42 protein-coding genes and 3 pseudogenes (1 of these 45 only partly in view) are annotated in these 53,662 nt (G+C 71.2%); 34 read left to right on the forward strand and 11 right to left on the reverse strand.

Annotated elements, in window-relative coordinates; genetic code table 11:
- From ACIBK6_RS25815 to ACIBK6_RS25840, 6 genes are all read left to right on the forward strand, one after another.
- Positions 1–254, forward strand: partial view of a putative bifunctional diguanylate cyclase/phosphodiesterase gene (locus tag ACIBK6_RS25815; protein WP_399053713.1) — the final stretch only. Its footprint begins 1,873 nt before the window's first position; the window shows 254 of its 2,127 coding nt (coding positions 1,874–2,127); the start codon falls outside the window, past its left edge; it ends in the stop codon at positions 252–254.
- A gap of 213 nt (positions 255–467) precedes the next feature.
- Positions 468–764 (forward strand): Asp-tRNA(Asn)/Glu-tRNA(Gln) amidotransferase subunit GatC, encoded by a 297-nt coding sequence (gatC, locus tag ACIBK6_RS25820; protein ID WP_003966094.1) that lies wholly within the window; start codon positions 468–470, stop codon positions 762–764.
- Positions 765–769: 5 nt separating this feature from the next.
- Positions 770–2,263, forward strand: a complete 1,494-nt coding sequence (gene gatA / locus ACIBK6_RS25825; RefSeq protein WP_399053714.1) for an Asp-tRNA(Asn)/Glu-tRNA(Gln) amidotransferase subunit GatA — start codon at positions 770–772, stop codon at positions 2,261–2,263.
- Complete coding sequence (locus ACIBK6_RS25830) at positions 2,260–2,499, forward strand: hypothetical protein (protein WP_189963931.1); 240 nt, start codon at positions 2,260–2,262, stop codon at positions 2,497–2,499. The genes gatA and ACIBK6_RS25830 overlap by 4 nt, the downstream gene beginning before the upstream one ends.
- Positions 2,500–2,515: 16 nt before the next feature.
- On the forward strand, positions 2,516–4,021 hold the full coding sequence (gene gatB, locus ACIBK6_RS25835) for an Asp-tRNA(Asn)/Glu-tRNA(Gln) amidotransferase subunit GatB (protein ID WP_399053715.1): 1,506 nt from the start codon (positions 2,516–2,518) through the stop codon (positions 4,019–4,021).
- 292 nt (positions 4,022–4,313) lie between these two features.
- The gene (locus ACIBK6_RS25840; RefSeq protein WP_399053716.1) at positions 4,314–6,422 is read left to right on the forward strand and encodes a phosphocholine-specific phospholipase C; all 2,109 of its coding nucleotides are present in this window, start codon (positions 4,314–4,316) and stop codon (positions 6,420–6,422) included.
- Positions 6,423–6,461: 39 nt separating this feature from the next.
- Here the strand turns inward: ACIBK6_RS25840 and ACIBK6_RS25845 are convergent, their stop codons facing one another.
- The gene (locus tag ACIBK6_RS25845) at positions 6,462–7,331 is read right to left on the reverse strand and encodes a hypothetical protein (protein WP_399053717.1); all 870 of its coding nucleotides are present in this window, start codon (positions 7,329–7,331) and stop codon (positions 6,462–6,464) included.
- A 203-nt stretch (positions 7,332–7,534) separates the two neighbouring features.
- Complete coding sequence (locus tag ACIBK6_RS25850) at positions 7,535–7,939, reverse strand: hypothetical protein (RefSeq protein ID WP_399053718.1); 405 nt, start codon at positions 7,937–7,939, stop codon at positions 7,535–7,537.
- A 720-nt stretch (positions 7,940–8,659) separates the two neighbouring features.
- On the opposite strand from ACIBK6_RS25850, the gene ACIBK6_RS25855 reads away from it, so the two are divergent.
- From ACIBK6_RS25855 to ACIBK6_RS25890, 8 genes are all read left to right on the forward strand, one after another.
- Entirely contained in the window at positions 8,660–10,036 is a 1,377-nt protein-coding gene (locus ACIBK6_RS25855) for a peptidoglycan-binding protein (RefSeq protein ID WP_399053719.1), read from the forward strand.
- 296 nt (positions 10,037–10,332) lie between these two features.
- Positions 10,333–11,121 (forward strand): ABC transporter ATP-binding protein, encoded by a 789-nt coding sequence (locus ACIBK6_RS25860; RefSeq protein ID WP_399053720.1) that lies wholly within the window; start codon positions 10,333–10,335, stop codon positions 11,119–11,121.
- Positions 11,118–12,380 (forward strand): ABC transporter permease, encoded by a 1,263-nt coding sequence (locus ACIBK6_RS25865; RefSeq protein ID WP_399053721.1) that lies wholly within the window; start codon positions 11,118–11,120, stop codon positions 12,378–12,380. The genes ACIBK6_RS25860 and ACIBK6_RS25865 overlap by 4 nt, the downstream gene beginning before the upstream one ends.
- A gap of 185 nt (positions 12,381–12,565) precedes the next feature.
- Positions 12,566–14,770 carry an MMPL family transporter gene (locus ACIBK6_RS25870; protein ID WP_399053722.1) on the forward strand — a complete coding sequence of 735 codons (2,205 nt, stop codon included), beginning with the start codon at positions 12,566–12,568 and terminating at the stop codon, positions 14,768–14,770.
- A 33-nt stretch (positions 14,771–14,803) separates the two neighbouring features.
- The gene (locus ACIBK6_RS25875) at positions 14,804–15,364 is read left to right on the forward strand and encodes a GNAT family N-acetyltransferase (RefSeq protein ID WP_399053759.1); all 561 of its coding nucleotides are present in this window, start codon (positions 14,804–14,806) and stop codon (positions 15,362–15,364) included.
- Positions 15,365–15,435: 71 nt separating this feature from the next.
- Positions 15,436–16,158, forward strand: coding sequence for a hypothetical protein (locus ACIBK6_RS25880; protein ID WP_399053723.1), 723 nt, complete (start codon positions 15,436–15,438; stop codon positions 16,156–16,158).
- A gap of 142 nt (positions 16,159–16,300) precedes the next feature.
- Positions 16,301–16,477 (forward strand): hypothetical protein, encoded by a 177-nt coding sequence (locus ACIBK6_RS25885; RefSeq protein ID WP_399053724.1) that lies wholly within the window; start codon positions 16,301–16,303, stop codon positions 16,475–16,477.
- Positions 16,478–16,615: 138 nt separating this feature from the next.
- Complete coding sequence (locus tag ACIBK6_RS25890; RefSeq protein WP_399053760.1) at positions 16,616–19,705, forward strand: AAA family ATPase; 3,090 nt, start codon at positions 16,616–16,618, stop codon at positions 19,703–19,705.
- A gap of 40 nt (positions 19,706–19,745) precedes the next feature.
- Here ACIBK6_RS25890 and ACIBK6_RS25895 read toward each other — a convergent pair whose 3' ends face one another.
- Complete coding sequence (locus ACIBK6_RS25895) at positions 19,746–20,894, reverse strand: PQQ-dependent sugar dehydrogenase (RefSeq protein WP_399053725.1); 1,149 nt, start codon at positions 20,892–20,894, stop codon at positions 19,746–19,748.
- Between the two features lie 228 nt (positions 20,895–21,122).
- Positions 21,123–22,136 (reverse strand): aldo/keto reductase, encoded by a 1,014-nt coding sequence (locus tag ACIBK6_RS25900; protein ID WP_399053726.1) that lies wholly within the window; start codon positions 22,134–22,136, stop codon positions 21,123–21,125.
- Positions 22,137–22,210: 74 nt separating this feature from the next.
- Between ACIBK6_RS25900 and ACIBK6_RS25905 the strand changes: the two genes are divergently transcribed.
- From ACIBK6_RS25905 to ACIBK6_RS25935, 7 genes are all read left to right on the forward strand, one after another.
- Complete coding sequence (locus ACIBK6_RS25905) at positions 22,211–23,152, forward strand: 2-hydroxyacid dehydrogenase (protein ID WP_399053727.1); 942 nt, start codon at positions 22,211–22,213, stop codon at positions 23,150–23,152.
- A gap of 383 nt (positions 23,153–23,535) precedes the next feature.
- Positions 23,536–26,412: a putative bifunctional diguanylate cyclase/phosphodiesterase gene (locus ACIBK6_RS25910; protein WP_399053728.1), complete on the forward strand. Its 2,877-nt coding sequence runs from the start codon at positions 23,536–23,538 to the stop codon at positions 26,410–26,412.
- 227 nt (positions 26,413–26,639) lie between these two features.
- Entirely contained in the window at positions 26,640–28,508 is a 1,869-nt protein-coding gene (locus ACIBK6_RS25915; RefSeq protein WP_399053729.1) for an acetolactate synthase large subunit, read from the forward strand.
- A gap of 26 nt (positions 28,509–28,534) precedes the next feature.
- Positions 28,535–29,062, forward strand: coding sequence for an acetolactate synthase small subunit (gene ilvN / locus ACIBK6_RS25920; RefSeq protein WP_399053730.1), 528 nt, complete (start codon positions 28,535–28,537; stop codon positions 29,060–29,062).
- 109 nt (positions 29,063–29,171) lie between these two features.
- The gene (gene ilvC / locus ACIBK6_RS25925) at positions 29,172–30,173 is read left to right on the forward strand and encodes a ketol-acid reductoisomerase (protein WP_399053731.1); all 1,002 of its coding nucleotides are present in this window, start codon (positions 29,172–29,174) and stop codon (positions 30,171–30,173) included.
- A 288-nt stretch (positions 30,174–30,461) separates the two neighbouring features.
- Positions 30,462–32,054: a phosphoglycerate dehydrogenase gene (serA, locus tag ACIBK6_RS25930; RefSeq protein WP_399053732.1), complete on the forward strand. Its 1,593-nt coding sequence runs from the start codon at positions 30,462–30,464 to the stop codon at positions 32,052–32,054.
- Positions 32,055–32,134: 80 nt separating this feature from the next.
- Positions 32,135–32,725, forward strand: a complete 591-nt coding sequence (locus ACIBK6_RS25935) for a TetR/AcrR family transcriptional regulator (RefSeq protein WP_399053733.1) — start codon at positions 32,135–32,137, stop codon at positions 32,723–32,725.
- 39 nt (positions 32,726–32,764) lie between these two features.
- On the opposite strand, the gene ACIBK6_RS25940 is transcribed toward ACIBK6_RS25935, so the two are convergent.
- Positions 32,765–33,910, reverse strand: a complete 1,146-nt coding sequence (locus ACIBK6_RS25940) for a PucR family transcriptional regulator (protein WP_399053761.1) — start codon at positions 33,908–33,910, stop codon at positions 32,765–32,767.
- Between the two features lie 211 nt (positions 33,911–34,121).
- Here ACIBK6_RS25940 and ACIBK6_RS25945 point away from each other — a divergent pair, with 211 nt between their 5' ends.
- Both ACIBK6_RS25945 and pruA read left to right on the forward strand, forming a co-directional pair.
- Entirely contained in the window at positions 34,122–35,048 is a 927-nt protein-coding gene (locus ACIBK6_RS25945; RefSeq protein WP_399053734.1) for a proline dehydrogenase family protein, read from the forward strand.
- 66 nt (positions 35,049–35,114) lie between these two features.
- Entirely contained in the window at positions 35,115–36,746 is a 1,632-nt protein-coding gene (gene pruA, locus ACIBK6_RS25950; RefSeq protein ID WP_399053735.1) for an L-glutamate gamma-semialdehyde dehydrogenase, read from the forward strand.
- A 101-nt stretch (positions 36,747–36,847) separates the two neighbouring features.
- On the opposite strand, the gene ACIBK6_RS25955 is transcribed toward pruA, so the two are convergent.
- The gene (locus tag ACIBK6_RS25955; protein ID WP_399053736.1) at positions 36,848–37,711 is read right to left on the reverse strand and encodes an alpha/beta fold hydrolase; all 864 of its coding nucleotides are present in this window, start codon (positions 37,709–37,711) and stop codon (positions 36,848–36,850) included.
- A 134-nt stretch (positions 37,712–37,845) separates the two neighbouring features.
- On the opposite strand from ACIBK6_RS25955, the gene ACIBK6_RS25960 reads away from it, so the two are divergent.
- Complete coding sequence (locus ACIBK6_RS25960) at positions 37,846–38,382, forward strand: RNA polymerase sigma factor (RefSeq protein WP_399053737.1); 537 nt, start codon at positions 37,846–37,848, stop codon at positions 38,380–38,382.
- A complete protein-coding gene (locus ACIBK6_RS25965) occupies positions 38,379–38,846 on the forward strand; it encodes a hypothetical protein (RefSeq protein ID WP_399053738.1) in 468 nt (155 codons plus the stop codon). Before ACIBK6_RS25960 ends, ACIBK6_RS25965 begins: the two co-directional genes overlap by 4 nt.
- A 104-nt stretch (positions 38,847–38,950) precedes the next feature.
- Here ACIBK6_RS25965 and ACIBK6_RS25970 read toward each other — a convergent pair whose 3' ends face one another.
- The 4 genes and pseudogenes from ACIBK6_RS25970 to ACIBK6_RS25985 form a co-directional block, all read right to left on the reverse strand.
- Entirely contained in the window at positions 38,951–39,826 is an 876-nt protein-coding gene (locus ACIBK6_RS25970) for an alpha/beta fold hydrolase (protein WP_399053739.1), read from the reverse strand.
- A gap of 105 nt (positions 39,827–39,931) precedes the next feature.
- Positions 39,932–40,636, reverse strand: a complete 705-nt coding sequence (locus ACIBK6_RS25975; RefSeq protein ID WP_399053740.1) for a nitroreductase family protein — start codon at positions 40,634–40,636, stop codon at positions 39,932–39,934.
- Positions 40,637–40,771: 135 nt separating this feature from the next.
- Entirely contained in the window at positions 40,772–42,817 is a 2,046-nt protein-coding gene (locus ACIBK6_RS25980; protein WP_399053741.1) for a phosphocholine-specific phospholipase C, read from the reverse strand.
- Between the two features lie 199 nt (positions 42,818–43,016).
- Positions 43,017–43,415: pseudogene (locus ACIBK6_RS25985) on the reverse strand (NADP-dependent oxidoreductase); the annotation flags it as partial.
- Between the two features lie 379 nt (positions 43,416–43,794).
- On the opposite strand from ACIBK6_RS25985, the gene ACIBK6_RS25990 reads away from it, so the two are divergent.
- The 3 genes from ACIBK6_RS25990 to ACIBK6_RS26000 all read left to right on the forward strand — a co-directional run bounded on the left by ACIBK6_RS25990 (position 43,795) and on the right by ACIBK6_RS26000 (position 46,470).
- Positions 43,795–43,923, forward strand: a complete 129-nt coding sequence (locus tag ACIBK6_RS25990; RefSeq protein ID WP_399053742.1) for a hypothetical protein — start codon at positions 43,795–43,797, stop codon at positions 43,921–43,923.
- A gap of 156 nt (positions 43,924–44,079) precedes the next feature.
- Positions 44,080–45,129: a 3-isopropylmalate dehydrogenase gene (locus tag ACIBK6_RS25995; RefSeq protein WP_399053743.1), complete on the forward strand. Its 1,050-nt coding sequence runs from the start codon at positions 44,080–44,082 to the stop codon at positions 45,127–45,129.
- Between the two features lie 237 nt (positions 45,130–45,366).
- The gene (locus ACIBK6_RS26000) at positions 45,367–46,470 is read left to right on the forward strand and encodes a branched-chain amino acid aminotransferase (protein ID WP_399053744.1); all 1,104 of its coding nucleotides are present in this window, start codon (positions 45,367–45,369) and stop codon (positions 46,468–46,470) included.
- A 112-nt stretch (positions 46,471–46,582) separates the two neighbouring features.
- On the opposite strand, the pseudogene ACIBK6_RS26005 reads toward ACIBK6_RS26000, so the two are convergent.
- Positions 46,583–47,362 (reverse strand): annotated as a pseudogene (locus ACIBK6_RS26005) (cytosine permease).
- A gap of 127 nt (positions 47,363–47,489) precedes the next feature.
- On the opposite strand from ACIBK6_RS26005, the gene ureA reads away from it, so the two are divergent.
- From ureA to ACIBK6_RS26035, 6 genes and pseudogenes are all read left to right on the forward strand, one after another.
- Positions 47,490–48,185: an urease subunit gamma gene (ureA, locus tag ACIBK6_RS26010; protein ID WP_399053745.1), complete on the forward strand. Its 696-nt coding sequence runs from the start codon at positions 47,490–47,492 to the stop codon at positions 48,183–48,185.
- The gene (locus ACIBK6_RS26015) at positions 48,185–49,867 is read left to right on the forward strand and encodes an urease subunit alpha (RefSeq protein WP_399053746.1); all 1,683 of its coding nucleotides are present in this window, start codon (positions 48,185–48,187) and stop codon (positions 49,865–49,867) included. Before ureA ends, ACIBK6_RS26015 begins: the two co-directional genes overlap by 1 nt.
- Before the next feature lie 10 nt (positions 49,868–49,877).
- Complete coding sequence (locus ACIBK6_RS26020) at positions 49,878–50,915, forward strand: agmatine/peptidylarginine deiminase (RefSeq protein WP_399053747.1); 1,038 nt, start codon at positions 49,878–49,880, stop codon at positions 50,913–50,915.
- A gap of 107 nt (positions 50,916–51,022) precedes the next feature.
- Positions 51,023–51,577 (forward strand): TetR/AcrR family transcriptional regulator, encoded by a 555-nt coding sequence (locus ACIBK6_RS26025; RefSeq protein WP_399053762.1) that lies wholly within the window; start codon positions 51,023–51,025, stop codon positions 51,575–51,577.
- Positions 51,578–51,642: 65 nt separating this feature from the next.
- Positions 51,643–52,956, forward strand: a complete 1,314-nt coding sequence (locus tag ACIBK6_RS26030) for an MFS transporter (RefSeq protein WP_399053748.1) — start codon at positions 51,643–51,645, stop codon at positions 52,954–52,956.
- A 304-nt stretch (positions 52,957–53,260) separates the two neighbouring features.
- Positions 53,261–53,662, forward strand: a pseudogene (locus ACIBK6_RS26035) (citramalate synthase); the annotation flags it as partial.

Here is a 53,662-nt window from a genome sequence, read left to right on the forward strand (position 1 = left end):
CCCATTCGCTCGGCCTGTTGGTGGTCGCGGAGGGCGTCGAGGACGACGAGACGTGGGAGCGGCTGCGGGACCTGGGCTGCGATGCGGTGCAGGGGTGGCTGGTGGCCGCCGCGATGCCGCCGGCGGAGGCGACGGCATGGCTGCTCGCCCGGGGCTCCACCGGTTGGCACCGTCCGGCCGAGATCGCGGCGGCGGCGGCCGCCGCACGGGCGGAGGCGGAGGCTGGCCGGGCTTCTGGCCAGCCCGTCCAGTGACACCTACTACCCAGGTGCCGCTACTACCCAGGTGGAAACGAAGGTGCGCTGACGACCGCCTCGGACACGGCCGCTCCAGCCGCGTACTCGCCGGTCGTGAAGGAGCGCCGGGGCGGTGACCGAGGGTGAGTGGGTAATCCGTTTCGTGGTGAGGGTGCCGCGCCCCATAGGATTGGGCCCAAACCACACTCACTCACCCCTGAGGATCGCTGCATGCCTGGCATTACGCGCGAGGAGGTCGCCCACCTCGCCCGGCTGGCGCGTCTGGAGCTGAAGGGCGAAGAGCTCGACCACTTCGCCGGACAGCTCGACGACATCATCGGCGCGGTCGCCCGCGTCTCCGAGGTCGCCGACCAAGACGTACCCCCGACCTCCCACCCGCTGCCGCTGACCAATGTCATGCGCGCGGACGAGGTCCGTCCGTCGCTCACCCCCGCGCAGGCGCTCTCCGGCGCCCCGGCCCAGGAGCAGCAGCGTTTCAAGGTGCCGCAGATCCTGGGGGAGGACTAATCACCATGACGGACATCATCAAGCTGACGGCGGCGGACACCGCCGCCAAGATCGCGTCCGGCGAGCTCACCGCCGTCGAGGTCACCGAGGCCCACCTGGCCCGCATCGAGGCCGTGGACGAGAAGGTGCACGCCTTCCTGCACGTGGACCGCGAGGGCGCGCTCGCGCAGGCCCGCGCCGTCGACGCCAAGCGCGCGGCGGGGGAGAAGCTCGGCCCGCTGGCCGGTGTGCCCCTGGCGCTGAAGGACATCTTCACGACGGAGGGGATCCCCACCACCGTCGGTTCGAAGATCCTCGAAGGCTGGATCCCGCCCTACGACGCGACGATCACCAAGCGCCTCAAGGCTGCCGACGTCGTCATCCTCGGCAAGACCAACATGGACGAGTTCGCCATGGGGTCGTCGACCGAGAACAGCGCGTACGGTCCGACCGGCAACCCCTGGGACCTCACCCGGATTCCGGGCGGCTCCGGCGGCGGCTCCTCCGCCGCGCTCGCCGCGTACGAGGCCCCGCTCGCCATCGGCACGGACACCGGCGGCTCCATCCGCCAGCCCGCCGCCGTCACCGGCACCGTCGGCGTCAAGCCGACCTACGGCGCGGTCTCCCGCTACGGCATGGTCGCCTTCTCGTCCTCCCTGGACCAGGGCGGGCCCTGCGCCCGCACCGTCCTGGACGCGGCGCTGCTGCACGAGGTCATCGCCGGGCACGACCCGCTCGACTCGACGTCCATCGACGCGCCGGTCCCGCCGGTGGTCGAGGCCGCCCGCAACGGCTCGGTCGCCGGCATGCGCGTCGGCGTCGTCAAGCAGTTCTCCGGCGAGGGCTACCAGGCCGGTGTCGTCCAGCGCTTCAACGAGTCGGTCGAGCTGCTCACGTCGCTCGGCGCCGAGATCGTGGAGCTGGACTGCCCGTCCTTCGACCTGGCGCTCTCCGCGTACTACCTGATCGCGCCGTCCGAGTGCTCCTCCAACCTGGCCCGCTTCGACGCCATGCGCTATGGCCTCCGGGTCGGCGACGACGGCACGAAGTCCGCCGAGGACGTCACCGCGCTGACCCGTGAGGCCGGTTTCGGCGACGAGGTCAAGCGCCGCATCATCCTCGGTACGTACGCCCTGAGCTCCGGCTACTACGACGCGTACTACGGCTCGGCGCAGAAGGTCCGCACGCTGATCACCCGGGACTTCGAGAAGGCCTTCGAGCAGGTCGACGTGATCGTCTCGCCGACCACGCCCACCACCGCCTTCCCGATCGGCGAGCGCGCCGACGACCCGATGGCGATGTACCTGGCCGACCTGTGCACCATCCCGACCAACATGGCGGGCAACGCCGCCATGTCGCTGCCCTGCGGCCTCGCGCCGGAGGACGGACTGCCGGTCGGGCTGCAGATCATCGCCCCCGCCCTGAAGGACGACCGCCTGTACAAGGTGGGCGCCGCTGTCGAGGCTGCCTTCGTGGAAAAGTGGGGCCACCCGCTGCTTGAGGAGGCTCCGTCGCTGTGAGCGCACTGACCAAGGCCAAGGGCTTCAAGAAGTCCAAGGCCGGTACGTACCTGTCCATGGGCACCACCGCCTTCGGCGCGATCAGCGTGGCGAAGCAGGTCAAGAAGGCCCGGCTGGAGCACGACACGCTGAAGCTGGTCGACGCGATCGTCTCCGCCGCCGCCATCGCCACCGGCATCGCTCTGCTGTACCGCGAGCTGAAGCGCCTGGGCGACGACGACGTCCTGCTGGGCTGAGAGGGAAAGTTTCACCGTGACTAGCGAACTCCTGTCGTACGAGGACGCGTTGGCGTCGTACGACCCCGTCATGGGCCTTGAAGTCCATGTCGAACTCGGCACCAAGACGAAGATGTTCTGCGGCTGTTCGGCCGAGCTGGGCGCCGAGCCCAACTCGCAGACCTGCCCCACCTGCCTCGGCCTGCCCGGCTCGCTGCCGGTCGTCAACGCGATCGGCGTCGAGTCGGCCATCAAGATCGGCCTCGCGCTGAACTGCGAGATCGCCGAGTGGTGCCGTTTCGCCCGGAAGAACTACTTCTATCCGGACATGCCGAAGAACTTCCAGACCTCGCAGTACGACGAGCCGATCGCCTTCAACGGCTATCTGGACGTCCAGCTGGAGGACGGCGAGATCTTCCGCGTGGAGATCGAGCGGGCCCACATGGAGGAGGACACCGGCAAGTCGACGCACGTCGGTGGCGCGACGGGCCGCATCCACGGCGCCTCGCACTCGCTCCTGGACTACAACCGCGCGGGCATCCCGCTCATCGAGATCGTCACCAAGCCGATCGAGGGCGCGGGCGAGCGCGCACCCGAGGTCGCGAAGGCGTACGTGACCGAGCTGCGCGAGGTCATCAAGGCGCTCGGCGTCTCCGAGGCCCGGATGGACAAGGGCCAGATGCGCTGCGACGTGAACCTGTCGCTGCGCCCGCACGGCGTCGAGAAGTTCGGCACCCGCTCGGAGACGAAGAACGTCAACTCGCTCCGCTCGGTGGAGCGTGCGGCCCGTTTCGAGATCCAGCGGCACGCCGCGGTGCTCACCTCGGGCGGCACGATCGTGCAGGAGACCCGTCACTTCCACGAGGAGGACGGCTCCACCACCTCCGGCCGCATCAAGGACAACGCCGAGGACTACCGGTACTTCCCGGAGCCCGACCTGGTACCGGTGGCCCCGGCCCGCGCCTGGGTCGAGGAGCTGCGCTCGGCGCTTCCCGAGATGCCGCGGGTGCGCCGCAACCGGCTCCGCGAGGAGTGGGGCGTCAGCGAGCACGACATGCAGTCGATGCTCAACGCCGGTGCGGTCGACCCGATCGTCGCCACCATCGAGGCCGGCGCGGATGCCGCTGCCGCCCGCAAGTGGTGGATGGGCGAACTGGCCCGCAACGCCAACGAGTCGGGTGTCGCGCTCGACGAGCTGGCGATCACTCCGGCGGAGGTCGCCCGGGTCGCCGCCCTGGTCGCCGCCGGAGACCTGAACGACAAGCTGGCGCGCCAGGTCATCGAGGGCGTCCTCGCGGGTGAGGGCGGTCCGGACGCGGTGGTCGAGAAGCGCGGCCTGAAGGTCGTCTCGGACGAGGGCGCGCTCGGCGCGGCCGTGGACGAGGCGATCGCGGGCAACGCGGCGATCGCGGACAAGATCCGGGGTGGCAAGGTGGCGGCGGTCGGCGCGCTGGTGGGTGCGGTCATGAAGACCACCCGCGGCCAGGCCGACGCGGCCCGCGTGAAGCAGCTGATCCTGGAGAGGCTGGGCGTGGAGGGCTGACCCCTTCCATCCCGCCAAGTGGCGGCCCCCACCGGTGAGTTGACCGGCGGGGGCCGCCCCTTTTTTTGGCCCCACCCTGCCCCTTCCCGCTGTGACACTCCGCGGCTCCGCCGCGTGGCCTCCGGGGGGCGGGCCCCGTAAGGGGCGCGGGGAACTGCGAGGAGCGGGGGTCTGGGGGCGGAGCCCCCAGGGGGTGCGGGGGGCGTTCATCGGGTGGCTGGGTTCGGTACTTTTGGCGGACATCCCGGGTCACTAGTGTCCCAGCCGTACAACACACGCTCGGGAGGATCAGTTGGTCACGGACATCTCACGGCGGCGACTGATCGCCCTCGGCGGCGGCGCACTCGGCGCGGCCGCCGCAGGCTCGCTGCTGCCGCCCTCGCTGCAGGCGGCGATGGCCGCGGAGCCTCCGGCCGGCGGGCTGCGCGCGGTCAAGCACGTGGTGATCCTGATGCAGGAGAACCGGTCCTTCGACCACTACTTCGGCACCCTGCGCGGCGTCCGCGGCTTCGGCGACCGCAACGCGATCCAACTCCCCGGCGGAAGGCCCGTGTTCGAGCAGCCCGGGCCGCTCGGCACCACCGTGCTGCCCTTCCCCGTGCGCGGTGCGGCGGCCGCGCAGAAGAAGGACCTCCAGTACATAGGCGCCCTCGACCACTCCTGGAGCGGCGGCGCCAAGGCCTGGAACGGCGGCTGGATGGACAACTGGGTCTCCGCGAAGACCTCGGCGACCATGGCCTACTACGACCGCCAGGACATCCCGCTGCACTACGAACTCGCCGACACCTTCACCGTCTGCGACGCCTACCACTCCTCCATCCACAGCTCGACCAGCCCCAACCGCAACCACCTGTGGAGCGGGAAGACGGGCTACGAGGCGAATGGCAAGCGCGCCGTCGGGAACGACGCGTACGACGAGGGCACGCACCCGGGGTACGGCTGGGGCACCTACGCCGAGCGGCTCGAAAAGGCCGGGCGCAGCTGGAAGACGTACACCGAGTGGGAGAATTTCACCGACAACCAGATCGAGTTCTTCACCACCTTCAAGGCCATCGCCCGCAAGGCCCTCGCGAAGACCGGCGGACACACGTACATGGAGTCCTTCTACTCCGTTGTACGCGACGCCACTGACAACGCCGAGCGCGAGCGGCTGCTCGGCCTGCTCGACCAGGGCGTCGCGAGCCTCACCCAGGCCGAACGCAGCCTGTTCGAGCGGGGGTTGAGGCGGGTGCCGACCGGAACGCTCGCCGACGCGTTCGGCCAGGACCTGGCCGCGGGCACCCTTCCCGAGGTCTCCTACCTGGTGCCCTCGGCGCTCGACTCCGAGCACCCGAGCGTCTCCTCGCCCGTGCACAGCGCCACCATCGTCTACAAGGTGCTCGACGCGCTCGGCAAGCACCCGGACGTCTGGCGGCACACCGTCGTCCTGATCAACTACGACGAGAACGACGGCTTCTTCGACCACGTACCGCCGCCCGTCGCCCCGCCCGAGGTGGCCGACGAGCAGTGGGAGGGCAAGCCCACCGGGCTCGGCGCGCGGGTGCCGCTGCTCGTCGTCTCGCCGTGGAGTGTCGGCGGATACGTCTGCTCCGAGGTCTTCGACCACACCTCGGTGATCCGCTTCCTGGAACAGTGGACCGGGGTGCGCGAGCCCAACATCAGCCAGTGGCGCCGCACCGTCACCGGCGACCTGACCTCCGCCTTCGACTTCAATCGCGGCAGGCCGCAGCCCGCGGTGACCCACCCCGGTCCCATCCCGCCGCCGAGCGGCCGCTGGCGCCCGGAGCCGCCCGCCCAGCAGCGCATGCCCGTACCGGAAGAGGGCACCCGGCCCGCCCGGCCGCTGCCGTACCAGCCGGACGCCTACGCCCGGGTCGCCGACGGCGCGCTCCAGGTGCAGCTCAGCAACAATGGCCGGCGCAGCGCCCACTTCGCGCTCTACCCGTACGCCAGGGAGTTCGCCGCGCCGCAGCACCAGGACGTAAGGGGCAAGGCGCAATGGACGGTGCCCCTTACCGGCGGTGCCAACGGCGCCTACAGGTTCACGGTCACCGGGCCGAACGGGTTCCGGCGCGAGTTCGAGGGGGCGGGGGCCGTCGACGCCGCCGAGGTGACGACGTACCTCGACCACCACGACCGCGACGTCCATCTGACCCTGCGCAACCGCGGCAGCGAGCCGGTCACCTTCGCCGTACGGCCCCTCGGGTACGCCGACGAGGCCGATCTGCGCGACTGGAAGCGGACCGTCACCGTCAAGCCGGGGCGCAGCCGCACCCTCGTGCACTCCGCAGCGGACGCGCACGGCTGGTACGACCTCGAAGTGACCGCGGACGGCGGCGGCGGGTTCCGCCGCAGGCTGATGGGCCACATCGAGAACGGGCGGCCGAGCGTCTCCGGCTGACCGGCGCGGACCCCCGGGCCCGGCGCGCCTGCCCGCGGCTCAGCCTCCCCTCGCGAGGATCGACGCCGAATTGCGCAAGGTGGCGTCGACCTGCCGCTTCACCTTGGTGAGATCCTCGGCGTGCTGATCGATGTACCGGTTCTCGTACGCGGTCAGCACCGCCCACCAGATGCCGACCACATTGGTCTGCTGCTTGCACGCGACATCCGCGCGGGCCGTCGCGGTCTCGGTGGGGCTCGGCTGCGGGGAGCGCCACGCCGGGTCGTTGACGGCGTCATTGGGGCTCTTGTACGCGTACCCCTTGGCTTTCATGCACGTACTCCAGGCGCCGAACGCGTCTTCCACCCGGCTGTCCGACTTCGATTGCTGATAGGGGCCGAGCATGACGTTCGCGGCGTCGAAGATCCCCACTCCGGCGGCGCCGCCCTTGGTCAACTCGGCTTCCACCACGGCATTGCAGCCGCCCTTGGGCACGGAATGCCCGTTGATTTCCGGGCCTTTGTAGGTGCCGTTGAAGACCGACTTCTCGACCGGGGTGGGATCATTGCCGGTGCTGGATTTCTTTCCGTCCTTGGAATGATCGTCGGGTGAGTGGTAGCCGTACTGCGCGGCACGGTTCTCGTCGACGATCAGGAACAGGGTGGCGAGTTTCTGGCCGACGGGCGCGGGGTCGACCACGTCGCTGCCGTGCCAGTCGATGCCGTACGGAGTCATACAGCGCCGGGCCAGCACTCGCTGGGCATTGAGCGTGTCCAGATACTGCTGCTGATTGAGGGTGTACGCGTCCAGCGGGAGCGGCTGGATCTGCGAAGCATCGGTGATCTTGGGAATGGGGCCGGTCTTCGGCTGCTCCGCCTTCTGCGGCGAGCTGGAACAGCCCGCCGCGAACAGCAGCGCCGCGGCCGCCACCGCGATCAGCGGGCCGGATATCCTGGAGGCCCCTGCCGGCGGTGCGATCGCGTCCGGGCGCCTTCCCTGTGGAACTCGCGCGTCCATGGCCGCCTTTCAGACTTCGTGCCCGCAGGGACTGGGGTGGGGAGCCCGCCGGTACGCCGGCCGGCCGCCGCCGCGGACCGTGCCCTGGTCCGCGGCGGCAGCCGAGTGGGGTTCGGTCAGCTCCATTCGATGGAGCTGGCCCGGTCGTTCATCGCGTCCCCGACGTAGGGGGAGTCGCCGACGAAGCCGTAGGTCGAGCCCGTGCGGTTGATGTTCTCGTACAGCTTGGTCCAGCAGTTCGCATAGCTGTGGAACGAGGAGATGACGTCGTTCCAGCCGCTCGGCATGGAGTTGATGTACCAGTCGACGTCCGTGAGGGTCGAGGTGCAGGTGCCGCCCGTCACGGTGTAGGTGGCGCCCTGGTAGTTGGCGTCGACGAACTCGATGCCGATGACGGTCGAGGCCGGGGTGGCCGAGGTGGCGGGGGTGGCCGAGGTGCTCGCGGCCGAGGCGGGGGTGGCGAGACCGGTCAGCGCGGCGACCGCGATGCCGGCTACGGCTAAGACGTATCTGGATCTCACAGCGAATCTCCTCCAGTGGCTGGCGAATTGACGTGAGCCGATCCATTGACCTGCGGCTGTGCTTTCGCGGGTTCGTGCTCTTTTGCGCACGGTTCCGGCCGGAGACCGCTGTGTCCCGGGATGTCTCCCAAGGCAGGAGAACCGTAAGTGGTGCCGACCGGCCGGTCAATGGATGGTTTGCGGACTGCTGGGCTCCACGGGATTGAAGGAACGGCAGGGACGTCCGTGGGCGGGAAGTCATGGCCGGAACGGTCTGAAGGCGGGGACCGGTTGTGTTCCGGAGTTGTGAATTCCCTTGGAAAGAGCAGCAGTTGAAAGGGGATGGAAAAGATCGTGTGCCGCTTCTGTGTAGCCAGGCCGCGCGATGCCTGTGTCCATGATTCGGCCACACTGCGTCCGGCGCCCCGTGAATTCCCTCTTGACGCGGTCGGATCGAGGACATCAAGCTGACGCCCGATCCCGCGAGCGGACCGGGCGGCTACCTGGCAGGCGGACCGAATGGCAGACAGTTCCATGCCCGAATCGGGGATTCCGACCGTCATGGAATCCGAGCCGGAAGCCGGGACGGCCGCCGAGCCGGAGTCTGCGGAACCGGCAGCCGAGCCGGAGTCTGTTGAAGCGGAAGCCGAGCCGGAATCCGGGGCGGCCGTGCTCGCACCGCGTTCACCGGAGTCTGAGATTCCGGCTGCCGCATCGGCTCTGATCAGGCGTCAGCGCATATTGCTGATCGTCACCGCGGGTGCCGCGCTGCTCTCCGTCGGCGGGCTCGTCGCCTCGGTCTTCGTCCGCTCGCCCGAGCAGGACGCCGCCGCACGCCGGGCCCCCGAGCCCACCGCACTCACCGCTCCCGTGCAGCAGCGGGTGCTCACCAAGTCGGTGATCCTGCGCGGCACCGTCACCGCGGGCGGCAGCGTCAACTTCACTCCCGTACAAGGGCAGTCGCAGGGCGCAGGCGCGGCGCTGGTCCTGACGGGGATCCGCAAGAAGGCCGGCAGCCCCGTGGCCCCCGGCGATGTCCTGGTCGAGGTGTCCGGGCGGCCGGTGATCGCGCTGGCCGGACCGGTCCCCGCCTACCGCGACCTCAAACCGGGCGACACCGGCAAGGACGTCGGCGAACTCCAGGACGCGCTGCGCCGCCTCGGGTACGCCGACGGCGACCCCGCGGGCACCTTCGGCCCGCGCACCAAGACCGCCGTCGCCGCGCTCTATGCCGACCGGGGCTACGACCCGCCGAACACCGGCGGCCCGCACGGCGCCGCCGACCAGCCGTCGCTCACGTCCGCCCGGCAGGCCGTCACCACCGCGCGGCGCGCCGCCACCGCCGCCCGCGCGACCCGCGACACGGCCAAGGGGCCCGCCGCGATCGACGCAGCGACCACCCAACTCGGCTACGCCGAACAGGATGTGACGACGGCCCAGAAAGCGCTGGACGACCTCATCACCCGCACCGGGGTGATGCTCCCGCTCGCCGAATTCACCTTTGTCCCCGCGTTTCCCGCCCGGCTCTCGGCGGTCAACGGAGCCGTCGGCTCCGCCGTCGCGGCGCCGCTGCTCACCGTGGACTCGGGGCGACCCGTCGTGACGACCGTCCTCACCCAGGACCAGAAGTCGGCGCTGCGCGAAGGCATGAAGGTCCAGCTCTCCGCCGAAGTGCTCGGCCAGGACGCCAAGGGCGCCATCACGACCCTCGGCGCGTACACCACGGGCACCCCCAACGGCGGCCGTGGCAACGGCGGTTCGGGCGGCGGGCAGAGCGGCTCCAGCGGCGGCGGGCAGAACGGCGGCGACCCCCCGCAGACCCGGGCCGGCTACCCGCTCACCATCACCCCGGCCACCGAACTCGCCGCGCCCTGGCTCGGGTTGGACGTACGCGTGACCGTCACCGCCGCGTCCAGCGACGGGCCGGTCCTCGTCGTCCCCGCGACCGCGGTCAGCGCGGGTGCCGACGGCCGCACCTCGGTGTCCGTACGCGACACGGGAGGCGCCCCGCGCCGCGTCCCGGTCACGGCGGGCATGGACGCCGACGGCTACGTGGCCGTCACGGCCGGCCCGGGCTTCCGGCTCGCCGCCGGGGACGCGGTGGTGGTGGGGCTGTGAGGGCGGGAGCCGGGGACGGCCCCACGCCGGGTGCTGCCGCCCCCGCCGGGGACGGCGTGGCCTCCGCAGAGGGTCCTGCCGGGTACGTCGCGGCCTCTGTGGGGGGTTCTGCCGGGTACGTCGCGGCCTTTGCGGGGGCCTCTGCCGGGTGCGCCGCCGCCTCCGCGGTAGGCGCTGCCCGGGACGCCACCGCTTCTGCGGGAATCCCTGCCGGGTACACCGTCGCCGCTGCGGGATGCCCCGCCAGGGACGCCACCGCTTCTGCGGGATGCCCCGCCGGAGACGGCACCGCTCCGGTGGGAGGCTCCGCCGGGGGCAGTGCTGTCCCGGCCGGAGGCCCCGCCGTCATCGAGCTGGCCGGTGCCGCCCGCACCTACCCGGGGCCGCCGCCCGTGCACGCCCTGCGGCCCACCGACCTCACCGTCCACCGCGCCGAGTACATCGCCGTGGTGGGCCCCTCCGGGTCCGGGAAGTCGACGCTGCTCAATGTCGTCGGGCTCGTCGACCGGCCCACCGGCGGGCACTACCGGCTCGACGGAATCGACACCGGCGGCCTTCTGGAGGCCGACCGGACCGCCCTGCGCGGGCACCGCATCGGGCTGGTCTTCCAGGCCTTCCACCTGCTGCCCTACCGCACCGCCACCGAGAACGTCATGCTCGCCCAGGTCTACCTCGCCACCCCGCGCGCCCGGCGGCGTACCGAAGCCGTGGACGCGCTGCTCACCGTCGGGCTCGGGCACCGGCTCGACGCGCTGCCCTCCGCCATGTCCGGCGGCGAACGCCAGCGCGTGGCCATCGCCCGCGCGCTCGTCAACCGCCCCAGCCTGCTGCTCTGCGACGAGCCCACCGGCAACCTGGACACCGCGTCCGCCGGCCGCGTCATGGACACCCTCGACGCGCTCAACGCGAGCGGCATCACCCTCGTCGTCATCACCCACGACCCGGCCGTCGCGGCCCGCGCCCGCCGTACCCTCACCATCCGCGACGGCGAACTCGCCCAGGACAGCGGCCAGTTCAGCGGTCGAGACCCGGCCCAGGGCGGCGGCCGGCGCAGTGGTCGCGCGGACGCGGGGAGCCCGGCATGAAGAGAGCCGCGCGCCACCCGGACATTCCCCGCACCCGCATGGTCTTCAGGGACCTCGCGGCCGAATCCGTCGCGGGCATCCTGCAACGGCCCGCCCGCACCGCCCTGACCGTCCTCGGCACCCTGCTCGGCGTCGGCGCGTTCGTGGCCATTCTCGGGCTCACCGCCACCGCGCGCGGACAGATCAGCTCCGACTTCACCGTGCTCGCCGCCACCCAGGTCACCGTCAAGGACGTCGGCGCCCCCGACCCCGCGCAGCAGGCGGCCGCGACCACCCGCTACGACTTCCCCGACGACGCCGACCGGCGCGCCGAGCACCTCAACGGCGCCGTCCACGCCGGAACGTACTGGCAGGTGTTCAAAACCCCGCCAGCCGTTTCCATCCGCTCCGGACCCGGCACCGGAGCGGCCACCGGCTCCGAGGGTCTGACCGTGTACGCGGCGAGCCCCGGCCTCCTCCAGGCCGTCGGCCCCACCCTCAGCGGCGGCGCCCTCTACAACACCTTCCACGACAGCAGGCGCATGCACGTCGCCGTCATCGGCTCGGCCGTCGCCCGCCACCTCGGCATCAGCAACCTCGCCGCCGAGCCCGCCGTCTTCGTCAACGGCACTCCGTACACCGTCGTCGGCATCCTCGGGAACGTCGAACGCCTCCCCGCCCTGCTGCTCTCGGTGATGATCCCCGACCGCACGGCCCGCGCCGACTACGGCGACCCGGCGCCCGACTACGCCGCCACCATGCTCATCCAGACCCGCGTCGGCGCCGCCCAACTCATCGCGAAACAGGCCCCGCTCGCCCTGCGGCCGGACCGGCCCGACCACCTCCAGGCCGTGCCGCCGCCCGAGCCGCACGCCCTCCAGGACAGCGTCACCGGCAGCCTCGACTCCCTCTTCCTGCTGCTCGCGGGCATCACCCTGATCATCGGCACCGTCGGCATCGCCAACACCACCCTGGTCTCCGTCCTGGAACGCACCGGGGAGATCGGTCTGCGCCGCTCGCTCGGGGCCCGGCCCCGCCACATCGCCGCCCAGTTCCTGACCGAATCCGCGGCGCTCGGCACCCTCGGCGGCCTCCTCGGCACGGCCGTCAGCATCGTCGTGACCCTTTCGGTTGCCCTCGCCCACCACTGGACGGCCATCCTCGACCCCTGGACCACCCTCCCCGCGCCGTTGATCGGTACCCTCACCGGACTGCTCGCCGGCGCCTACCCCGCGCTGCGCGCCGCCCGCATCGAACCCGCGGAGGCCCTTCGACGCTGAGCCCGGGCCCTTCACTCCCAATAGATTCGCCCCAATGGGGGCGAAGGGCTTGTGAGTAAGGCCACGAAGCGGGCAAACGATCACTATTGGCTGCCAGAGTGGCTGACGCGCAGTTCCTGCGCGCCTCCGTTCTTTGCGGGCTGTTCCCGGTCAAAGAGCCACAAAATCAACCGGGAGCACTTACGTTGGCCGCCCTCGCGCGCTGGTGCGTCAGGCACCGCCTCGTCGTCGTACTGCTCTGGCTCCTCGCGCTGGGCGCCACCACCGCCGCGGCGGCCGTCGCCGGCAGCGCGTACTCCAACGACTACGAGGCCCCCGGAACCGAGTCCGGCCGGGCGAGCGCCCTGCTCGACGCCGGCTTCCACGGCCGGGGCGGCGACACCGACTCGATCGTCTGGCACACCGGGTCCGGCTCGGTCCGCGACAGCGGCGTACGGCACCGGATGACAGTGGTGCTCGCGCAGGTCGCGAAGCTCCCCGGGGTCGCGTCCGTGACCGGCCCGTACGGGGCCGGGGGCGCGGCGCAGATCAGCGCCGACGGACGCACCGCCTATGCGACGGTCACCTTCGACCGGCAGGCCGGCGACATCTCCAAGGCGCAGGCCCAAGCCGTCGTCGACACCGCCAGGTCCGCCGACTCCGCCGCCCTGGACGTCGAACTCGGCGGCAGCGCCGTGGGGCTCACCGAAGCCCCGTCCGCGCAGCTCAGCGAGATCGTCGGGGTGGTCGTCGCGGCCGTCGTGCTGTTCCTCGCCTTCGGCTCGTTCGCCGCCAGCCTGCTCCCGATCGCCACCGCGCTGGTCGGCGTCGGCACCGCGTACGCGGGCATCGGACTGCTCGGCCACGCCATGACCGTCGCCGACTTCGCGCCCATGCTGGGCATGCTCATCGGGCTCGGCGTCGGCATCGACTACGCCCTGTTCATCGTGACCAGGCACCGGCGCGGACTGCGGCGCGGGCTCGGCGTCGAGGAAGCGGCCCGCGCGGCCGTCGCGACCACCGGGCGGGCCGTCGTCTTCGCGGGCGCGACCGTGTGCATCGCCCTGCTCGGCATGCTCATCCTGCGGCTCGGCTTCCTCAACGGCGTCGCCATCGCCGCCTCGCTCACCGTCGTGCTGACCGTCGCCGCCTCCGTCACGCTGCTGCCCGCCCTGCTGTCCTTCATCGGGATGCGGGCGCTGAGCCGCCGCGAACGGCGCCGGCTCGCCGAACACGGCCCCCGGCCCGAGCCACCCACCGGGTTCGCCGCCCGCTGGGCCGCGGTCGTGGAGCGCCGGCCGAAGCTGCTCGGCGCGGTCGCCGCCGCAGTGATGCTGGTCCTCGCGCTGCCCGCGCTCTCGCTGCACCTGGGCACCTCCGACCAGGGCAACAACCCCGCCAAGACGACCACGCGCCAGGCCTACGACCTCCTCGCCGAGGGCTTCGGGCCCGGCGTGAACGGGCCGCTGACCGTGGTCGCCGAACTCGAAGGCCCCGGCGACCGGCTCGCGATGGACCGGCTGCCGGACGTGCTGCGCGCCACCGGCGGCGTCGCCTCGGTGAGCCCGGTGACGTACAACGGCAGCGGCAGCACCGCCGTCCTGACCGTCGTACCGGACTCGGCACCGCAGTCGCAGCGCACCAGCGCCCTGGTCGACCGGCTGCGCCACGAGGTGCTCCCGGCGGCCGAGCGGGGCAGCTCCCTGAAGGCGCACGTGGGCGGGGTGACCGCCAGCTACGACGACTTCGCGGCGATCATCGTGGGCAAACTCCCACTGTTCGTCGGCGTGGTGATCGCGCTGGGGTGCGTTCTGCTGCTGATCGCCTTTCGTTCGATCGGGATTCCGCTCAAGGCGGCCGCGATGAACGTGGCGGCGGTCGCCTCCTCCTTCGGCATCGTCGTGGCGATATTCCAGTGGGGCTGGGGGAGCGAGTCCATGGGGCTCGGCCGATCGGGCCCGATCGAACCGTTCCTGCCCGTGATCATGGTCTCGGTACTCTTCGGCCTGTCCATGGACTACCAGGTGTTCCTGGTCAGCCGCATGTACGAGGAGTGGCTGGAGACCCGCGACAACCGGCGGGCGGTCCGGGTCGGCCTCGCCGAGACCAGCCGGGTGATCAACTCCGCGGCCGTGATCATGATTTCGGTCTTTCTCGCGTTCGTTCTCAGCGGTGATCGAGTGATCGCCATGTTCGGCATAGCGCTCGCCGCGGCCGTGGCCCTCGACGCCTTCGTCCTGCGCACCCTCCTCGTCCCCGCCCTCATGCATCTGCTCGGCGGCGCCAACTGGTGGCTGCCGACCTGGCTGGACCGGCGGCTCCCCAGGATCAGCATCGAGGCCCCCGAGTGCCGCCGTGCGACGATTCCGGAGCGGCGGGCGGCCGAGCGGGCGGACCAGCCCGTGCCGTAGCAACCGATGACGTACGAGACGTTTAGGAGCGGGATGTTCGCAAAGGCGCTGGGAGACGACGGGGCCGAGCTGCGCCCCCTGGAGCCGTGGCAGGCCGAGGAGTTCCTCGCCCACATGGACCGGGGCCGCGACCACATCGGCCGCTACATCAAACTGCCCGACATCGTGACCGACCTCGACTCGGCACGCTCCTACCTCCAGTCGTACGCCGACAAGGCGGCCGCCGACTCCGGCCGCCTGTACGGGATCTGGGCGGACGGCACCCTCGTCGGCGGCGTCCTGTTCCGGATCTTCGATGCGGGGCAGGGCAACTGCGAGGTCGGCTGCTGGCTGGAGCAGGGGGCCGTCGGACGCGGCCTGATCACCCGCGCGATCCGGGTACTGATCGACTGGGCCGTGGACGTACGGGGCATGCACCGCGTCGAGTGGGTCACCTCCGCCGCGAACACCGCGAGCATCAACGTCGCCAAGCGGCTCGGCATGGTCCGGGACGGGGTGCTCCGCGAGAGCTACCCCTACCGGGGGGTGCGCCACGACAGCGAGATCTGGTCGGTGCTCGCCGACGAGTGGCGTACGGCACGGGCGCAGCACTGAGGGGTGTTCGCGGGCGGGGCGTTAAGGAAGCTCTCAGCGGCCTCTCAGAAACCGCACCTAGCGTGCCGGGCATGAACGCCACCCCCGCCACGACGAAGACCGACGCCGAGACCGAGCCCAAGACGGAGGCTGAGACCGAGGCCTCGTCCGCCACGGCGGGAGAGGCCGTCGAAGCGGCCCCGGAGGCCATCGACGCCACCGATGTCCCCGACGCGCAGGAAGCGGAAGACGCCGAGGACGACGGGCTCGACGCCGAGCTGGACGACGACGAGCCCGCCCCCGTCCGGGCCGGGTTCGGCACGGGCGCCGCGGCCGTCGTCGGGGCCGCGCTCGGCGCGGTGTCGCTCAGCGGCACCTGGATGGGCAAGACGCTCTCCGAGCGGCAGACCCTGATCGGGCAGATCAAGACCGCCCAGAGCAGCACCGCCGCCCAGCAGATCCAGGAGATCTACGGCAACTCCTGGCACACCACCGCCCTGGTCAACGGCGTCTTCGCGCTGCTCGCCCTGGCCGTCGGCGGCTGCGCGCTGGCCCGGCCCGCGTTCGGCACCCCGGGGCCCCGCCGAGCAGCCGGTGTGGGTCAAGGCCGTCGCCCTGGCCGCAGTGGTCCTCGGCGCACTCGGCCTGCTGATCTCGGCGGCCATGTACCTGGACCTGTTCGCGGCCCTGCCCAGCGCGAAGGGCTGAGACACCCCCCCGGGGGGGTGTCCGGCGGATCACAGCCGGCCGGACACCGCCTAAGGCACTCACCCCCCTGCCTTAGGCGGGACCTGCCCGGCATCCGGGCCGACTAAGGCAGCGGGCCCGTACAGATGCGGCACTCGCCCGATGCGGGAGAGGCCCCTGGGAGACGAGAGTTGAGGCATCGCAAGGAGCCCGGAACACCGGGCCCGAGCGAGGAAGACCCCGACCGGATCGAAACCCAGGAGTGCCGAGATGTTCGAGTACGAGATGTACAAGTCCCGCGAGACCGAGCTGCTGCGCCGCGCCGACCGCGAGCGCCTGGTGGACCAGGCCCGCCGGGCCGGGCGCCGCTTCGGCCGCCGTCACGGCGACAACGGGCCGGAGGGGCCGGTGAGTTCACTGCGGAACCGGTTCGTACGGGCCGCCTGAGCGCCCCGGCCGACCGCGATGACGACCACCCCGACCCGCCCCGGGATTCCGTCCCCGGCCGCCGCCCCGACCTCCTCCGGGGCCGCCTCCCCAGCCGGGGACGGACCGTCCGGTGCCGCGTTGTCAGAGGCCTGTGCGATGCTCGGCAGCGTGGAGACCAGGTCATTCAGCCCCGTGTTCGTCGGCCGAGCCGGTGAGCTGACGGTATTGAACGAAGCGCTCGCCCGCGCCGCCGGGGGCACCTCCCTGACCGGAGGCCCCGGGGGAGAGCCGCAGGCGCTGCTCGTCGGCGGCGAGGCCGGGGTCGGCAAGACCCGGCTGATCGAGGAGTTCACCGGCGCCGCCCGCGCGGCGGGCGCCGTGATCGCCATCGGCGGCTGCGTCGAGGTCGGCGCCGACGGCCTGCCGTTCGCCCCGTTCTCGGCCGCGCTGCGCGCCCTGCGCCGCCAACTGCCCGGCGAACTCCTCGCCGCGGCAGACGGCCAGGAGGAAGAACTGGCCCGGCTGCTGCCCGAACTGGCCGACACGGGACGCCACATCCCGCGCGAGGACGGCACCGCGCGCCTCTTCGAACTCACCGTACGGATGCTGGAGCGGATCGCCGCCGACCGCACCGTCGTCCTCGTCCTCGAAGACCTGCACTGGGCGGACGCCTCCACCCGCCACCTGCTCGCCTACCTCTTCCGCACCCTGCGGCGCGGCCGCCTCGTCGTCGTCGCCACCTACCGGGCCGACGACATCCACCGCCGCCACCCGCTGCGCCCGCTGCTCGCCGAGCTCGACCGGCTGCGTACCGTACGGCGCATCGAGCTCGCCCGCTTCAACCGCGCCGAGGTGCACCACCAGCTCACCGGGATCCTGGCCGCCGAACCCGAACAGCGCCTGGTGGACCAGATCTTCGAGCGCTCCGACGGCAACGCCTTCTTCGTGGAGGAGCTCGTCGTCTGCCACGATCCCGACGGCGGCTGCCCGAACCTGAGCGACTCACTGCGCGATCTGCTGCTCGTCCGCGTCGAGAGCCTGCCCGAGGACGCCCAGCGGGTGGTGCGGGTCGTCGCCGAAGGCGGCTCCACCGTCGAATACCCCCTGCTCGCCGCGGTCGCCCGGCTCCCCGAGGACAAGCTCATCGAGGCTCTGCGGGCCGCCGTCGGCGCGAACATCCTGCTGCCCGCGCCGGACGGCGACGGCTACCGCTTCCGCCACTCCCTGGTCCGCGAGGCCGTCAGCGACGACCTGCTGCCCGGCGAGTGCTCGCGCCTCAACCGCCGCTACGCCGAAGCGCTGGAGGCCGACCCCTCCCTCGTCCGGGCCGACGAGCAGACCACCCGGCTCGCCACCTACTGGTACCACGCGCACGACGCCGCCAAGGCGCTGCCCGTGGTGCTGCGCGCCGCCGTCGAGGCCCGCCGCCGGCACGCCTACGCCGAGCAACTGCGCCTGCTGTCCCGGGGCATGGAGCTGTGGGACTCCGTCCCGGAAGGGATTCGCGACGGGCTGCGGCCCCTCGACCACGCGGGCTCCTACCCGGCCTGCGGCTGCGACCCCGAGACCGCGGCGCCGCTGCGCTACCTCGACCTGCTCGCCGAGGCCGTCGAAGCCGCCCGGTTCTGCGGCGACCGCGAACGCGCCCTGAAGATCGCCAAGAAGGCCCTGCGGCTCATCGACGCCGAGAACGAGGGCCCCTCCGGAAGCGACCCGCTGCGCGCCGCGTGGTTCTGGATCCAGCTCTCCCGCCTGGTGCAGAACCTGGGGCGCGGCGACGGCTGGGCCGAGATCGCCACCGCCCAGGAGCTGGTGCGCGGACTGCCGCCGTCGGCCGTGCACGCCGAGGTCCTCGCCACCTCGGCCGGCTGGGGCATGCTGCACAGACCCGGCGCGGAAACCCTGGCCGAGGCCGAACGGGCGGTGGAATACGCCCGGTTGGTGCAGGCCGAGGAGATCGAGCTCAATGTGCGGCTCACCCTCGGCGGCCTGCTGGTCGACTCCGGCTCGGCCGAGGACGGCCTCGCCATGATGCGGGCCGTCATCGACCGCTCCCTCGAACTCGGCCTGGTCGCCGAGGCCGGCCGCGGCCATGTGAACCTCGCCTCCAGTCTGGAATCCATCGGCCGCTCCGCCGAAGCGGTGCACATCGCCGAAGCCGGGGTCGAACTCGCCCAGAAGTACGGCCTGTTGGACAACGAGGCCTGGGTGCAGGCCAACCGTGCCGAGACTCTGTTCAACCTCGGCCGCTGGGACGAGGCCGCCGACTCCATCGAACGGGTCCAGCGCACCGCCGTGAGCAGCAAGCCGCTCGGCAACGTCCTGATGCGCCGGGCCGATCTCGCCCTGCTCCGGGGCGAGTTGGAGAATGCGGCGGCCTCCCTCGCCGAGGCCAACGCGGCCTTCGGCAGCTACGACCCGATGGCCCAGCACGCCATACCGCTGGCCCGGATCGCCCTGGGCATCGCGGCCGCGCAGGGCCGCATCGCCGACGCCCGCGCCGAACTGGCCCGCGCCGTCGAACCCGGCTTCCCGCCCGGCACCCAGCGCTACGCCTGGCCGCTGCTCGCCGCCGCCGCGGCCGTGGAGGCCGACGTACGAGGCCTTCCCTCGGCCGAACCGGGCCGGGCCGCCACCCTGGACGCGATCCGCGCGGCGGCGAAGCTGCTTCCCACCGCCGTGCCCTGGTGCGCGGCGCTCGCCCTGGTCGTCGCGGCCGAACTGGACCGCGCCGAGGGCCGGGACTCCGCGGCCCGCTGGGAAGCGGCCGTCATCGCCCTCCAGCCCCTCGAACGTCCCCACGAACTGGCCCGGATCTGCCACCGCTGGGCCGCCGCGCTACTCGCCGAGGGCGGTGACCGCGACACCATCGCCTCGCTGCTCCGCCAGGCCCACACCGAGTCCGTACGCCTCGGCGCCCGCCCGCTGGTCGAACAGCTGGAACTGCTGGCCCGCCGCGCCCGCGTCCCGCTGACCGCCCCGGACCCCGTCCTGCCCGACGCGCCCGCCGACCCGGCCGGGGCGCTCGGCCTCACCAGCCGCGAACAGGACGTCCTGCGCCTGGTCACGGCGGGCCGCAGCAACCGCCAGATCGCCGAGGAGCTCTACATCTCCCCGAAGACGGCGAGCGTCCACGTCTCCAACATCCTGGCCAAGCTGGGGGTTTCGGGCCGGGGCGAGGCGGCGGCACTGGCGCACCGCCTGAACCTGTTCCCGGGGAAGGCGGTGGTCGAGGCCGCTCCCTGACCCCCGTACGTGACGCCGACCCCCTACGTGACCTCGACCCCTACGTGACGTCCAGCTCCAGGATGCGGTCGTCGCCGGGCTTCGGCTTGCCGCGGGAGTCGGTGTTGTTGGTGAGCAGCCAGAGTTTGCCGGGCCCGGCGGGTACGACAGTGCGCAGCCGTCCGTACTGGCCGGTCAGGAACGCCTGGGGTGCGGCGAGCGGCTTGGTGCCGTCGAGCGGGATGCGCCACAGTCGCCCGCCCCTGAGCGCGGCCATCCACACGGAGCCGTCCGCGTACGCGATCCCGCTGGGCGAGGCCTCGGACGGCTTCCACTGGACCACGGGATCGACGTACCCCGCCTTGCCGCCCTTCCCCTCCACCGCGGGCCAGCCGTAGTTCTTCCCGGGCTCGATGAGGTTGAGCTCGTCCCAGGTGTCCTGCCCGAACTCCGAGGCCCACAGCCGGTTCTGGTCGTCCCAGGCCAGGCCCTGCACATTGCGGTGGCCGTACGAGTAGATGACGGAGTCCGCCTCCGGGTTGCCGTACGCGGGCTGTCCGTCGGGCGTCATCCGCAGGATCTTCCCGCCCAGCGACTTCTTGTCCTGGGCGAGCGCGCGGTCGCCCGTCTCGCCGGTCCCGGCGTACAGCATCCTGTCCGGACCGAAGGCGATGCGCCCGCCGTCGTGGTTGTTCCCCTTGGGGATCCCGCGCAGGATGGTGTCCGGAGCCCCCAACTGCTCTCCCTCCGGGCGCTGTTGGTCATAGATCATCCGGGCGATGCGGTTGTCGGACTCGGTGGTGAAGTAGGCGTAGACGAGGTGGTCCGAGGCGTACGAGGGGGACAGGGCGAGCCCGAGCAGACCGCCCTCGCCCTGGTGATCGACGCCGGGCACGCTGCCCACGGCGGTCTTCTTGCCGCTCCCGGTGTCGACGCGCACGACGGAGCCGTCGTCGCGGGACCCCACGAGGAGCCCGCCCTCGGGGAGCGGCGCGATGCCCCAGGGCGACTTCAGTCCGTCCGTGACGGTCCTGGCCACCTTCACGGAGCCCTTGGCGGGCGGGAGTTGACGGCCGGGTTCCGCGGCCCGGGACGCGCCGGGACCGGCGGTCCCCGTCCGCCCCTGCGGCTGTGCGCCCCCGGAAGAGCAGCCGGCCGCGAACACGAGCGTGGCGACGGCGAGGGCGGTGACGACGGTGGTTCGTCGCACGGTGCGGTTCCCTTCGGCAGGGGTCGATGCGCTGACCTCCATTCTGGGGGCTGCGCCCCCAGGGCCCCTTGGTCTGCGGCCCGGTGGTCGGTTGTTCCAGCGCTGGCGGGCGAAAATCAAGCCCCTCATGGGGGTCCCTCCCTGGCCCTTAAGGCCTTGGGGGAGTTTGAGGAGCGGGGTCTGGGGCGGAGCCCCAGGGGGTCAGCGCGCCCACCCGGGGCGGCTCGGTCAGTCCCGGGCGGCCGGCAGCGAGGCCAGTGTCACCAGGTCCCGCGAGGTCAACCGCAGGGACGCGGCAAGCGCGTTTTCCCGGACCCACTCCGCCCGCTTCGCCCCCGGCACGGGAATCACCTGCCGCCCCAGCCGCAGCAGCCACGCCAGCGCCACCTGTCCCGGCGTCGCCCCGTGCCGCGCGGCAACCCGCCGCAGCCCCGCCACCACGGGCTGGTTCGCCGCCATCATCTCCGCCGTGAAGCGGGGATGCCGGGCCCGGATGTCGTCCGGCTCGAAGCCCTGCCCCGGAGTGAGCGTGCCTGTCAGGAACCCGTTCCCCAGCGGCATCGCGGCGAGGAAACCCACCCCCCGCACCGTGCACCACGGCAGCAGCGCGTCGAGCGCCTCCCGCGACCAGACGGACAGCTCGGCCTGCACCGCCGCGACCGGGAACACCTGCTGAACGCGTTCGAGCAGCCGCACCGTCTCCTCGTACCGGCCCTCGTGCAGCCCGTACACCCCGGCTCCGGCCCCGGGCCGCCGCACCGCCCGCGCCCCCATCGCACTGAGCCCGAGCGCCCGTACCTTCCCCGCCGTCACCAGCTCCGCCAGCGCCCCCCAGGTCTCCTCGACGGGCACCTCGGGGTCGACGCGGTGCAGCATGTAGAGGTCGATGACATCGGTGTGCAGGCGCCGCAGCGACGCGTCGCAGGCCCGACGCACGTACCCGGGGCGGCCGTTGGCGACCACATGCCGGTCGACGCCCACGAGCAGCCCGCACTTGGTGGCGACGAACGCCTCGTCCCGCCGCTCCTTCAGCACCCGCCCGATCAGCAGCTCGTTAGTGAACGGCCCGTACATGTCGGCCGTGTCGAGCAGGTTCGAGCCGGCGTCAAGGGCGGTGTGCACGGCCCGCAGCGAGCGCTCCAGATCCTGCTGCGAGCGGGCGTACCCCCAGCTCATCGGCATGCAGCCGAGCCCGATCGCACCCGCCCGCAGGGCCCCCGCACCGATTGTCCTGCGCTCCACCTGCCCGGATCCCTCCCTCGTCGCTCCCCAAACTAACCTCTGGCCACAACCGCCCTTCGCATAGCCTCCTGACCATGACTGCAGACGTTTGGCTCCCCTTCGAGGCCGCCGGGATCCAGGGCCTGCCCGGGTCCCTGGACTACCGGTTCTGGGACGGCGGCCCCGACTTCCCGGCCGACCCCGCCGACTGCGCCTTCTACGTGGTCCCGTACATGAAGAGCACGGGCATCGCGGTGCGCCCGCTCGCCGCGATGACCGGCATCCGGGTCGTGCAGACGCTGACCGCCGGCATCGACCACGTACAGCCGGGTCTCGGCCTGCTGCCGCCGGGCGTGCGTCTGTGCAACGCGCGGGGCGTCCACGAGGCGTCCACCGCCGAGCTGGCCCTCGCTCTCGTCCTCGCCTCGCTGCGCGGGATCCCCGGGTTCGTCCAGGGGCAGGAGAAGGAGGAGTGGCGGTCCGGTTTCTACCCGGCCCTGGCCGACAAGTCGGTACTGATCGTGGGATACGGGGCGATCGGATCGGCCATCGAGGACCGGCTCGCGCCCTTTGAGTGCGCGCGGGTGGCGCGCGTCGCGCGCTCCTGGCGCACAACGGAGCGCGGCGAAGTGCGCGCATTGACCGATCTGCCCGAACTGCTCCCGGAAGCGGACGTCGTCATCGTCTCCACGCCGCTGACCGAGCAGACGAAGGGGCTGGTGGACGGCGCTTTCCTGGCCCGGCTCAAGGACGGGGCGCTCCTGGTGAACGTCGCGCGCGGGCCCGTCGTGGACACCGGGGCGCTGCTCGCCGAGCTGGCATCCGGCCGCATCCGCGCGGCACTCGATGTCACCGACCCCGAGCCGCTGCCCGCGGGGCACCCCCTGTGGCACGCTCCGAATGTCCTCATCAGCCCGCATGTGGGCGGTTCCACCTCAGCTTTCGCACCCCGCGCCAAGCGCCTGCTCGCGGCCCAGCTGACCCGTTTCGCGGCCGGCGAGCCGCTGGCCAATGTCGTTCTGACGACCGGTCGGTGACGCTCCGGAGCAGTGCGGATGCACGCGGTGCCGGGCTGGCTCCTGACCGTTACTGAGCGTAGAGGTGCTATGTCCCTGAGTGACGAGACTGGTGTATCGTCCCGACCGGGGGCTGCGCCGTGCGTCTGCGGCGCGGGGGAGCGATCACTGCGAGGGGGGCGACGGGCGATGCACGGCCAATGGACGAACGATCCGACGCGGCGGAGCCGGCTGAGGCAACCCCGCCGCGCGCATCGCGCAGCATTTCACCGCGGTGGAGCGACGAACGCCACAGCGATAAGCGGCGGAACGGCGAACTCCGTCCAGGAGTACGCCCCGTGGGCCCGCGGCACCGGGTCCCGGAACGCGGCCCGGGCCCGCGCCCGGTGGCTTGGAGCGCTCCGGTGAGCGCCCCGGGAGCGATCCTGGACCGGCCGCCGATGTCCGGCGGTGGCGGGGCCGGCCTGGTTTCCCAGCTCGTGCTCGCCCTGATCTGCGCCGGATACGGCACCGGCGCCTTCCTCGGCTGGGGCTCCGAGGAACTCGCCCTGATCATGGGCGACTTCGGCCTCTGCAGCGCGGCCCTGATCGCCGCGGTCTCCTGCTTCCTGTACGCACGGGCCGGCTCGGGGCGGAGCGAGGGCAGTTTTCGGCCGGCCTGGCTGCTGTTCGCCTGCTCCTCCGCCATGGCCGCCTGCGGCAACGGCGTATGGGGCTGGTACGAGGTGGTGCTCCGCCGTGAGGTACCCACCCCGTCACCCGCCGACTTCTTCTTCCTCTGCTTCGCGCCGCCGGCCATCGTGGGACTGCTCGTGCTCGCCAAACGCCCGGTGACCAGGGCGGGTTGGGTGTGCCTCGCGCTCGACTCCTGGCTGATCGGCGGCTCCCTGCTCACGCTGTCCTGGAGCCTGGCGCTGGCGCACACCGCGCGCATGGAGGGCGCGGGCGAGAGCACCGCCCACGCCGCCCTCGCGCTCGCCTACCCGCTGCTCGACATCGTCCTGGTCAGCATGGTGCTCGCGCTGCACTTCCGGCGCTCGTCGGCCAACCGGTCCGCGGTGAACACCGCGATCGCGGCGCTCGCCCTGACCGTGCTGTGCGACGCCCTGTTCACCTCGCCGCTGCTGCGCGAGCACTACCGCTCGGGGCAACTCCTCGACGCGGGCTGGTTCGCCGGCTCCCTGCTGCTCGCGTACGCCCCCTGGGGCGCCCGCAGATCCGCCGCCGCGCAGCCGAGCAGGCCGGTCGCCGCGCCCCGGGCCGCGCGCCCGCCGAACGCTGCCACCCGCTCGCCCGCCCTGCCGGTGACCCGCCCCCTCGCCAGCTCACTGGCCGCGCTCACGCCGTACCTCGCGGCGGCCGTCTGCACCCTGGGCATCCTCTACAACGTCATCGAGGGCCGCCGGGTCGACCGCGTGGTCGTCTTCACCGGCTGCACCGTCGTGCTCGCGCTGGTGGTCCGCCAGGGCATCATGCTGCTCGACAACATCGCGCTCACCCATGAACTGGCCCAGAAGGAGAACCACTTCCGCTCCCTGGTGCAGGGTTCGAGCGACGTCATCATGATCGCCGCCCCCACCGGGATACTGCGATACGTCAGCCCGGCCGCCGCCGGCGTCTACGGGCGGGACGCGGAGGAGCTGGTCGGGTCCGAGCTGGCCTCTCTCATCCACCCGGAGGACCTGGGCCGGGTGGTGCACGAGGTGCGCCGGTTTCTGGCGGCGCAGCCCGCCGAGGAGCCCACGACGCGGATCGAATGCCGCTTCAAGTCGGGGACCGGCGAGTGGCTCAACGTGGAATCGACCGTCAACCGCCACCAGGGCGGGCTCATTCTCAACAGCCGCGATGTGACCGAACGGGTGCGCCTGCAGGCGCAGTTGGAGCACAACGCCGAGCACGACCCGCTCACCGACCTGCCCAACCGCGCCCTGTTCACCAAGCGGGTGCGCAAGGCGCTCGGCGGGCGCCGCACCACCGACCCCGGCACCGCCGTGCTCTTCATCGACCTCGACGGCTTCAAACAGGTCAACGACACCATCGGCCACCAGGCCGGCGACGAGCTGCTCATCCAGGCCGCCCGCAGACTCCAGGAGTCCGTACGGGCCGGGGACACCGCGGCCCGGCTCGGCGGCGACGAGTTCGCCGCGCTGATCCTCGGCGACGGCACCCGCGACCGCGCCGCCCGCGAATACCAGGTCAGAGAGATCGCCGACCGGCTGCGCCTCACCCTGTCGCAGCCGTACCAGATCGACGGCAACGACGTGCGGGTCGCCGCCTCCATCGGGGTCGCCTTCGCCGAGCCGGGCGTCGGCGCGGGCGAACTGCTGCGCAACGCCGACCTCGCCATGTACCGCGCCAAGTCCGGCGGCAAGAACCGGGTCGAGCTGTACGCCCCGCAGATGCAGGCCGAGGTCGTCCGCAAGTCGGAGCTCGCGGCCCGGCTGCGTACCGCGCTGAACGAGGGCGAATTCGCCGTACTGCACCAGCCCGTGGTACACCTCACCACCGGTGAGGTGTCCGCCGTCGCGGCCCAGGCGCGGTGGAGATCCGCTCAGGGCATCCTGTTCACCCCGGCCGAATTCCTGCGGGTCGCCGATGAGAGCGAGCGCGCGGCCGAGCTGGGCCGCTGGCTGCTCGAGGAGGCCGTCGAGCGTGCCGCGGAACGCCTGCGCGCGGGCCACGACGCCCCGGTGTCGGTACGCCTCTCGGCCCGGCGGCTGCTCGACAAGTCGATGCCGCTCGGCTCCCTCGAAGCCCTCCTGACCCGGCACGGGCTGCCGTCCGGCGCTCTGATCATCGAGCTGGCCGACAGCGACCCCAGGATCTCCTTCGACGAGCTGGAGCGACGCCTGGTGGGCCTGCGCAGGCTCGGCGTACGGATCGCGCTCGACGGCTTCGGCAGCGGCTACGCGGCGATCAACGCCCTGCGCCGGCTCCCCATCGACGTACTGAAGCTGGACCGGGGGCTCGTCGAGGGCGTGGTCGAATCGGCCCGGCTGCACAAGATCACCGCAGGACTGCTCAGGATCGCCTGCGATCTCGGCATGCAGTCGGTGGCCGACGGCGTCGATGTGCCGGAACAGGTCTTGGCACTGCGCGCCATGGGGTGTACGCATGGGCAGGGTATGGCGTTCTCCGGGCCGCTGGACGAGTACCGGCTGCGCAGGGCCCTGGTGCGCGGCGAGTTCCCGGTCCCCGGCGGGGCCGCGCTCCCCGTGCTCAGCGGCCGCAGCCGTCCCCTGCTCAGCTCAAATAATGAGACGCCCGTCCCACCTACTTGACACCACCTGCGCGCCGGGGGGAGGGTCAATGCCATGCGCACCCGAATTCTCGTACTTGGAAAGCGCGTCGGCTGAAGCGGAGCCCCATGCAGGCTCCGCAGACCGCACCCGACGCGCTCCCCTCGCTTGCCTCACGGCACGAGGGGTTTTTTGTTGCACTGGCACCCCTCAAGCACCACCGCGATCTCGATCAAACCACCGCATAAACCCTCAGCTTCGAGAAGAGAATGCCGATGACCGAGCAGGCCACCGGGGCCCACCATCCGCAGCCGCGGCCCCGTAACGGCGGACACCAGTCCGCGACCGTTGAGCACGTCACGGGCGCGAAGTCCCTCATCCGTTCTCTTGAGGAGGTCGGGGCCGAGGTGGTGTTCGGTATCCCCGGCGGTGCGATCCTCCCGGCGTACGACCCGATGATGGACTCCACCCGGGTCCGGCACGTCCTGGTCCGGCACGAGCAGGGCGCGGGGCACGCGGCGACGGGTTACGCGCAGGCCACCGGCAAGGTCGGGGTGTGCATGGCGACGTCGGGTCCGGGCGCCACCAACCTGGTCACCCCGATCGCGGACGCGCACATGGACTCGGTGCCGCTGGTCGCGATCACCGGCCAGGTCGCCTCCAAGGCGATCGGCACGGACGCCTTCCAGGAGGCGGACATCTGCGGCATCACGATGCCGATCACCAAGCACAACTTCCTGGTCACCAAGGCCGAGGACATCCCGCGGACCATCGCCGAGGCCTTCCACATCGCCTCCACCGGCCGCCCGGGTCCCGTCCTGGTCGACATCGCCAAGGACGCTCTCCAGGCGCAGACCACGTTCTCCTGGCCGCCGCAGACCGACCTGCCGGGCTACCGGCCGGTCACCAAGCCGCACGCCAAGCAGATCCGCGAGGCCGCCAAGCTGATCGTGGCGGCCAAGCGCCCGGTCCTGTACGTCGGCGGCGGTGTCCTGAAGGCCGGCGCCACCGCCGAGCTGAAGGTCCTTGCGGAGCTCACCGGAGCGCCCGTCACCACCACCCTGATGGCGCTCGGCGCCTTCCCCGACAGTCACCCGCTGCACGTGGGAATGCCCGGCATGCACGGTGCGGTCACCGCCGTCACCGCACTGCAGAAGTCGGACCTGCTGATCGCGCTCGGCACCCGCTTCGACGACCGCGTGACCGGCAAGCTGGACAGCTTCGCGCCGTTCGCCAAGGTCATCCACGCGGACATCGACCCGGCCGAGATCGGCAAGAACCGCGAGGTCGACGTCCCGATCGTGGGCGACGCCCGCGAGGTCATCGCCGACCTGGTGCAGGCCGTCCAGGCCGAGTACTCCGAGGGCCACAAGGGCGACTACACCGCTTGGTGGAAGGACCTCAACCGCTGGCGCGAGACGTACCCGCTGGGCTACGACGAGCCGAACGACGGCACGCTGTCCCCGCAGCGCGTCATCCAGCGCATCGGAGAGCTCGCGGACCCGGACACCATCTACGCGGCGGGCGTCGGCCAGCACCAGATGTGGGCCGCCCACTTCATCAACTACGAGCGCCCGGCCACCTGGCTGAACTCCGGCGGCGCCGGAACGATGGGCTATGCGGTCCCCGCCGCGATGGGCGCCAAGGCCGGTCAGCCGGACCGGATGGTCTGGGCGATCGACGGCGACGGCTGCTTCCAGATGACCAATCAGGAACTGACCACCTGCGCGACCAACAACATCCCGATCAAGGTCGCCATCATCAACAACGGCGTGCTCGGGATGGTCCGCCAGTGGCAGACCCTGTTCTACAACCAGCGCTACTCCAACACGGTGCTGCACTCCGGCCCCGAGGACGGCATCGCCGAGCAGGGCAAGCCCAGCGGCGGCACCCGGGTCCCGGACTTCGTCAAGCTGTCCGAGGCGATGGGCTGTTACGCGATCCGCTGCGAGCGCCCCGAGGACCTGGACAAGGCGATCCAGGAAGCGAACTCGATCAACGACCGCCCCGTCGTGATCGACTTCATCGTCCACGAGGACGCCCAGGTGTGGCCGATGGTCGCCGCCGGCACCTCCAACGACGAGGTCATGGCCGCCCGCGGCGTCCGCCCCGACTTCGGCGACAACGAAGACGACTGAGAGCTGTAGGAAGAGGTAAGAGGCTCATGTCCACCAAGCACACGCTCTCGGTCCTGGTCGAGAACACCCCCGGCATCCTCGCCCGGATCGCCGCCCTGTTCTCCCGCCGCGGCTTCAACATCGACTCGCTCGCCGTCGGTGTCACCGAACACCCCGACATCTCCCGCATCACCATCGTGGTCGGCGTCGAGGACCTGCCCCTGGAGCAGGTGACCAAGCAGCTCAACAAGCTCGTCAACGTCCTGAAGATCGTCGAACTCGAGCCCAGCGCTGCGATCCAGCGCGAGCTCGTCCTGGTGAAGGTGCGGGCCGACAACGAAACGCGCTCCCAGATCGTCGAGATCGTCCAGTTGTTCCGCGCCAAGACCGTGGACGTCTCGCCCGAGGCCGTGACCATCGAGGCCACCGGCGGCGCCGACAAGCTGGAGGCGATGCTGAAGATGCTGGAGCAGTTCGGCATCAAGGAGCTCGTCCAGTCCGGGACGATCGCCATAGGGCGAGGCGCCCGGTCCATCACGGACCGGTCGCTGCGCGCCCTGGACCGCAGCGCCTGAGTCCGCGCACACGGGTCTGATCCGGCCCGTATCGCGAGACTCACCCATTCCTCACCCACCCCCACCGATACGGTGGACGCAACACCCAGCACACCAAGGAGATATCCCAGTGGCCGAGCTGTTCTACGACGACGATGCCGACCTGTCCATCATCCAGGGCCGCAAGGTCGCGGTGATCGGTTACGGCAGCCAGGGCCACGCCCACGCGCTGTCGCTCCGTGACTCGGGTGTCGACGTCCGCGTCGGTCTGCACGAGGGCTCCAAGTCCAAGGCGAAGGCCGAGGAGCAGGGCCTGCGCGTGGTGACGCCGTCCGAGGCGGCCGCCGAGGCCGACGTCATCATGATCCTGGTCCCGGACCCGATCCAGGCCCAGGTGTACGAGGAGTCCATCAAGGACAACCTGAAGGACGGCGACGCGCTGTTCTTCGGCCACGGCCTGAACATCCGCTTCGGGTTCATCAAGGCCCCGGCGGGCGTCGACGTGTGCATGGTGGCCCCGAAGGGCCCGGGTCACCTGGTGCGCCGTCAGTACGAGGAGGGCCGCGGCGTTCCGTGCATCGCGGCGGTCGAGCAGGACGCGACCGGCAACGGCTTCGCGCTCGCGCTCTCGTACGCGAAGGCCATCGGCGGTACGCGGGCGGGCGTCATCAAGACGACGTTCACCGAGGAGACCGAGACCGACCTGTTCGGTGAGCAGGCCGTCCTCTGCGGTGGCACTGCGGCGCTGGTCAAGGCGGGCTTCGAGACGCTGACCGAGGCCGGTTACCAGCCGGAGATCGCGTACTTCGAGTGCCTCCACGAGCTGAAGCTGATCGTGGACCTCATGTACGAGGGCGGCCTGGAGAAGATGCGCTGGTCGATCTCGGAGACCGCCGAGTGGGGCGACTACGTCACCGGCCCCCGCATCATCACCGCCGACACCAAGGCCGAGATGAAGAAGGTCCTCGCCGAGATCCAGGACGGTACGTTCGCGAAGAACTGGATGGAGGAGTACCACTCGGGTCTGAAGAAGTACAACGAGTACAAGACCCAGGACTCCGAGCACCTCCTGGAGACCACCGGCAAGGAGCTGCGCAAGCTCATGAGCTGGGTCCAGAACGACGAGGCGTAAGCCTTGCGGGCCAGGGGGGCCGGACACACCGTCCGGCCCCCCTCGCTTCAATGGACAACAAGTCCAACCCCCTATGGGTGATCTCTCCGCCATGGCGGAAAACCACCTAACGAGCAGCACTAGACTGCTCAGCAACACAAACGCGTCAGGCCCACAGCGTCGTGCGTCTTCCACGCGGCACAGCGACCCCGAGGAATTGCAGGCACCCGAAATTCCCCGGCGCCGCTTCCCCTCCACCGCCTGCGGCCGTCGGGACGGCCGTCCGCAAAGGACTCAGTGAGGACCCACGTGAGCTCGAAACCTGTCGTACTCATCGCTGAAGAGCTGTCGCCCGCCACCGTCGACGCCCTCGGGCCGGACTTCGAGATCCGGCACTGCAACGGGGCCGACCGCGCCCAACTGCTGCCCGCCATCGCCGGTGTCGACGCGATCCTGATCCGCTCGGCCACCAAGGTCGACGCCGAGGCCATCGCCGCCGCCAAGAAGCTCCGCGTCGTCGCCCGCGCGGGAGTCGGCCTCGACAACGTGGACGTCTCCGCCGCCACCAAGGCCGGCGTGATGGTCGTGAACGCCCCGACCTCCAACATCGTCACCGCCGCCGAGCTCGCCTGCGGCCTCCTGGTCGCCACCGCGCGCAACATTCCGCAGGCCAACAGCGCGCTGAAGAACGGCGAGTGGAAGCGGAACAAGTACACCGGCGTCGAGCTGAGCGAGAAGACCCTCGGTGTCGTCGGCCTCGGCCGCATCGGCGTCCTGGTCGCGCAGCGCATGTCGGCCTTCGGCATGAAGATCGTCGCGTACGACCCCTATGTGCAGCCCGCCCGCGCGGCCCAGATGGGCGTCAAGCTCCTCAGCCTCGACGAGCTGCTCGAAGTCTCCGACTTCATCACCGTGCACCTGCCCAAGACCCCCGAGACGATCGGCCTGATCGGCGACGAGGCGCTGCACAAGGTGCAGCCGCACGTGCGGATCGTGAACGCCGCGCGCGGCGGGATCGTGGACGAGGCCGCGCTGTTCTCCGCCCTCAAGGAGGGCCGCGTCGCGGGCGCCGGTCTGGACGTGTACGCGAAGGAGCCCTGCACGGACTCCCCGCTGTTCGAGCTCGACCAGGTCGTCTGCACCCCGCACCTGGGCGCCTCCACCGACGAGGCCCAGGAGAAGGCGGGCATCTCCGTCGCCAGGTCCGTACGGCTGGCGCTCGCGGGCGAGTTGGTGCCGGACGCGGTCAACGTCCAGGGCGGCGTGATCGCCGAGGACGTCAAGCCGGGCCTGCCGCTCGCCGAGCGCCTCGGCCGCATCTTCACCGCGCTCGCGGGCGAGGTGGCGGTCCGCCTCGACGTCGAGGTGTACGGCGAGATCACCCAGCACGACGTCAAGGTGCTCGAACTCTCCGCGCTCAAGGGCGTGTTCGAGGACGTGGTGGACGAGACGGTGTCCTACGTCAACGCCCCGCTCTTCGCGCAGGAGCGCGGCGTCGAGGTCCGTCTGACCACCTCCAGCGAGTCCCCGGACCACCGTAATGTGGTGACCGTGCGCGGCACCCTCTCGGACGGCGAGGAGGTCGCGGTCTCCGGCACCCTGGCCGGCCCGAAGAACGTCCAGAAGGTCGTCGCGATCGGCGAGTTCGACGTGGACCTGGCGCTCGCCGACCACATGATCGTGCTCCGCTACGAGGACCGTCCCGGCATCGTCGGCACCGTCGGCCGGGTCCTCGGCGAGGCCGGGCTCAACATCGCGGGCATGCAGGTGGCGCGCGCGGAGGAGGGCGGCGAGGCGCTCGCCGTGCTGACCGTGGACGACACCATTCCGCAGAACGTGCTGAACGAGGTCGCCGCCGAGATCGGCGCCAACTCGGCCCGCTCGGTGAACCTGACCGACTGACGCTCCGGCCCAGCGGTCCCGTACCCGGCACCTAGACGCCTGTCTTAGACGAGCGTCTGGGTGCCGGGTACGCTGCTGTCATGGGACACCGTGAGGATCTGCTCGAAGGCGCCAAGCGCTGCCTGCTGGCGAAGGGCTATGCCCGCACCACCGCCCGAGACATCGTCGCCGAGTCCGGCACCAATCTGGCCTCCATCGGCTACCACTACGGCTCCAAGGAGGCCCTGCTCAACCTGGCCTTCCTGAAGCTGACCGAGGAGTGGGGCGACACGGTGGGCGACGGTCCGGGCGCGAGCGCGGCCGAGGACCTGCCGCCGCTGGAACGCTTCGAGCGGGCCTGGGCGAAGGTCATCGGCTCGTACGAGGAGAGCCGCCCGGTCTGGAAGCTCCAGATGGAGATCGTCTCCCGCCTCGACAGCGACCCCGAGCTCCAACAGGCCCTCGCGGGCCCGCAGTTGGAGGGGCGCAAGGGCCTCGCCGAGAACTTCCTGGGCCTGGACGAGCAGGCCGACCCCGAGCGGGCCCGGCTGGCCGGCGCCTTCTGTCAGGCGCTGCTCGCCGGGGTGATGGTCCAGTGGATGGTCGACCCGGAAACGGCGCCCTCGGCGCAGGAGCTGACCGAGGGCCTGAAGATCGTCATGGGGATCGACGGGGACGAAGGCCGGAGCTGATGGTCGGTCAAAACCCCTTGCCAGGGCCTGGGGTGACCGTCACAGCCGCGCGGCCTTCAGCGCCATGTGCAGCAGCAGCCGGTCCTCGCCCTGGTCCAGGTCGAGACCGGTGAGGTGCTCGACGCGCGAGAGCCGGTAGTAGAGCGTCTGACGGTGGATGCCCAGGCTCGCCGCGGCGCGCCCCGCCTGGCCCGCGCAGTCGAGGAACACCTCGGCGGTACGGGCCAGTTCGGCGTTGGCCGGGCTCAACAGGGCCCGTACCGCCGGGTCCTGGCCCGCTGCCGTCGGCAGGGCGGTCAGCAGTCGGTACGGGCCGATCGCCGACCACTGGGCGACCGGTCCGAGCCGGGGTTCGGCAAGTACCGCACGCGCGGCGGAGGTTGCCTCCTGCCGGGCGAGAGCGAGTTCGGCGAGACCGCGCCGGGCCACCGCCACCCCGGCCGCCGCACCCGCCCCGGCGCTGCCGCGCAGCCGCTCCGCCGCGGTCCGGGCCGGCGCGAGCGCGTCCGCCGACCGCAACCGCACCAGCGCGGCCAGCACCAGACCCCCGCCGGAGTCCGGCCACGGCACCGTGCAGACCGCCGCCGCCCCCGCCACCGTACGGGCCGAAGGGGCGTCCTCGGTGGGCCAGGGCGCGACGCAGACCAGCGCGTGCAGGCCCGCCGCGTCCGGGCCGAGCGCGCTCTCCAGCGCGGCCGTCGCCGTGTCGCGCGGCCGGCCGCGCTCCGCGGTCAGCGCCGCCCGGAACTCGCGGGAGAGGTCCGCCCCCGCCTGCGCCTCGTCGGCGAGCAGCACACCGATCCTGGCGGCCACCTCCATCGCCGCGGCGAGCTTGTCCTCGGCGGGTCCGGGCTCCGCGTCGAGCAGCCAGACGTATCCGAGGGCGATGCCCCGATGGCGTACCGGAAGACAGACGCGGCCCCGGAACACGCCCGCGTCCGGGGCGGCCGGGATGCGGACCGGGCCGGTGGCGCGGGTGATGCCGAAGCCCTCGAACCAGGCGCGGACGGCGGGCGTCGACTTCCTGGTCAGGATCGAACGGGTGCGGACCGGGTCCATCGCCAGGTCGTCATCCGAGTCGTGCGCCCCGAAGGCGATCAGCCCGAAATCCCGGTTCTCCAGCGTCGCGGGGGCGCCGAGCAGCGCCGAGATTTCATCGACCAGATCCTGGTAGTCGCCCTTCACGCCAGCCATTCTCGCTCATTCGGCGGCCCGCTTCAGACATGTGTATGAGATCTGGGCCACGGATGCGTGACAGCTGTCGATGGCAGAGGATCGGGGAGATCCTTAGGTTTCACGGTGGTTCTCCGTGCCGTTACCGGTTCGCCGGGAAGACGTCCACCGTCCTTCCGGTCCCGGTCGCGGCTCCGTCTAGTTCTTTCCGTGGAGGTGCCCCGTGCTGGGTCCCGTGATCCTCGCCGCGTCGCGCAGCGACAAGATGCGCAAGCTTGTTTCGGCCGCCCCGGTGACCAAGCCCGTGGTGAACCGGTTCATCCCCGGCGAGACCGTCGAGCAGGTCGTCCCGATCATCGAGGAGACCGTCGGCAAGGGCCTTGAGGTCACCCTCGACGTGGTGGGCGAGGACATCACCACCCCCGAGCAGGCCGCCCACGCGCGCGACGCCTACCTGGAGCTCATCGAGCGGCTCAAGGAGCTCGGCCACGGCCCCAAGGCCGAGATGTCCGTGAAGCTCTCCATGTTCGGCCAGGCACTGGAAGGCGGCCACGAGCTGGCGCTGGCCAACGTGCGCCCGGTCGTCGAGGCCGCCGCCGCGATCGGCACCACGGTCACCCTGGACGCCGAGGACCACACCACCCTCGACTCGATGTTCGCCATCCACGAGGAACTGCGGAAGGACTTCCCGCAGACCGGCTGCGTCATTCAGGCCTACCTCTTCCGCACCGAGGCCGACGCCCGCCGCCTGGCCGACGCGGGCAGCCGGGTGCGCATCGTGAAGGGCGCCTACAAGGAGCCCGCCGAGGTCGCCTACCAGGACAAGGGCGAGATCGACAAGGCGTACGTCCGCATCCTGAAGACCCTGATGGAGGGCGAGGGCTACCCGATGATCGGGTCCCACGACCCGCGCCTCATAGCCATCGGCCAGGAGCTCGCCCGCCGTGCGGGGCGCAAGCTGGATGAGTACGAGTTCCAGATGCTGTACGGGATCCGCAGCGAGGAGCACATCCGGCTCGCGGCCGAGGGCCACCGGATGCGCGTCTACACGGCGTACGGCACCGACTGGTACGGCTACTTCATGCGGCGCCTCGCGGAGAAGCCGGCCAACCTGCTGTTCTTCGTGCGCTCGATGATCACCAAGAACTAGATTTCGGACAGACGTCCCAAGCCCCTCCGGTCGCCGGATCACCCCTCACTAAGGAGTCAACGAGTCATGGACGCTGTGACCCAGGTCCCCGCCCCGGTCAACGAGCCGGTGCACGGCTACGCCCCTGGTTCCCCGGAGCGCGCCCGTCTGGAGGCCAAGCTCAAGGAGCTGGCCGAGAACCCCGTCGACCTGCCGATGACCATCAACGGTGAGAAGCGGATGGGCGGCGGCGAGCGCTTCGACGTCGTGCAGCCGCACAACCACAAGGCCGTCATCGGCACGTACGCCAACGCCACCACCCAGGATGCGCAGGACGCGATCGACGCGGCGCTTGCCGCCGCCCCGGCCTGGCGCGCGATGTCCTTCGACGACCGCGCCGCGATCATCCTGCGCGCCGCCGAGCTGCTGGCCGGCCCGTGGCGCGAGACGCTCGCCGCCTCCACCATGCTGGGCCAGTCGAAGACGGCGCAGCAGGCCGAGATCGACACCCCGTGCGAGCTGGTCGACTTCTGGCGCTTCAACGTCCACTACGCCCGCAACCTGCTCGCCGAGCAGCCCCCGGCGAACTCCCCGGGCGTGTGGAACCGCATGGACCACCGCCCGCTGGAGGGCTTCGTCTACGCGATCACGCCGTTCAACTTCACGGCCATCGCGGGCAACCTGCCGACCGCCCCGGCTCTGATGGGCAACGTGGTCGTGTGGAAGCCGTCCCCGACGCAGACCCACGCCGCCGTGCTGCTGATGAGCCTGCTGGAGGAGGCGGGCCTACCCAAGGGCGTCATCAACCTCGTCACCGGTGACGGCCTGGCGGTCTCCGAGATCGCCCTGAACCACCGCGACCTGGCGGGCATCCACTTCACGGGCTCGACCAAGACCTTCCAGCACCTGTGGAAGACGGTCGGCACGAACATCGAGAAGTACCGCACCTACCCGCGCCTGGTCGGCGAGACCGGCGGCAAGGACTTCGTGGTGGCGCACCCGAGCGCCGACCGCGCCGTCCTGAAGACCGCGCTGACCCGTGGCTCCTTCGAGTTCCAGGGCCAGAAGTGCTCCGCGTCCTCGCGTGCGTACGTCCCTGCGTCGATCTGGAACGACGGCTTCAAGGAGGAGTTCGCGGCCGAGGTCGACGGCATCGCCATGGGTGACGTCACCGACCTGTCGAACTTCATCGGCGCCGTCATCGACGAGCGGTCGTTCGCGAAGAACAAGGCCGCGATCGACCGTGCGAAGGCCGACGCGTCCTGCACGATCGTCGCGGGCGGCACCTACGACGACTCGGTGGGCTACTTCGTCCGCCCGACCGTCATCGAGTGCTCGGACCCGGCGAACGAGGTCTTCACGACCGAGTACTTCGGCCCGATCCTGGCGATCCACGTCTACGACGACGCCAAGTACGACGAGATGCTGGCCCAGATGGAGTCGGTCTCCGACTACGCCCTGACCGGCGCCGTCATCGCCAACGACCGCGCGGCGGCGGCGTACACGATGGACAAGCTCCGCTACGCGGCGGGCAACTTCTACATCAACGACAAGTCGACCGGTGCCGTCGTCGGCCAGCAGCCCTTCGGCGGCGGCCGCGCCTCGGGCACCAACGACAAGGCGGGCGCCCCGCAGAACCTGATGCGCTGGACGCTGACCCGGGCCATCAAGGAAACCCTGGTCCCGCCGACCGACTACACCTACCCCCACATGGGCTGACCCAGCCACCCCCGAACCCCGCCCCCGTCCTTGGTCCCCCAACCGAGGACGGGGGCGGTTTCAGTTGCAGCGGTCGTCGGGACCGGCGACGCCCCGGGTGGCTACTTCCGGGCGAGGAACCCGTCGATCAGGGCAGCGATCTCCGCCGCATGGGTCTCCAGGGCGAAGTGGCCCGTCGGGAGGAGGTGGATCTCGGCGTTGGGGAGGTCGCGCTGGAAGGCCTGGGCGCCGGCCGGGATGAAGATCTCGTCGTGGGCGCCCCACGTCGCGAGCAGCGGGACCTGGCTGGTGCGGAAGTACTCCTGGAAGGCCGGGTAGAGGTCGAAGTTGGAGCCGTAGTCGGCCATCAGGTCCAGCTGGATCTCGTCCTGACCCGGGCGGGCCATGAGCGCCGCGTCGTGGTGGTACGCGTCCGGGCTGACCAGCGTCGGGTCCTCGACCCCGTGCAGGTACTGCCACTTGATGCCGTCGAGGGAGCGGATCTCCCGGACGGGCGCCTCGGTCTCGGGCGTGCGGTCGGCGATCAGGGCGAGCGGCGCGGCCCAGGCCTCGCCGAGGCCCTCGGTGTACGCGTTGCCGTTCTGGGTGATGATCGCGGTGATGCGCTCCGGGTGCTTCAGCGCCAGGCGCAGGCCGATCGGGGCGCCGTAGTCCTGGATGTAGATCGCGAACCGGCTCAGGCCGAGCTGCTCGGTGAACTCGTCGGTGATCGCGGCCAGTTCGGCGAAGGTGTACGTCACGGACGCGGCCCTCGGGGCCGCCGAGCGGCCGAAGCCGAGGTGGTCGGGGGCGATCACGCGGTAGTGGTCGGCGAGCCGCGGGATCAGGTCGCGGAACATGTGCGAGCTGGTCGGGAAGCCGTGCAGCAGGAGCAGTACGGGTGCGTCGGGCGCGCCCGCCTCCCGGTAGAAGATCTCGTGGCCCCGGACGGTCGCGGTGCGGTAGTGGACCGGTCGCCTGCTCATGTCTCTAACCCCCGTGGTTTCTTTGACTGGTTGACCCTGTCGGAGATACGTAATCGCGTCGCCGGATAACTTGTCAAGGGGCGATGAGCGGTTAGAGGTTGTGGTCCGTTACCTTGGCGGCGATGGATGCGGCGATGGATGACGACATACGGCCCTGGGACGTCGCCGTGCCGCTCGTGCGCGCGGCGCGGCGCGGTGACGCGCTGGCCATGGACGATCTGCTGGGGCTCATCACCCCGTACGTCACCCGGCTGTGCGCGCCCATCGCCCCGGCCGACACCGCCGACGCCGTGCAGGAGGCGCTGCTCGCCGTGTTCCGCGGGCTGCGCGGACTGCGGGACCCGCTCGCGTTCTACGGGTGGACGCGCGCGGTCACCGTGCGGGAGGCCGTCCGGGTGGCGCGGCGTACCGCCGGGGAGAGCCCCGCCGACCCCGCGGAGATCGCCCGGCTGCGCGATCTGCTGCCGCACGCGGACACCTCCCAACTGTCCGCCGAAATACGGGACTTGCTCGCCCGGATGCCCGTCCAGCAGCGCACCGTGCTGGTGCTGCGCGAGCTGGAGGGGCTCGGCGAGCGAGCCATGGCCGAGCTGCTCGACGTACCCGAGGGCACCGTGAAGTCACGGCTGAGCAGGGCCCGTTCCTCCTTCCGGAAGGCGTGGACGCGGTGACACCTCCCTTCGACGGCGCGGGCACCCTGGCACGGCTGCGCGTACTGGCCGCCGGACTGCGGGCCCCGCTCCATGCCGAGCGCCGGATCGACCTGCCCTTCGAGCGGGTGTGGGCGGTCGTCGCCGACCTGGAGGGCGAACTGCCCCATCTCATCTCCTTCGTGCGGGAGTTCCGGGTGCCGGCCGGTGACAGCGAGCGCAAGACGGCGCGGGCCGTGGACGTGATGGGGCTGCGGGGTGACTTCGCGGTGCGGCTCGGGCCCGGCTGGTGCCTGATGCAGTCCCGGCTCGTGACCATGGGCATGGCGGCCGAGCCGGATGGCGACGGCACGCGGTTCGCGGTGTGCGGCGCGCTGCGGCCCGCCGCCCTCGGCCCCCTGCAGCACGCCTACCGGCGCCTGCTCGGCGAACGCCGGGCCCTCGCGTTCTTCCGGGAAGTGGAGCGCCGGGCCGTCCTGCGCTGACCGCGCCTGCCTGGAGCGCCGGGCCGCCCTGCGTGACGGCGCCTGCCTGATGTGGGGGACCGCCCTGCGCTGACGGCGACAGCCCCCCAGCCGGCCTGGTTCGCCTAGTTCGCCGCGATCAGCTTGCGCAGCTCCTCCGCCACCAACTCCGGCAGCTCCTCAGGGAGATGGTGCCCGGCGCCCGGCACGACGCGTACCGTCAGATCGTCGGCGTACGGTTCGCCGCGGAGCAGCGCCGGAGGGATCACGGGGTCGAATTCGCCGCCGAGCACCCGGGTCGGCACGGTGAGGCGGGTCCTGCGGTGGGTGCCGCGGAACCCGGCCGGGATGTCCCGTACGACGTACTGCCAGAACAGCGCCTGCCCGGCATGGGCCGAGACCTGGGTGGCCTCGGTGAACTCCGTCAGCTCCGCCTCGCTCCACAGCGCGGGGTCGCCCGACCCGCGCCGCAGGAGGTGGCGCGTGAAGGCGGGCCAGTGCCGCAGGACGAGGCGGCCGAGCACCGGGTACTCGATGAACGCGGTGAACCACATCCGCCACAGGGTCGGCAGCACATCGCGGTGGCGGGTCCAGGGGTGCGTCATGTTGAGGGCGAGGAGCGCGCGCACGCGGTCCGGGGCTCGAAGGGAGAGCCGGAACGCGACGCCGGCGCCCCAGCTGTGGGCCGCCAACACTGCCCTGTCCAGGCCGAGTTCGTCCAGCAGGGCGAGCACATCGGCGGCCAGCGAATCGGTGTCGTACCCGGTGCGGCTCTGCTCGGACCAGCCGAAGCCGCGCAGATCCACACAGATCAGCCGGTACTCGGCGGCGAGCAGCGGCACGACGCGGCGCCAGGCGTACCAGTGCTGCGGAAAGCCGTGCAGCAGCACGACGGGCTCGCCGCTGCCGAACTCCGCCACGTGCAGCCGGACACCGCGCACCGTCACCTGCCGGTGCGCGGCGCCTTCGAGGTGCGGCATCGGACGTTCGCTGATGGTCATGGGGTCCCCTTCGCCGGACGGATGGTGGTGCGTCATCCCGCCAGGAGGCGCGCGGCCGGGCGAAGGTTCCCCACGATTTTCGGGACGGGGCGGGAGGCGTGCGCCTCAGACCTCGATCAGCACCTGGTCGAGCGATTTGCGCACCAGGTCCGGGACCTCGCAGTCGTCGGCCGGATAGCCGACCGGGATCACCGCGAACGCCTTCTCGTTCGCGGGCCGGTCGAGCACCTCGGACAGGAAGCGCATCGGGCTCGGGGTGTGCACCAGGGCCGCCAGACCGGACTGGTGAAGGGCGGACAGCAGCATGCCGACGGCGATGCCGACCGACTCGTCGACGTAGTAGTGCTTGTGCTTGGTGCCGTCGTCGGCCAGCCAGTAGCGCTGCTGGAACACGACGAGCAGGACCGGGGCATCGGTGAGGTGGGTCTTCACCGCGTCCGTGCCGATCGGCCGCAGCGCCGCCAGCCACTCCTCGCCGAGCCGCCCGTCGTAGGAGATCCGCTCCTCCTCCTCGGCCGCCTGGCGTATCCGGCGCCGTACGTCCGGGTCCTTGACCAGGACGAACGTCCACGGCTGCTGGTGGGCGCCGGACGGCGCGGTCGCGGCGCAGGCGACCGCGTCGCGGACGGCCTGCTCGGGGACCGGGTCGGCCGAGAACCGGCGTACGGTGCGGCGCTCGTCCATGCGCTCGCGCAACTCGGCGGCCCGCGCGAGGGTTTCGGCGCTCGGCATCCGCGCCGGGCGGTAGGGGACGGGCCGGTACGGCTCGCCGTGGACGGGAGTCCAGTGCTGCTCGGTGGGTGTGGGCATGGGGAGATTTTGGCCGCCGGGTGCGTGACGCTCCAAGTGCCCTGACATGTAAGTGACTTGAAAGGTCCAGTCCAGGTGCCTACGAGAGGTGGAAGGGGGGCAGCAGGGGCCGCCCCCCTTCCCGAGGCCCTCTGGTCAGCCGCTCACCGACACCGCGCCCGTCTCGATGTGGCCCGTGTACCGGCGCGTCCACGTCGAGTCGGCGTCGGCCGTGATCGTGAAGTCGTACCAGCCGTTCTGGTACGCCACCGCGTTGAAGTAGTCCTCGGTGGAGCCGCCCGCCCCCACCGTGTATGTCCAGGGGCCGTCCGTACGGTAGTTGTTCGAGGTGACGGTGAACTTCACCGCAGCGGCGGAGGCGTTGGTCAGTTTGAACCAGATCGCCTGCTTGCCGGTGCCGGGCTCGACTCCGTAACGGGCCGCCACTTCGATGGACTTGCCCGCGCTCGTCGCGTCGCCCGTGAAGCGGCGCTGGAAGCGGTTCGGGCCGACCATGGTGAAGTCGTACGTGCCCGAGCCGAAGCCCGTACCGATGCTGAAGGAGTCGGTGGCGGTGCCGCCCGCGTCGACCGTGTACTGCCACGGCGTGGTGTCGCGGTAGGCGTTGGGGTGGATGGAGAAGTGCGCGGCGCTGGTCGCCGGGGCGCCCTGGTTGGCCATGCCGAACCAGGCCAGGATCTGCCCGCCGGACGTGAACTCGAACCGGTCGAGGTTGCCGTTCGGCTGGTACGGCAGCGCGCGGGCCGGGCGGGTGCCGGGCTCCTGCGCGGGCAGCGCGTTGGTCTGCGGCGACGGGTTGGGCAGCGGGCCGCACATGCCGATGCCGATGACCGAGGTCGCGGGCAGCCCGGACGCCATGCCGTACACCGGCGACGCGAAGTCGAAGACGCCGGTCAGGTCGCCGGTGACCTTGCGGCGCCAGTCGCTGATGTTGGGGCAGGTCGCCGGGGTGCCGATGGCGGCGGTCCACGTTTCCATGAAGCGCAGTACGGAGGTGTGGTCGAAGACCTCCGAGGAGACCCAACCCCCGCGTGTCCAGGGCGACATGACCAGCATCGGCACCCGGAAGCCGAGGCCGTACGGGATGCCGCCCAGGAACTCCCCGGCCGTCCCGGCGGGCGGGGACGGCGGCGGTACGTGGTCGAAGAAGCCGTCGTTCTCGTCGTAGTTGAGGAACAGGACGGTCGAGTCGAAGACGTCGGGGGCGGCGGCGAGCGCGCGGTACACCAGGTCCACGAAGTGCGCGCCGTCGCCGGGCGGGGCGTACGGGTGCTCGGAGAAGGCCTGGTTGGCGACCACCCAGGACACCTGGGGGAGCGTGCCGGCGAGGGCGTCCGCCTTGATGGCGGCGGCGATGTCGTCGGGGGTCGAGCCGGTGACCGCCGGGACGGAGCCCATGCCGCGGTCGTGCAGCGGGTCGCCGGCGGGCGCGGAGGCGAACTTCTGGAAGTACGCGAGGCCGTTGTCGCCGTAGTTGTCGCCGGCGTTCTGGTAGACCTTCCAGCTGACCCCGGCGCGCTGGAGGGCCTCCGCGTACGCCTCCCAGGTCAGGCCCGACTCGTCGCCGCCGTCGTTGCTGGAGCCGTCGACCTTGCCGCTCCACAGGTAGGTGCGGTTGGGGCCGGTGGCGCTGAGCGTGGCGCTGAAGTAGGCGTCGCAGATGGTGTAGTTGTCGGCCAGCGCGTAGTGGAACGGTATGTCGCCCCGGTCGAGGTAGCCGAGGCTGCGCACGTTGCCGACGCCCGCCACCCAGTTGTCCATCCGGCCCTGGTTCCACGCCGAGTGCTGCGAGGACCAGCTGTGCGGCAGGTCGCCGTCGCACTGCGCGAGGGTCTCGCCGTCGGCGCCGCCCGCCGCCGGGGTCGAGCTCAGCTTCCACGGGTACTGGCGGCCGAGCCCGTTGGGCTGGTTGAACACGGGCTGCCCGCCGGACAGCAGGATCCCGCTGCGGTCGCCGAAGCCCCGGACGCCCTTGAGGCGGCCGAAGTAGTGGTCGAAGCTGCGGTTCTCCTGCATGAGGATCACCACGTGCCTGACGTCCGTGATGGTGCCGGTCGCCGAGGCGGCCGCCGTGCTCATGACGGCCGAACCGGCCGCGCCGGCCGTCCCCGGGGGCAGTACGGCTCCGGCCGCCACGCCCGCGCCGAGTGCCACGAATCCTCTACGACTGATCGGTGTCATCCGCCCGCCTGTCCGGTCCCGTGCGCCCCAGCGGCACATCGAGCGCAAGAGTGCAGCCGCTCAATGGTCTGGAGCCAGACCTCTACGGGGAGAGATGTGTGAACTCTCGGTCAATGGCGTCCAACGGCCGGAATCCACCGGGGCTTTCAGCCGCCCTCAACGGTCCTCAGCGGTCCTCAGCGGTTTTCAGTGGTCCTCAGCCGCCCTCGGCGGTCCTCAATGGTTCCTCGCCGCGTTCGAGCCGCAGCGTCCGGGTCGGCGCCACATAGGCGGTGAGGCCGGTGCCGCCCAGGATGCCGAGCTGCGCGGAGAGCGGAACGCCGTCGTACGCCTTGATCTTCCGCACCCCGTCGGCCCCCAGGGTGACCAGCGCGTGGGTGCGCCGGCCCTGCCGGTGGAAGACCAGATCGCCCGCCGCGAGTCCCGGATCGCGCGAGGCCGGTACCCGGCCGAGCGCGCGGCCCTCCAGCGGGGTGTGCAGCGGGCCGTGGTCCATCACCTCGCGGTGGTACGGGTCCACGGAGAGGTAGAGGTTCTCGACGAGCGCGGTACCGGGGGCAGGTTCCGGTACCGGGGCGACCCCGACCCCGGCCGGCACCCGTGCTGCCGCCCGCGCTCGAAGGGCTCGTCGCCCGGCATCCCGGGATCGTGCCCGAGGTGCGCCTGGTGCGCCTGGTGCGGGAGGTGGGGCCGGGGACGGCGGGCGAGGATCAGGGAGCTCCGGGCGCTGCGCCCGGCGGGCTCGGCGGCGGCGGGGCGTCTCAGATAGTAGGAAGTCCGAGTAATTGTAGAGACAGACGCGAGCCCAGCGCTTAGCTTTGTAGAAGCCGAACGTCTCGCCGATCCGGCGAATGGCGGTCGTGAGCGCAGTGCCCTCAGGCAGGCAACCCCTGCGGCAGCGCTCCCCGCCCCTTCCGGCACCTCACTGCATCCGCCGGGGCCTGCCCCGGACCTCCCAGCAGAGGAGTCGAATTCCCATGACCAAGCAGCCCGTCCGCCGCGTCCGTCACTCTTCGCGCGCCAGTGAGTCCGACCGCAAGAACGCCGCCGCCGCCCTCCAGCGCGCACTGGACCGCAGGGACAACGGCGGCGCCACGGGGCACTGAGCCCCCACCGAACGGCGCGGCCGGTGAACCGTCCGCGCTGTGGCGGGAGTTGGCGGTGAGTACGGCCGGCGCCGTCCGGTGTGTCCTGCCCGGAACTCCTGTCCATACTGTGGACAGGGCGTGTCAGTGGCTGGGACGCGGGGGTAGGGTGCCACCATGTCGGCAAGTTCTCGCAGCATCAATCTCGCAGTGATTCCCGGTGACGGCATCGGCCAGGAGGTCGTGGCCCAGGGCCTCAAGGTCCTGACCGCGGTCCTTCCGCCGGATGTGAAGCTGGAGACCAGGGAGTTCGACTTCGGCGCCCGGCGCTACCACGCCACCGGTGAGACCCTCACCGACGCCGACGTCGCCGCCCTCAAGCAGCACGACGCGATCCTGCTCGGCGCGATCGGCGACCCCTCGGTCCCGTCCGGCGTCCTGGAGCGCGGGTTCCTGCTGAAGCTCCGCTTCCTCTTCGACCACTACGTCAACCTGCGGCCCTCGAAGCTGCTCCCGGGTGTCGCGACCCCGCTGGCCGGACAGCCCGAGATCGACTTCATCGTGGTCCGCGAGGGCACCGAGGGCCCGTACACCGGCAACGGCGGCTCGATCCGCACCGGAACCCCGCACGAGGTGGCCACCGAGGTCTCGGTCAACACCGCCTTCGGTGTCGAGCGCGTGGTCCGGGACGCCTTCGCCCGCGCCCAGGCCCGCCCCCGCAAGAAGCTGACCCTGGTCCACAAGAACAACGTGCTGGCCTACGCCGGGCACCTGTGGACCAACATCTTCAACAAGGTGGCCGAGGAGTTCCCCGAGGTCACCACCGACTACCTGCACGTCGACGCGGCGACGATCTTCCTCGTCACCCAGCCCGAGCGCTTCGACGTGATCGTCACCGACAACCTCTTCGGCGACATCATCACCGACCTGGCCGCGGCCGTCTCCGGCGGCATCGGCGTCGCTGCCTCCGGCAACATCAACCCGAGCGGCGAGTTCCCCTCGATGTTCGAGCCGGTGCATGGCTCCGCGCCGGACATCGCGGGACAGGGCAAGGCCGACCCGACGGCCACGATCCTCTCCGTCGCCCTGCTGCTGCGCCACCTCGGCCACGAGTCCGAGGCCACCTGCATCGAGGTCGCCGTCTCCGCCGACCTGGCGGCCCGCGGCAGCTCGGTCCGTACGACGGAAGAGATCGGCGACGCGCTCGCCGTACGCGTAGCCGGCTGACCCAGCGCCCGCACACGCACCGGCCGCCGGGTCGCAGTTCGCACCCGGCGGCTTTTCGCATGCGGCCACCGGGTGACACCATCATCCCCGGACCGCACATCACACCGTTATGTCCAAGGCCCCACCACGAGCGATAATCGGACGAGGGCCCGCGCCATGCGGAGCAGCTCGGACGTCCCGGCACAACACGGCGTGAGCGCGGTCCGTCACTATCCACCGGTGAAGGACACAGCACTCATGACGACGCCCACGATCGAGCTCAAGCCCACCTCGCACCCGCTGTCCGACGCGGAGCGCGAGGCGATCCTGGCCAGCCCCGGTTTCGGCCGCCACTTCACCGACAACATGGTGACGGTGCGCTGGACGGAGGGCCGCGGCTGGCACGAGGCGCAGCTCGTGCCGTACGCGCCGCTCTCCATGGACCCGGCGAACATGACGCTGCACTACGCGCAGACGATCTTCGAGGGCCTCAAGGCGTACCGCCAGCCCGACGGCACGGTCGCCACCTTCCGCCCCGAGGCCAACGCCGCGCGGTTCCAGTCCTCGGCCCGCCGCATCGCCATGCCCGAGGTGCCCGCCGACCTCTTCATCGCGGCCTGCGACGCGCTGATCCAGCAGGACAAGGCGTGGGTCCCGGCCTCCGGCGAGGCCTCCCTCTACCTGCGCCCCTTCATGATCGCGACCGAGGTCGGCCTCGGCGTGAAGCCCGCCAACGAGTACCTCTTCATCGTGATCGCCTCCCCGGCCGGCGCCTACTTCCCCGGCGGTGTGAAGCCCGTCTCGGTGTGGCTGTCCGAGGAGTACGTCCGTGCCGTCAAGGGCGGCACCGGCGCGGCCAAGACCGGCGGCAACTACGCGGCCTCCCTCGTCGCCCAGGCCGAGGCCGCCCAGCACGGCTGCGACCAGGTGGTCTGGCTGGACGCCGTGGAGCACCGCTGGATCGAGGAAATGGGCGGCATGAACCTGTACTTCGTGTACGGGGCTGAGTCTGATCAAAAGCCCAAGATCGTCACCCCGGAGCTGACCGGGTCGCTGCTGCCCGGCATCACCCGCGACTCCCTCCTGAAGATCGCCCGCGACCTCGGTTACGAGGCCGTCGAGGGCCGGATCTCCACGGACGACTGGAAGCGCGACAACGAGAACGGCACCCTGACCGAGGTCTTCGCCTGCGGCACCGCCGCAGTGATCACTCCGGTCGGCTCGGTGAAGTCGGCCCGTGCCGAGTGGACCCAGGGCGACGGGCAGCCCGGCGAGGTCACGATGAAGCTCCGCAAGGCGCTGCTCGACCTTCAGACCGGGCAGGCCGCGGACCCGCACGGCTGGATGCATCAGCTCGGCTGAGTGAACGGCTGGTTGTATTTCGACTGCGGGCCGTCCGGGGCTGGTCGCGCAGTTCCCCGCGCCCCTTAGGGCGCTGGTGCCGAAAGGCGCCTCCAGCGGCCTGCTCAGGCCCTCAGCTTTCCACCAGGGCCGTCTCGGACTCCGCGTCCGGGGCGGCCTTTTCTGCTGTGCGGGGCCGGGCGGTCAGCGCCACGTACGCCACCCCTCCCACCACCCCCGACAGCAGGAAGCCGCAGTCCACCCCGCCGGTCCACGTCAGCAGCGGGCCCTGGTAGTTGGGCAGGGGGACGGCCGGCAGGCCCGTGCCCGCGCCGAGTGCCCAGGCGCCCACCGCGCGCGGGTTCCAGCCGGCCCGGTACCAGTAAATCCCGCCCCGCGCACGGCGGTTGAAGACCTGGAGCGCGTCGGCGTCGTACACGCCGCGACAGCGCGCGAAGCCGATCAGGGTGATCACCGCCCAGGGGGTGCCGATCGCGGCGAGCAGCAGGCCCACCGCCGAGCCCACCAGGCGTCCGCGCACGCCGAATTGGGCGCCGGATGAGGTCGACAGGTTGGTGGCGGTACGGAGCGGGACGAGGGCCGGCGGCGCGGTGAGCAGGGTGCCCGCGATCACCGCGCTGACCGAGGCCCCTTCCCCCAGCTCTCAAGGAGCAGGGGAGACCCCATTTCGAGGCCGAAGGAGACCGGCAGCCAGCCGAAGACGATCACCCCGAGGCACAGGTTCGAGCCGAGCAGGATCGACACGAGATCGCGGGGTCCGCTGGTGCTCCCCCAGGCTCTCGACTCCTCCCCCAAGTTCTCGGCTTCGCTCGAACAGGGGGGACCCCCATGCGCAGGGAGGTGCCCCCCTCGCCTCCGGGACGGTATCGACTCCGCGCTGTTCTATGGGCATGCCGGTGCCTCTCACTCTCGGAGTGTTTGAGTGGCGCTCAATGTGACCCATGCCAAGCTTGGACGTCAATGCTTCCGGTCTGTGAAATCTCTGGTTAGAGTGACGTTCAAACAGGAGGTGTGGTGGCGTGCGACTGACCCCGACGGAGCGTGACCGGCTGCTTTTGTTCGGCGCGGCGGAACTGGCCAGGGCCCGCAGGGCCCGCGGGCTGCGGCTGAACGTGCCCGAGGCGACCGCGCTGATCGCGGACACCGTCTGCGAGGCGGCCCGGGACGGCAGGCGGCTCGCCGAGGCCATCGAGGCGGCCCGGTCCGTGCTCGGCCCCGACGACGTGCTGCCCGGCGTGTCCGACGTGGTCACCGAGGTCCATGTGGAGGCCGTCTTCGACGACGGCTCGCGGCTCGCGGTGGTCCCCGGCCCCATCGGCGGCACCGCGGGGCCGGCCGCCCCCGGCGCGCTGCTGCCCGGCGACGGCTACGAGGAGGCCGCCCCCGCGGTGCGGCTCACCGTGACCAACACCGCCACCGTGCCCGTCTCGGTCACCTCGCACTTCCACTTCTTCGAGGCCAACCCCCGGCTCGACTTCGACCGCGCGGCGGCCTACGGCATGCGGCTCTGCGTGCCCGCCGGGTCCTCGGTGCGGTTCGGGCCCGGCGAGAGCGAGGAGATCGGCCTGGTCCCCATCGGCGGCGACCGGATCGCGATCGGCTTCGCGGGCCTCGTCGACGGGCCGCTGGACGCGCCCGGCGCGCGGCAGGAAGCCCTGCGCAGGGCCGCCGCCTGCGGATACCTGGGAACCGGCCGGCGCGAGGGAGGCACGTGATGGACCCGTACGAGTACGCCTCCGTGCACGGCCCCCGCACGGGCGACCGGATCCGGCTCGGCGACTCCGGCCTGACCGTCCGGGTCGAGTCGGACAGTCAGCGCGCTGGCGACGAGTTCCTGGCCGGATTCGGCAAGACCGCCCGCGACGGACTGCACCTGAAGGCCGCCGCCGTCCGCGCGACCTGCGACGTCGTGATCAGCAACGTCGTGGTGATCGACGCGGTGCAGGGCATCCGCAAGGTCTCCATCGGCATCCGCGAGGGCCGGATCTGCTCGATTGGGCGGGCCGGCAACCCCGACACCCTCGACGGCGTGGACGTGGTCGTCGGCACCGGCACCTCGATCGTCTCCGGCGAGGGGCTCATCGCGACCGCCGGAGCCGTCGACACCCACGTACACCTGCTGTCGCCCCGCATCATGGAGGCCTCGCTCGCCTCCGGCGTCACCACGATCATCGGCCAGGAGTTCGGCCCGGTCTGGGGCGTCGGCGTCAACTCGCCCTGGGCGCTGCGCAACGCGTTCGCGGCCTTCGACGCCTGGCCGGTCAACATCGGCTTCCTGGGCCGGGGTTCGTCCTCGGACGGCGCCCCACTGGTGGAGGCGCTCGCCGAGGGCGGCGCCTCGGGGTTCAAGGTCCACGAGGACATGGGCGCGCACACCCGGGCGCTCGACACGGCGTTGCGCGTCGCCGAGGAGCACGACGTCCAGGTCGCCCTGCACAGCGACGGGCTGAACGAGTGCCTCACGGTCGAGGACACCCTGGAGGTGCTCGAAGGCCGCACCATCCACGCCTTCCACATCGAGGGCTGCGGCGGCGGGCACGTGCCCAACGTCCTGAAGATGGCCGGCGTCCCGAACGTCATCGGCTCCTCCACCAACCCCACCCTGCCGTTCGGCCGGGACGCGGTGGCCGAGCACTACGGCATGATCGTCTCGGTCCACGACCTGAAGACCGACCTGCCGGGCGACGCGGCGATGGCCCGCGACCGCATCCGGGCCGGGACGATGGGCGCGGAGGACGTGCTCCACGATCTGGGCGCCATCGGCATCACCTCCTCGGACGCGCAGGGCATGGGACGCGCGGGCGAGACCGTGCGCCGCACCTTCGCCATGGCCGGCAAGATGAAGGCCGAGCTCGGCCCGCTGGAGGGCGACGGCCCCGGCGACGACAACGCGCGCGTGCTGCGCTACCTGGCGAAGCTGACCATCAACCCGGCCATCGCGCACGGACTCTCGCACGAGATCGGCTCCATCGAGGTGGGCAAGATGGCCGACATCGTGCTGTGGCGCCCGGCCTACTTCGGTGCCAAACCGCAGATGGTCCTCAAGTACGGCTTCCCCGCCTGGGGCGTCACCGGCGACCCCAACGCGGCCACCGACACCTGCGAACCGCTCGTCCTCGGCCCGCTGTTCGGCGCCCACGGTGGCACCGCCGCCGAGCTGTCCGTCGCCTTCGTCGCCCGCGCCGCCCTCGACCAGGGCAACGACCGGCTGCCCACCCGCCGCCGCCGGGTCGCGGTGCGCGGCACCCGCGGCATCGGCCCCGCCGACCTGCTGCTCAACTCCCGTACCGGAGCGGTCGGCGTGGACGGCCGCACCGGCCTGGTCACCCTCGACGGCGACCCGCTGCGCTCGGAACCCGCCGACTCCGTGTCCCTCAACCGCCTCTACTTCCTGTAAGGACCCCCTGATGTCTGCTGCCGCCGACGGCTTCCGGATGCCCGCCGAGTGGACCCCGCACGAGCGGACCTGGATGGCGTGGCCGGGCCCCAACGTCACCTTCCCGAACGACGCCGAGCTCGCCGAGTCCCGCGCGGCCTGGGCGTCCGTCGCCCGCGCCGTACGCCGCTTCGAGCCGGTCACCGTGATCGCGGGACCCGGCCAACTGGCCGACGCGCGAGCCCTGTTGGGCGACGGCATCGAGGTGGTGGAGCGCGAGCTCGACGACGCCTGGATGCGGGACATCGGACCCACCTTCCTCACCGACGGCACGGGGCGACTGGCCGCCGTCGACTGGACGTTCAACGGCTGGGGCGCCCAGGACTGGGCTACCTGGGAGCACGACGCGAAGATCGCCGCCCACGTCTCGGACCTGGCCGGCGCGCGGACGTACACCTCGCGGCTGGTCAACGAGGGCGGCGCCATCCACGTCGACGGCGAGGGCACCGTGCTGCTCACCGAGACCGTCCAGCTCGGCCCCGAGCGCAACCCCGGCTGGAGTCGCGAAGAGGTCGAGGCGGAGATCCACTCGATGCTCGGCACCCGCAAGGCGATCTGGCTGCCGCGCGGCCTGACCGGCGACTACCCCCCGCACGGCTACGGCACCCTCGGCCACGTCGACATCGTGGCCGCCTTCGCCCGCCCCGGTGTCGTCGTCGCCCACACCCAGCCCGACCCGGCCCACCCCGACCACGAGCTCTGCAAGGAGAACGTGGCGCTGCTCCGCTCGCAGACCGACGCACGCGGCCGCGCCCTCGAAGTGGTGGAAATCCCCGCGCCGACCGTCGTGACGGACGAGCACGGCTGGGTCGACTACTCGTACATCAACCACTACCTCTGCAACGGCGGAGTGGTGCTGTGCGCCTTCGACGACCCGCGCGACGAGATCGCGGCGGGCATCTTCCGCCGCCTGTTCCCCGAGCGGACGGTGACCCTGGTCGACGCCCGCACGATCTTCGCGGGCGGCGGCGGCATCCACTGCATCACCCAGCAGCAGCCGAGGGTCTGACCCCGCGACCAGGCGCGGTGCGCATCGGGTAGAACATACGGGTGACGAGTCCCGCCCCCCGCCGCCGCAACACCGCCCCGCCCCGCGAGGAGGTCCTCGCCGCCGCCATGGCCACCATCGCCGAGCGGGGTCTGGACGGGCTCACCATGGCGGGACTCGGCCGCGAGGTCGGCATGTCCAGCGGCCACCTCCTCTACTACTTCCGCACCAAGGACGAGCTGCTGCTCCAGACCCTGGAGTGGAGCGAGGGCCAGCTGGGCGCCGAGCGGCGCGGACTGCTCTCGCGGCCGGGCACGGCCCGCGAACGCCTCGACGCCTACGTCGACCTGTACGTCCCCGACGGACCCCGCGATCCGCACTGGATCCTGTGGCTGGAGGTCTGGAACCGCTCGCAGAACGCCGACAGCACCGCCCGCGCCCGGCAGGCCGCCATCGAGGGGGCCTGGCACCGCGATCTGGTCGCGATAATCGCCGAGGGCGTCTCGCGCGGCGAGTTCCGCCCGGTGGACGCCGACCGCTTCGCGGCCCGCCTGCGCGCCCTGCTCGACGGGTTCAGCGTGCATGTCGCGGTCGGCCTCCCCGGCACCGGACGTCACCAAGTCCTCGACCACGTAAGGGAGTTCGTGGACGAGTCGCTGGTGCGGGGAACGCAACGCACGTAAGTAGGCCCGATCGTTGCGGCCGGATGCCTTGCCCGTCGGGTCGGCCTGGGCCACCGTGAGCGTCCATGGGACGAGAGCACTGGAAGAAGATCTGGGTCGGTTCGGCCGGCAACATGGTCGAATGGTTCGACTGGTTCGTGTACGCCACCTTCGCGGTGTACTTCGCGGACGCGTTCTTCCCGAAGGGCAATGAGACCGCCAACCTCATGAACACCATGGGGATCTTCGCGGTCGGCTTCTTCATGCGGCCGGTCGGCGGCTGGCTGCTCGGCCGGATCGGCGACCGCAAGGGCCGCAAGGCCGCCCTCACGCTGACCGTCACCCTGATGTCCGCCTCCGCCATCCTGATCGCGATCGCCCCGACGTACGCGGTCGCCGGATACGGGGGAGTGGCGGTGCTCCTGGTCGCCCGGCTCCTCCAAGGCCTCTCGGTCGGCGGCGAGTACGCGGCGAGCGCGACCTACCTCACCGAGGCGTCCGACCCGAAGCGGCGCGGCTTCGCCTCCAGCTTCCAGTACGTGTCGATGACCGCCGGCCAGCTCGTCGGTCTCGGGCTCCAGATCGTCATGCAGCGCAACCTCTCCGACGCGGCCCTGCACAGCTGGGGCTGGCGCATCCCCTTCATCGTGGGCGCCCTGGGCGCGGCCATCGTCTTCTACCTGCGCCGCAGCATGCTGGAGACCGAGGTGTACGAGGAGTCGGGCGCGGCCCGGGACGAGGACCGGGGCACCCTGAAGGCGCTGTGGGCGCACAAGCGGGAGGCGCTGCTCGTCATGGCGCTCACGATGGGCGGCACGGTCGCGTACTACACGTATACGACGTACCTCACGAAGTTCCTCTCCAAGAGCGCGGGCATGGACAAGTCCACCGCCTCGCTCGTCAGCTTCTGCGCCCTGTTCGTCTTCATGTGCCTGCAACCGCTGGCGGGCGCGCTCTCCGACCGGATCGGGCGCCGCCCGCTGCTGATCACCTTCGCGGTCGGCTCCACCTTCCTGACCGTGCCGATCATGATGCTGCTCAAGCACGCGGGCACCTTCTGGCCGGCCTTCGGCCTGGCCCTGCTCGCGCTGGTGGTGGTCACCGGATACACCTCGATCAACGCCTGTGTGAAGGCTGAGCTCTTCCCGACCGGCATCCGCGCCCTGGGCGTCGCCCTGCCGTACGCCATCGCGAACGCGCTGTTCGGCGGGACGGCCGAATACGTGGCGCTCTGGTTCAAGAAGGCGGGGATCGAATCCGGCTTCTACTGGTACGTGGCCGGATGCGCGGCGGTGTCCCTGGTTGTCTACCTCAGCATGCGCGAGACGCGCGACATCGATCTCAACCGGGTCACGGAAGAACCCCGGCGAGCGGAAGCGGAACCGATCCCTTCGCATTAGCGCAGGTCGTGGGCGCCCGGATGGTGAGACCCCACCACCGGGCCCCGGACCCGTATGGCAAACTGCGAGCGTGCTCGCTTCCGACATGATTATGGACAGCAGCGCGCCGGTCCGCAGTGATCGCTGAACCGTGGAACCATCCGCGGCGGCGGCCATCGTGCCCCAGACCCGCGCGCAGACCTCTCGCACCCGCGAGGGGTCTTTTCGTTTACCGGCCTCACCACGGCCGGGGCGAGGAGCGCGGCGACGGGGGCAAGTGGAGCCATGGGTTCGGAGCCACTCACCCGACAGGAGTCAGATCAGCATGACGACCAACGAGGCGCACGAAGCCGCCGAGGAGAGTCTTCCCGCCGGCCTTCGCGTCGACGACAGCTTCCATGTCTTCGACACGACGTTGCGTGATGGTGCGCAGCGTGAGGGGATCAACCTCACGGTGGCGGACAAGCTGACGATTGCGCGGCATCTGGATGAGTTCGGGGTGGGGTTCATCGAGGGTGGCTGGCCTGGTGCCAATCCCCGCGATACGGAGTTTTTCGCGCGGGCGCGTCAGGAGATCTCGTTCCGCAATGCGGAGCTTGTGGCGTTCGGTGCGACGCGGCGTGCGGGTGGCCGGGCTGCGGAGGATCCGCAGGTGCGGGCTTTGGTGGAGTCGGGTGCGCCGGTGGTCACCTTGGTGGCGAAGTCGCATGACCGGCATGTGGAGCTG

This window comes from Streptomyces sp. NPDC050485, from assembly GCF_044458185.1.
In the GTDB taxonomy this organism is placed as follows: Bacteria; Actinomycetota; Actinomycetes; order Streptomycetales; family Streptomycetaceae; genus Streptomyces.

Excerpts from the sequence above, each read along its gene's own strand:
- gatA (WP_399053714.1), top strand. The coding sequence starts at position 770 with ATGACGGACATCATCAAGCTGACGGCGGCGGACACCGCCGCCAAGATC.
- ACIBK6_RS25880 (WP_399053723.1), top strand. The coding sequence starts at position 15,436 with ATGAACGCCACCCCCGCCACGACGAAGACCGACGCCGAGACCGAGCCC.
- ilvN (WP_399053730.1), top strand. The coding sequence starts at position 28,535 with ATGTCCACCAAGCACACGCTCTCGGTCCTGGTCGAGAACACCCCCGGC.
- ACIBK6_RS25875 (WP_399053759.1), top strand. The coding sequence starts at position 14,804 with ATGTTCGCAAAGGCGCTGGGAGACGACGGGGCCGAGCTGCGCCCCCTG.
- ACIBK6_RS25905 (WP_399053727.1), top strand. The coding sequence starts at position 22,211 with ATGACTGCAGACGTTTGGCTCCCCTTCGAGGCCGCCGGGATCCAGGGC.
- ACIBK6_RS25970 (WP_399053739.1), bottom strand. The coding sequence starts at position 39,826 with ATGACCATCAGCGAACGTCCGATGCCGCACCTCGAAGGCGCCGCGCAC.
- ACIBK6_RS25885 (WP_399053724.1), top strand. The coding sequence starts at position 16,301 with ATGTTCGAGTACGAGATGTACAAGTCCCGCGAGACCGAGCTGCTGCGC.
- ACIBK6_RS26025 (WP_399053762.1), top strand. The coding sequence starts at position 51,023 with ATGGCCACCATCGCCGAGCGGGGTCTGGACGGGCTCACCATGGCGGGA.
- ACIBK6_RS25975 (WP_399053740.1), bottom strand. The coding sequence starts at position 40,636 with ATGCCCACACCCACCGAGCAGCACTGGACTCCCGTCCACGGCGAGCCG.
- ACIBK6_RS25865 (WP_399053721.1), top strand. The coding sequence starts at position 11,118 with ATGAAGAGAGCCGCGCGCCACCCGGACATTCCCCGCACCCGCATGGTC.
- gatC (WP_003966094.1), top strand. The coding sequence starts at position 468 with ATGCCTGGCATTACGCGCGAGGAGGTCGCCCACCTCGCCCGGCTGGCG.
- ACIBK6_RS25915 (WP_399053729.1), top strand. The coding sequence starts at position 26,640 with ATGCCGATGACCGAGCAGGCCACCGGGGCCCACCATCCGCAGCCGCGG.
- ACIBK6_RS25980 (WP_399053741.1), bottom strand. The coding sequence starts at position 42,817 with ATGACACCGATCAGTCGTAGAGGATTCGTGGCACTCGGCGCGGGCGTG.
- ACIBK6_RS25935 (WP_399053733.1), top strand. The coding sequence starts at position 32,135 with ATGGGACACCGTGAGGATCTGCTCGAAGGCGCCAAGCGCTGCCTGCTG.
- ACIBK6_RS26000 (WP_399053744.1), top strand. The coding sequence starts at position 45,367 with ATGACGACGCCCACGATCGAGCTCAAGCCCACCTCGCACCCGCTGTCC.
- ACIBK6_RS25990 (WP_399053742.1), top strand. The coding sequence starts at position 43,795 with ATGACCAAGCAGCCCGTCCGCCGCGTCCGTCACTCTTCGCGCGCCAGT.
- ACIBK6_RS26030 (WP_399053748.1), top strand. The coding sequence starts at position 51,643 with ATGGGACGAGAGCACTGGAAGAAGATCTGGGTCGGTTCGGCCGGCAAC.
- ACIBK6_RS25995 (WP_399053743.1), top strand. The coding sequence starts at position 44,080 with ATGTCGGCAAGTTCTCGCAGCATCAATCTCGCAGTGATTCCCGGTGAC.
- ACIBK6_RS25890 (WP_399053760.1), top strand. The coding sequence starts at position 16,616 with ATGCTCGGCAGCGTGGAGACCAGGTCATTCAGCCCCGTGTTCGTCGGC.
- ACIBK6_RS25955 (WP_399053736.1), bottom strand. The coding sequence starts at position 37,711 with ATGAGCAGGCGACCGGTCCACTACCGCACCGCGACCGTCCGGGGCCAC.
- ACIBK6_RS25960 (WP_399053737.1), top strand. The coding sequence starts at position 37,846 with ATGGATGACGACATACGGCCCTGGGACGTCGCCGTGCCGCTCGTGCGC.
- ACIBK6_RS26020 (WP_399053747.1), top strand. The coding sequence starts at position 49,878 with ATGTCTGCTGCCGCCGACGGCTTCCGGATGCCCGCCGAGTGGACCCCG.
- pruA (WP_399053735.1), top strand. The coding sequence starts at position 35,115 with ATGGACGCTGTGACCCAGGTCCCCGCCCCGGTCAACGAGCCGGTGCAC.
- ACIBK6_RS26015 (WP_399053746.1), top strand. The coding sequence starts at position 48,185 with ATGGACCCGTACGAGTACGCCTCCGTGCACGGCCCCCGCACGGGCGAC.